Genomic DNA, 44,568 nt, shown 5'->3' on the forward strand with positions numbered 1-44,568 from the left:
AGAAGGCGCGATCCGCGCTCTGCTTTCGGCTGACCTCGGCCCGGGCACGTTCCAGCTCGCTGGTATCTGGGCTTCCGACCCGAACGCATACTGGAATGCTTCGGAGTGGACCGTCGCAGCTTCGTACGCCTTCAAGGCAACCGACAAGCTGAAGATCACCCCCGGCGCTCAGTACTGGGGCGACTACAAGTTCAACAGCGACCTCGACCGTTGGCGCGCTGGCGTGACCCTCGACTACGCGATCACCGAAGGTCTGGCGACCCGCGTGTCGGTTCAGTACAACAAGGAAGACATCAACGCGACGACCGACCGCGACTTCGTCTCGGGCTTCGTCCGTCTGCAGCGTAACTTCTAATCCGATTAAACTCGGATGAAAGAAGCCCGCAACTTCGTAAGAGGTTGCGGGCTTTTTCTATGGCGAAAGTAAAGTCGGCCAGTGTTTCTTGCGCCAGACTTCGGAAGGGTCGAATGACTTCGCTCGAAGCTGGCATGAGCACTTTGCGCGATTGAAATCCTTCTGGATTGCCTGCCGCCAGACGCGTCAGGTGACGCGCACGCGAAAGCCCGCAAAATCTCTCGACTTTGCGGGCTTGCTTGTGTCTGATCCGGTTGCGGCAGGGCGCGTGCGCGGCTCAGCTTGCCGGTGTCGGCTCTCCAAGCGAGAGCATCAGCCGGTTCGCCCAGTTGAAGAAGGCAGCACCATGGATGACGTCGGCGATCTCCAGTTCGTCGAGGCCTGCGGCCGAAAGTCGGGAGGTGTGCTCCTCCCCGAAGACTGGCGGGGTCGCTGTAAGCGCCACCGAAGCGGCGACGATTGCATTCCAGCGTTCGCCGAGATCGGTTTCGACGCCCTCGTCAAGGAGCTTCTGCACATCCTCGCTGCGCTTGGAGTGATGCGAAGCGAAGCGCGAATGGACCGAAGCGCAGAAGATGCAGCCGTTGGATCGCGACGCTGCGGTCGCAGCCAGTTCGCGCTCGGCGCGCGGCAGGCCCGAGCGGGTGTTGTAGAAGATGTCCTTGTCGGTTTTCGTGCGCGCTTCAAGCACTTCCGGATCGCGCACGAGCAGACGGAAGTAGGGCGACTTTGCGCGTCCAGCCTCGACCAGACCTTTGAAGTGACGCTCCGTCAACTCTTCCTCCGGCAATGGCTGCAGCCACGGTGTCCAGCCGATCTCTGCCTGCGTGAACGTGACAGGCGGGTTTTCGACGATCGGGATGATGGCATGTTCGGTCATTCACACGTCCTCTCGAGTTCTTAAGCCGCAGCGCGCTTCGTGGCGGTCGACAGCAATGCAAGGCCGGCGATCACACGGATCTGAAACGCGACGAAGGAAACCAGCTGCGACAGGGTCACGACAGCATTTGTCGTCCAGCCCGCGTCGAGCAAGGCCTGCAATGCCTGCGGCCTGGCATCACGCAAGTGGAAGACGAGCAGGTGAGCGTGCTCCAGCGCGGCAGACAGCTTGGGGCCGAGCGCCTCCCGGCTTGGCTGCGATACTCGGTAGAGCGGGCCGGTTACGTTCTCGTCCTTGAGCGGACCGTCGGGATAGTTGCCGTAGGGGCCCGTCGCCCGCCCCGCCCCGATCTCGGCCTTGATGACCTCGACCAACCAGCGATCGGTGCCGCTTTCCTCAAACGGGCTGCTATAAAACTCGAAAATGTCGGGCTGACGGTGCAGGCCGGCGACGAAGCTCGCGATCGCATGACGCTCCGCCGCCGACACGTCGCCGAAATCCGCGGGCTGAAAGAGTGCGAGATAGCTCTTCTGTGCCTGTTCGCGGGTTTCCGGCCTTTGGGCGCGAATGCGGTCGAGCGCCGATCCGGCAGTGATGCCGGCCAGCAGATCGATGATATCCGGTGACGTAGTGGTCATGACGTCGTCTCCTTTGCAAGATGGGAAAGCAATCCGTTTCAACCGACGGCGCCGAAGCGCCGGGCATGGAATTTCTCCTGTGACGACCAGCCGAGCGCGGGTGCGACCTGGGTCGCGATGAGCTCGATCGAGCGCAGGATCAGTGGGTGCGGCGGATCGACGGAATGGACCTGGAACACCAGGTCGGTGACACGCTCCAGCGTCTCGTCAGCGCTAAGGCTCGCGATGACGTCATCGACGGAGCCGACATGCACGTCGAAGGCCGCGATCAGATCGGCAAGTGAATTGCCTGGAACCACGTGGCCGCTGGCGATCAGCCGTTCCGCGCCCCGTCTCAACCCAACCTCGGCAAGCCGCAACGCTTCGGCGCGGCTGTCGGCGACGAACAGGCTGCGAGAACCAAGGATACGCGGCGCGCGGCCGGAAGGAAGCGCTTGCAGATAGGCATCGATGATCGGGTTTTGCAGCTCCGCCAGTGAAGCGTGCGGATTGTCCTCCGGCCGCGGCTGGGTGCGCGACAACATCAGGCCATCGCCCGCGCGGCCGGCCCGCTCACCGCCCGCCACGGAAAAGGTTGCCTGCCAGATGCGGTCGAGCAGTTGCGGTGCTGCAGGATAGAGGCAATCGCCGCCGGGCAGCCCACGGCCTGCCCAAGCGTCGAGAACCGTTTGGAGATGCCTGCCGAAGATCGCGCCGCGATCGGCGCTTTCCAACCCAAAGGCCGTGAAGGAGGACGGCGTGCCGCCGGTCCCGAACCCGACCTCCAGTCGCCCGCCGGAGAGCAGATCGAAAACGGCGGCGTCCTCGGCCACCCGGATCGGATTTTCGAGCGGCAGGGTGATGACACCGGTCCCGAGACGGATACGCGTCGTCTCGGCTGCAACATGGGCGAGGAAAACCAGAGGCGCCGGAAGGCCGCCTTCGCCCCCGTGGAAATGGTGCTGCGCCACCCAGGCCGTGTCGAAACCGAATCGCTCGGCCGTGACGATCTGCTCCTTTGCGTAGTAGTAGCGGGTGCCTGCCGGTACGTCGTCGAGCAGTCGGGTGAAAAAGCCAAGGCGTTTGCGTGGTGTCGTCTCAATCATGGTCGGTCCTGTCTGTAGTCGGTTGCGTCAGGCCGCGGCCCGGCGCCTGCGCCCGGGAATGGCATTGATCAGTTCACGGGTGTAATCGCTGCGCGGGTTTTCGAAGACGTCGGAAACGGTTCCTCCGTCGACCAGTCGCCCGTCCTTCAGAACCGAAACGGTATCGGAGATTTGGCGCACGACGGCGAGGTCGTGGGAAACGAAAAGGTAGGTGAGCCCGAGATCGCTCTGCAGTTCGTCCAGGAGGTCGAGAATGCGGGCCTGCACACTGACGTCGAGTGCAGAAACCGCTTCGTCGAGCACGACCAGCTGCGGATCGAGCACGAGCGCCCGGGCGATGGCAACGCGCTGCCGCTGGCCACCGGAAAGCGCATGGGGCCGCCGTACAAATGCGTCCTCTGGCAGGCCAACTCGGCCTAGGATCGCCCTTGCCTTCTCCTCGCGCTCGGAACGCCGAAGTCCTGGATAATTCGTCAGCGGTTCGGTCACGATCTGCAGCACGCTCTGGCGCGGGTCGAGCGAGCCGTAGGGGTTCTGGTAGACAAGCTGGACCTTGCGGCGGAACTGCCGAAGGTCCTCTCCGGTCAACCCCGAAACTTCGGTTCCGTCGATCGAGATCCGGCCTGCAGTCGGCCTGTCAAAGCCGACGATGCTGCGGATCGTCGTCGTCTTCCCAGATCCGGATTCCCCGACGATCGCGTGGGTTGTTCCCCGCCGGACGCGGAAACTCAGCTCGTCGACGGCCCGTAGCGGGGAGCCGCCGTCCTTGCGGACGAACTCGCGCACAAGCCCCTCGACGATGACGATATCGTCCGGAGCCTCCGCAACGGGTGGTCGAACGGTTGCCAACCTCGGGGGCGAGGTAAAGGACGGCGCGTCCGAAAGCAGTTGCTTCGTATAGGGGCTGCGCGGTGCGGCAAGTATCGCGCTCGTTGCGCCCTGCTCCTGAATCCGCCCGCCCTGAAGGACGACGATCCTATCGGCGCGGTCGGCGGCAACACCGAGATCGTGGGTCACCAGAAGCACGGCCGTGCCAAATTCCGTTCGCAACTCGTCGATCAGATCGAGAATGCGCTTCTGGACAGTGACGTCGAGCGCGCTCGTCGGTTCGTCGGCAATGATCAACTGTGGCTTCAACGCAATCGCAATCGCGATCAGCACCCTTTGGCGCATGCCGCCCGACAGTTCATGCGGATATTGCCGCGCCCGGAGTGCCGGCTCGCTCAAGCCGACGCGGGCAAGAAGAGAGATGACGCGGGCCTCAATCTCGTCGGAACGCAGCGCCCTGTGGATGCGAAAGATCTCGCCGAGTTGCGAGCCAATCGTCTTGACCGGGTTGAGCGAACTTCCCGGATCCTGCGGCACAAGGCTGATCCTCGCGCCGCGCACCGTGTCCAGTTGTCGATCCGTCCAGCGGGCGATATCGGTTCCATTCAGCTTGATGCTGCCTTGCTCCACCCGGCCATTCGCAGCGAGCAGACCGATGATCGACTGGGCCGTCGTCGTCTTGCCGGAACCGGATTCACCAACAAGCGCCACAACCTCGCCTGGATTGATGCGAAATGAAACGTCGTGGACGGCGCGGCGCTCGCCGCTACCGTCAGCATAGGCGATGCAGAGGCCCTCGACCTCGAGAACGGGCGGAAACGGTCCAGGTATGACGGTCATGCTGCGGCCCTTCCGAAAGATTGGCTGACGCGATTGGCAGCCAGCACGACGAGGACGACCACGACGCCGGGCGCGGTGGTCAACCACCAGGCAGTCGAGATGTAGTTGCGTCCCTCGGCGATCAGCAATCCCCATTCCGGGGTCGGCGGCGGCGCGCCGTAGCCGAGAAATCCGAGCGTCGAAATCTGCAGAACGGCCGATCCGAATTGCAGCGCGGCAAAGGCGACGACCGAGGTCAGGGAATTCGGCAGAATATGGCGCCACAGAACCGAGGCGAAGGTTCCGCCACTGCCGAAGGCCGCCTCGACATAATCGCTGCGGCGCACGCGCACGACTTCCGCACGCGCCAGCCGGGCAAAGCCTGCAACCGAGGTAACGCCGACCGCGATTGCCGCATTCACGGTTCCAAAGCCGAGCAGGACGATGATGCTGAGCGAAAGCAGCAGCGGAGGGATCGACAACAGCACGTCGACGATGCGCATGATCGCATCGTCGAAGCGACGCCGCACCGAGCCGGCGACGACGCCGAGACCGGTGCCAGCGGCAAGGCCCAGCCCGACGGCGACAAAAGCGCCGGTCAGCGAATGAACGGCCCCGTAGACGATGCGCGCATAGAGATCGCGCCCAAGTGCATCGGTTCCGAGCAGATGGTCAGCGCTCGGTCGCTGCAACTGCGCGCCACCGACGCCTTCAACTGGGTTGTAACCTGTGAAGAGCGAAGGGGCGACCGCCCAGAGGAACACGGTGCCAAGGATAAGCCAAGAAAAAGCCAACCCTAGGGGTACGCGGCGCAGCCGCGATGCCGCGCCATTGCGCCGTTCGCTCTTTGCCCTTGGCGCCGCAACGGCGTCATCGTGAAGCGTATCGAAGGTCGTCATGCAACGGCTCCCGTTTTGGTCCTGAGCCGTGGGTCGAACACCGGATAGAGCAGGTCCACAGCGAGATTGATGATCACGAAGGCGAACGCCGACAGCACGACGATCGCCTGAAGCACGGCGGCGTCCTGGCTGCCGACCGCGCGTTCAGTCAGTCCGCCGATGCCGTTCAGCCCGAAGACGGTCTCCGTCACCACGGCTCCGGCGATCAGTTCGCCGAAGAGGACACCGGCTATCGTCAGCGTCGGCAGCAGGGCATTCTTTGCAACGTGCCGCCAGAGAACCCAAAGGTGGGTGGCACCCTTTGCCCGCGCCACGGCGACGAAGGGGCGCGTTATCACCTCATCGATGTTGCGCACGAGCACCTGCGCCAGCGGCGCGGAAATCGGCACGGCAAGTGTCGCGACCGGCAGGATCAGTTCCTGCCAGGGACCAGGATTGATGACGGGCACGAGCTTCAGACGGAAGGAGAAGATCTGGATGAGCATAATGCCGAGCCAGAAGGTCGGGACCGAAATGAAAAGCGAGGGAACCGACTGCAGCGCGCCACGCAGCCACGCAAACGGCGCGAGACTGGAGAGGAAAGCGATGATGGTCGCCAGGACCGCAGCTAGCAGGAAGCCGAGCCCCGCGAGCTTCAGCGTTGCCGGCAGATGCGCGGCGAGCAAGCTTGAAACCGGAACGCCGGCCTGAACAGAGTAGCCGAAGTTGCCGGCCAGGAAGTTGCCGAGGGTCCGCACGTACTGCACCGGCACGGAGCTGTCGGCGGCATAGGAAGCGCGGATTTCGGCGACCTGTTCGGCGGTCAGGCCGAGCTCGGGGTTCTGGAACTTGATGAGGATCGCGTCGCCGGGCATGGCCTGCAGCAGCACGAACGAGATCGTGAATGCGGCCCAAAGCACAAACAGGGCCTGAGCGACACGGTTGAACAAATAGGCGGACATGATCCCATCCTCGCAGGCGGATTTCAGAGACGGCGGCCACCGGCCTTGCAGTGGCCGCCGAACCAATCAATGTTCGGCAAGCCAGGTGCTGTAGAAGCTCGGTCGCCCAACGGCCTCGAAGGCCACGCCCTGGACGTATGACGCACCGGCATAGGCCTGCGGTTCCTCGAAGATCGGGATCGCATAGGCCTGGTCGACGACGTAGTCCTGGACTTCGCCGGCGATCGCGAGGCGCTTCTGGCGATCCGGCTCGGAGGCGAGCGCATCGAGCAGACCGTTCAGTTTGGGATCGACGAAGCTCTGGACCTTGTCGCTGAGCCCGCCCTTCTGGCGCAGCACGTCGCGGTTCTTCGGATAGTACTGGCTCTTGATCACATCGGGGTCCGCGCGGCCGACCATGGCAGGCGACACCGGCGTCTTCAGCGGATCGAGATCATCCACCGTCTTGCTGCCGCTGTCGCCGGCAAGAACGCTCAGCTTCACGCCCACCTTGCCCCACTGCTGCGCGACCAGTTGCAGCGTTTCCTTGTTCTGCGGCTGCGGCAAGGACTCGTAGGCTGTCAGCACCAGTTCCTTGCCGTCCTTCTGGCGCAGGCCGTTGGCGCCGACCGACCAGCCGGCTTCATCGAGCAGGGCCTTGGCCTTTACGGGATCAAAAGCGAGCTTGGCCGAGATGTCCTTGTAGCCGAGCGCCGACGACGCGATGATCGAAGTGGCTTGCGGATAATTGGCCGAGAACAGCGTGGTGACGATTTCCTTGGTGTCGGTCGCGTGCAGCAGCGCCTGGCGCACCCGGATGTCGGCGACCAACGGGTTGTCCGGGCGGAAGACGACGCTGTTGTTCACCCCGCGGGTGGAAGGCGCGTAGATCTGATAGTCCTGCGCTTCGACCTGGCCCTCGTCATAGGCCTGGACCTGGCGGATGAAATCCGCCTGCCCTGCGAGCAGTGCACCGATGCGCACGCTGTCTTCGCCGGTGATGATGTACTTGATGCCGTCGAGATAGGCGCGGCCCTGGTGTTCGAGCTTGGCCGGGCCCCAGTTGTATTCCTCGCGCGCCTTCAGGTTCAGTTCCTTGCCGATCGTCTCGCTCTCGACGACGAACGGACCGGAGCCGATGATTTTCGTCGCGTCACCAAGTTCTTCGAAAGGCAACGCCAGCGTGCTTGCGGCCACCAGGCCCGAGCCGATAACGGACGTTCCCTGAAGGAACCCCGGCGACGGTTTCTTGAAGTAGAATTTGACCGTCAGCGGATCGACGACTTCGCTACGCTCGTAGTTGTTGATCACCTCTGAAACCGGCTGCTTCAACGCCTTGTTGCCGAGGCCGAAGACGTCGTAGTTCTTGGCAACGGCAGCCGCGTCGAGCGGCGAGCCATCGGAGAACGTTACGCCGGGGCGAATCTTGAACGTGTATTCCGTCGCATCGGCGTTGACCGTCCAGGACTCGGCGATCCAGGGCTCGATCTCCAGCGTCTTTGGGTTCTGATAGGTCAGCTTGTCGGTGATCTGGTTGAGGATGCCACCGTTCGGATAGAAGCCGCCGGCAGGCGGGTAGAGGTTCGTATGGGCCTGCTGCTCCAGATAGATCAACGTGCCGCCCTTGACCGGATCCGTCGTTTGCGCCTGGACGCCGCTCAGAGCCAGGCCAGAGGTCGCTAGTGTGGCGAGTGTCAGCGCCAGGCGTTTCAGTTTCGTCGTCATGAGAGCCTTCCTTCAGAAATCTGGAGGCTATGGTACGACCGCGGCAGGCATAATCAATTAAATCTAGTAAATTAATATGCTATATGTTTCGCCCGAACAGAAAGAAGCATCTAGCGTGCGAACGCCCGGGAGATAATTGTCCCTTCCCGTATTTTCCCACCGATTTTGACGGGCCGGGATCGACAGAAGTGTGGAAAGAAGCCCCCTGGTAACCACCGCCACATACGCGACATGGACACGTGCTTGATTGCGCGCGGCATTGACACCATTGTCGTCATCCGTTGAAAAATCTTGGCAATTTCTCTGAACCTCCCAAGGATCGTAAGCATCATGGAAAGCAATAAAGTCCTCGTCGTCGGCGGTGCCGGCTACATCGGCTCGCATACGTGCCTCGAACTCGCTAACAAGGGTTTCGAGCCGGTCGTTTACGACAACCTTTCGAACGGCCACGAGGAATTCGTCAAATGGGGCGTGCTGGAAAAGGGTGATATCCGCGACCGCAAGCGACTCGACGAGGTCCTTGCCCGTCACAAGCCACGCGCCATCCTGCATTTTGCCGCGATGATCGAGGTGGGTGAATCGGTGAAGGACCCGGTTTCCTTCTACGACAACAATGTCATCGGCACGCTGACCTTGCTTTCGGCCGCCCTTGCCGCCGGCGTCGAAGCTTTCGTCTTCTCGTCCACCTGCGCCACCTATGGCCTGCCGGAGAGCGTGCCGATCGACGAACAGCACCGCCAGGCGCCGATCAACCCCTACGGCCGGACCAAGTGGGTGTGCGAGCAGGCGCTGAAGGACTACGGGCAGTACAAGGGCTTGCGCTCGGTCATCCTGCGCTACTTCAACGCCGCCGGCGCCGATCCGGAAGGGCGCATCGGCGAGTGGCACGAACCGGAGACGCATGCCATCCCGCTCGCCATCGACGCCGCCCTCGGCCGGCGCCAGAGCTTCAAGATCTTCGGCACGGACTACGACACCCGCGACGGCACCTGCGTACGCGACTACATCCACGTGCTTGATCTTGCCGACGCCCATGTGCGCGCGGTCGAACACCTGCTTGCCGGCGGCGACAGCGTCGAGCTCAACCTCGGCACGGGCACCGGCACGACCGTCAAGGAACTGCTGACGGCGATTTCCGAGGTTTCCGGACGTGAATTCCAGGTTGATCTCGTCGACCGCCGCGAGGGAGATTCGACGACACTGGTCGCCAACAACGACAAGGCTCGCGACGTGCTGGGATGGGTTCCGAAATACGACCTCACCGACATCACGCGCACGGCCTGGAACTGGCATTCCCGCCGCAATCAGGGCGTTTGAGGCTTTGGTGGCGCTGGTGCGGCTGTCATCGCCGCACCAGGATCGCTCCGACGCGTCAGGCCGTGTGCTGCACCGGCCTTGAGAAAAAGCCCGAGCGCAGACGGGTGGCCAGCGGTTTCTCGATCAGAAGATAGGCGAGAACGCCAAGCGCGGTCCCGGCAGCGATCGCCAGTAACCCCGATGCGAGCGGCCCAATCCCGATCATTCCACAGGCCTTGACCACGACCGAAATCGCAAAGGTATGCCAGAGGTAAATCGAGTAGGATGCGTCGCCAAGCATCATCGGCAGCCTGCGCGGGCGGAACCAGCCCTGCGCCTCGAGCGCCAGCGTTCCCAAAACCAGCATGACGGCCAAGGGTCCGAGAATGGCCTCGTCGAAAGGCAGGCGAAGCACGGCGACCGCGGCGAACCCTGAAAACGCGCCGGCGAAAAGCACGAGGCCGGACATTGCGCCCGGCACCCTGCCCCTCAGCCAGAGTTCGGCGACGACCATGCCGGCCACGAATTCAAGAATGATCGGCCGCGTATAGGTGACGAAGAGCGCGTTGTCGCTGTTGACGGCAAAGCCGATGGCCACCAGCGCTGAGAAACAGCCAGCGATCGCCAGCAGACGCCTCGACCGCGGCAACAGCAGCGTTAGTGCGAAGACCGCATAAAAGAACATCTCGTAGTTCAGCGTCCAGCCCTGCACCAGAACCGGCCAAATTTCGCCACTGCTTGGCGATCGCACGGGAATGAACAGCAGCGAGGAAAGCACATGCGCGTTGCTCAAGACGAGATTGGGAAACAGGCCGGCCAGGCCGCCGATGACCATTACCGCGGTTGCGAGCCAGTAGATCGGTGCGATCCTTTGAACGCGGTCGCGCAGGAAGGTGAGTGGTGACAGCGGCCGCCGCTCGCTGATCACCCACATGATGAAGCCGCTGATGACGAAGAAGACGTCGACGCCCGCAGCACCAATCGCGAAGTGGTGCCCGGTCCGTTCGGCAGCATGGAAGACGACGACACCAAGGGCTGCGATGGCACGCAGATACTGAATGCCGTAGATCGTCGTCGGAGGGCTGATCATCGATACCTCAAGCGCAGCGGGATCTCCGATACGGACGGCGGGGGACGATCTTCGACGCTCTGCTGCATACGCACTTCCGGCAATGTCAGCTTTCCGGCGGCGAAATAGAGCAGGAACGAGCCGATATGATAGGGGTTCATGATGTCGATCTCGACGAAGGACCGCACCAATAGCAGCAGCGCTATGCCGAAAAGCACGGAGGATTGCGTGTCATGGTCCTGCGTCAACAGCCGCTTGGTGTGTCCGAGCACGGTTATCAGCAGGATGCCGGACAAGAGAACGAGCCCGATTGCCCCGGTCTCCACCATCGCTTCGATAAAGGTGTTGTGAAAGTGGAAGCCAGAGCGTGTGGCGATGTAGAACTCCTCCCAAAGACGCTCGGGCTCCGAGAAGCCCTGGACCCAATAGGCCTGGTAACCGACACCGACCAGCGGTGACGACATGGCGGCCTCGATGCCCTGCTGCCACAGATAGGTGCGCCCGGTCAGGGTGGAATCTTTGCCGAAAAAGCCAAGGACAAGATCGACGCCGCCGCCATAGATACCTGCAACGGCAACCATGACGGCGCATACGGTAGCGGCGAGGAAGAGACCCTTGCGGTGTGCCGGCGACAATAGGCCGACGACCCGCATGCCGAGCCAGAGCCCGAGGATGACCACGGTGGTCAACACCGACGTCGCGGATTGCGAGGCAAAAAGGGAATAGGCCGACAGCATCGCAACCAGGCCCGATGCCACGAGCCACAGGCCGCGTTCACCAAGCGCGGTCGGCGCGACGAAGGCGAAATAGATACCGAGCGAGGCGTAGAAGCCCAGCTGGTTCTTCGAGGCGAAAGCGCCGACGAAACTGTAGGTGCCGTCGAGCGGATCGAGGTGGTAGACGCCGAAGAGCAGCGAGTAGACGAGAACGACGCCGGTGCCTGCAATCGCGCCGCGCACGAGCGTCCTGATGCCGACGACCCGCATGGCAATCAGGGCGCAAATCACGTGGGAGAGATACTGCACTCCCGTTCGCGCCGTCATACCGGGCGCTGCCGACCAGAAGACGGACAGGCAGGCGAAGATCGCGAAGCCAAGAATCCAGAGGCGGATCCCGTAATTGCCGAGCACGCGACGATAATCGACCAGCACCAGCGGCAGCCAAAGGCCATAGTAGAGCAGGATGGATGCCTGCCCGAAACGCGAGGAATAGGCGAAGACGAAGAGCGATAGCGCGATCGCAACGGTGCCATAGACACCATTGCGATCGGCAGAAATCAGGCTCGCCTTCGAAATTTTCACAGCCGGTCCTACTGCGTTGCCAGGTTGGCTTCGACCTTGATCACGTCACCGGGCAATACCGGCGTATTTTCGTCGGCGGCGATCTCCGTCGGCTTGCCGTCGCGCTCGCGCATGATCGAATAGGCGATTGTGGCCTCCGCCGTATTGTCCTTCGACTGCGCGGCTTCGGCCGATTGCAACAGCGCTTCGGCCATCAGATCGCGGCTGGTGCCGAGCTTGATCGAGAGCGTGTCGAGTTCGGCCTCGGTGTTCTGCAGGTCCTGGGCCAGTTGGGCGTCCCAGTCGTTGCGAAGATTGGTTTCGTCCTGGCCCGCCTTGCTGACATCCTGCTTCGCCTTCAGCGAAGCGGTGTCGATGTCGAGAAGAGCGGCCTGCAATTCGGCAACGCGCTGCTCCAACGACAATTTGCGCTGGCTGAGCGCCAAGCCTTTTTCGGCAAGGCTCTCGACTTTCTCGCGGTCTTCGACGACGAGCTCGAGCTGGCGATTCTGTGTTTCCGTCTTCTTTGCCAGCGACTGGATTTCGCTTTCGAGCAGGGACTTCAGATCGGCGAGCGCTTTCAATTGCAGCTTCTGCTTCCTGTCGCGCGAGGCCATCAGCGCCGTCTCGTTGGCGAGAAGCTTGTCGATGCCTGGTACCCCTTCAAGGTCCTTCGGTAGCTCGATGCCTTCTTTTTCGGCGATCTCGGCCTGAAGGCGGGCGCGCCGGATCAACAACCGGTTACGTTCGGACGTCTGGACGCTCGAATCGCCGTGCGCGTTGATGTAGTCGCGGGCAAAGCGCTGACCGCTTTCGGAGCGACGCAGACCGCCGCCGAGGCTTACGGCCTTCAGCACCGTGAGATTGGGCGCAAAAGGATATTCGCCGGGCTTCTGTACCTCGCCCGCGAGATAGACCGGGCGGTATTGCGCAAGCTCGACGGAGGCGGACGGTCGGTCACGCAGACCGAAGAGCGTCTGCATCTTCTCGCCGATCGCTTCGCCGACTTCGGTCGTCGTCTTGCCGGCTGCCGGCAGGTCGCCGATGAAGGGCAAGGAAAGCGCTCCCGACGGACCGACCGTGTACTCCCCGCTGACAACAGACCAGTCGCGGACGGCTCCTTCAGCAGTCTGCCATTCGGCCACGCGGATCCTCAGCCTGTCCATGGTGCCGAGTTGGTACTCGTCGGCCCAAGCCGGAAGAGCGAAAGTGAGCGCCGCGGCGATGAGAGCGGCGCGGCGCAGGAAACGGGGCAGCGTGCGCGGCATGCGCGACTTTCCCGACAGATTGTGTTTTTTCATTTGGGCTTCCCGAATGAAGGGGCGCCGTCCCGCGACCGGTCGCGCGGGCTTTCCAGGCGCTGTTTCGTCAGTAGCTGCCGCGCGAAAGGCAAACGGCGGGAATGGTCCTGACAACAATGGAAAAGTCGCTCAGCAGCGACCAGTTCTGGACGTATTGGGTGTCGAACGCGATGCGGGTTGCGTAGGAAACGTCGTTGCGCCCGCTAATCTGCCAAAGGCCGGTGAGACCGGGGCGGGATTGCAGGTAGTAGACGGCGGCGCTGTCGTAGAGTTCCAGTTCGTCCTCCACCACCGGGCGCGGACCAACGATGCTCATTTCACCGCGCACGATGTTGAAGAGTTGCGGCAGCTCATCGAGGCTGAGTTTGCGCAGCACGCTGCCGACGACCGTGACACGCGGGTCATCCTGCAGTTTGCGCGTCGCGCGCCATTCCTCATAGGCGGCCGGGTTGGCCTTGAGATAGTCCTGCAGAATCCGGTCTCCGTCAGGGCGCATCGTGCGGAACTTGAGGCACCGGAAGTACTTGCCGCTATGGCCGACGCGGCGGTGGCCGTAGAAGATGCTGCCGCCGTCGGAAAACTTGACGAGCGCCATGAGCATCAGGAACAGCGGGCTTAGAAAAACGAGGGCGAGGGAAGCGGCAAGCACGTCGAAGCCACGCTTCGAAACACCACCCACAGGCGGAACTGCCGCAAACTCTGCGGCACTGAAAAACGGCGAATTGGCCGATCTGGTCGCAGACTTCATAGAGGTGACTCCATTTACGTTTGGCGATTTGTCGGTCTCCCCAGAAGGGGCCTTTAGACCACGCTGAGGCGCGCTCATCGTGAATAATGAACGTTTGGTAAGGATTTGCTTTTTGAAGGCGAAATAAAGGCGGGCATCGGCGCCGTGGCCAAAATGCGTATATCACCACTTTCGAATATGAAATATTTCCCGTGACGGCTGCCGTTATATTATTGCTAGAAAAAGTATCACCTCGCACGTATTCCTGTATTGTTTTCGACATGCCAAATTACATTTCCGGAGAAGTAGCGATATCTTCGCAGGCCGATGTTTTCCTTGAGCTTCGGGCGCGTGATTTTCCCTGCTCCGGAATTGCCGGCAGCCGATATTTCGCAAATTTTGTTGCGGCGCACCAAGTCTTTGCGGCGCACACAAACGCTCGCGACATCGTTCAAACTTGTAATAAAAGTTGATCAGCACGTGAGTGCGGCGGCAACCATCGGGCGACGCGCCGACCGCTTTCCGACGGGAGGTGGAAAATCAGCTGCCGACGTAGGCTCGCGTCACAATGGCGCTTGGGCCAATCAACTGATTTTGATTCGATCGTCGCTGTTCGAAACGCGACATAAAGATTTGCCTGTTTCTATGGAGCAAAGCGGCGGCTATTGCCGGTTGCAGCCGATGTCCGTCGCCAATATATTAACATTTGCAGAGGAAAGGCCGATTTTGCGATGACGTCTGCAACGATAGAACCGATTGCGAGCTAGTGCCATGTACGCACCACGCGTCTTCGTGAGTATGATCGGCGCCCTAACGGTTTTTGCTGTCGTCACCTATTTCCTCAATGGCTCGCTCACATCCACCCTGATCCAGACGGCGATCTGTGCGGTGCTCATTCAGATCGGCTACTTCCTCGCCGTCGTCTTCCTCATCTGGAGGAAGGCGCGCGAGCGTGGAAAAAAGCAGGCTGAAGTGCTGCAGTCGGCCAACGACGACAAGCCGGGCAGCAATAGCCACCGTCTGAACCGCCCCGGCCACTTCAACCGTTGACCGCAAGGCCGGGTCGGCCCGCCTTCCCATTCTTCAAAAAAATCTCTTTCGACGCGGTTGCGACATGATCGCCCTGCATGGTGCCGCCCGTTACGGCAAGATTCAATGCCGGCACTGCATGAACTAAGTCACCGATGATCCGGCTTCATCATGCAGCGATCGAGAACTGGTGCAGTCCATTTGGCCGATAGGCGCCGCGCTGCCCGCGAGACAGGATACTGGAGGCCCCCCATGACCACAGTCGCCCGGACAGATGTCTGCGTCATCATTGCTGCAAAGAATGCCGAGGCGACCATCGCCCGTGCTGTCGCGTCGGCGCTGGCCGAACCGGAAACCGCCGAAGTGATCGTGGTGGACGACGGGTCCACCGATCGGACCGTCGCTGCAGCACGTTCTGCCGACGACAATAGCGGCCGACTGACGATCGCACGCTTCGAGAGCAATCGCGGCCCTTCAGCGGCTCGCAACCATGCGATCGCCATCAGCCGCTCCCCGGTTCTGGCGATCCTCGACGCCGACGATTTCTTTCTGCCGGGCAGGCTCGGCCGGCTGCTCGCAGAGGACGAATGGGATTTTATCGCCGACAACATCGCCTTCATGGGCGAGGCCGCAGCGACTGGTGCGGCTCCAAGGGTCGATGACTTCCCGCCGCGGCCGCGCCTTCTCAGCCTCATTGATTTCGTCGAGGGCAATATCTCGCGGCCGGGCGTGAAACGTGGCGAGATCGGCTTCCTGAAGCCGCTGATGCGCCGCCGCTTCCTCGACGAGCATGGCATCCGCTATCAGGAGGCGCTTCGGCTTGGGGAGGATTACGACCTCTATCTTCGCGCGCTGGCCAAGGGCGCGCGCTACAAGGTCATTCAAAGCTGCGGCTATGCGGCGATCGTACGCGGCAATTCGCTGAGCGGCAGCCACCGGACCGAGGATCTCAAGCGCCTCTACGAGGCCGACCGCGTCGTCCTTGCCGCAAACGACCTCGACGGTGAAGCGGCGGCTGCCGTGCGACGGCACGAGCGTCACGTGCGTGGCCGCTACCAGCACCGCCACTTTCTCGACCTGAAGAACGAGCGCGGCGCAATGGCCGCAATCGGCTATCTGATGCGCCGTCCAGGCGCCGCACCGGCCGTGACGGCCGGCATCTTCGCCGACAAGACGGAGCGCTTCAGACCAGGCCAGGATGCGGCACCGAACAGCGGTGCGTCTGTGCGTTACCTTCTGCCCGTCGGCGCCAAGCACGCGCGCTAGCAGCAAGCTTGGCGGCGTCACCGCCGCGCCGAACCATCGTGGGTGGAAAACGCTCCGGCATCCAGTCCGGAGCGCGTTTGCGACGTGCTAGAGGTAGGCGCGCCGCACGGCGGCCAACGCCTCCTGGAAGCGTTCCTTGCGTTCCGCGAGCCGGCTGTCGCTGCTCAATTGCGGCGCTGCCCGGCTCGCCTGCCACAGTGCCAGCGTCGACGGCGCCGCGAGAACCTGCTTGGCAGCACTGCGCAAGAACGTCTGACGCGGTTCTCTGGCCGCAACGATCACCTCGTCGTCAGCGGATCGCAGGTTCGCAGCCTCCGGCACGGTCTGCGCCTCGAAGCCCATGCCCCAGAAACGCGCGCCCTTGATCATGGCTTCGGTACGGCTGGAGACCGGCACATGACGGGGACGGTATTCGACCCCGACGGTTTTTGCCCAGTCGTTCCACTTGAAGCTGTTGATGCTTTCGGATGTCGTCACCGCCACCCAGGGAACGCGGAATGCGTCGGCGAGAATCGCCCCGTGCATCGATTCGGCCACAATGAACTCCGACTGCGCGATCTCGCGGATCACGTTCTTGGCCTCTCCGCGGGGGTCGATGTAGTGCAGGCCGACAGTGCCGCAGGTGACAGGCCACATGCCGGCGATCGCACTTTCCCAATGGGGAATGAAACTGCGCTTGTATAGCTTAGGCAGGTTTTGGAATTCCGGCATGTCGGCGACCATGACCGCCGGATCGACAATACCGCGCTCCGGCGCAAGGCCGATCTTTTCGGCCGTCAACGGCCCGCGCACGCAGCGAAGATCCCATTCGGCGGCATCGCGCATGTCCGGCAAGGTGCCGTAGCCAAAACCACTGCCGATCACGAGTTTGCGGACGCCGTCGGGCAGAAGCGCGCGGTTGAGCACCGTGCCAACGCCGACGAGGAGGATGTCGTCATGGACATCGCGAAAACCCGGCAGCAGGAAATCCCAAAGCCAGAGGTTGAGGTCGTCGCCGAAATTGCCGTGCTGAGATTCCCAATAATAGGGCTTCATGGGCGGTCCCTTCTTTCAGAATGCGAGATAGGTTCGATGCCGCGCCTGCGGCCTTGTTCTTCCTCCAAAAGGAGTTTCTGTCCGGATCAGCGTGAACGGGAGAACTTGCCGACGGCAAGCTCGAATGCGCTCTGCAACAGCTTCGGATCGCGCAGGACCCAACGCGCCAGCAGCCGGAACTGTGGCGACTTGCGCCGCTTCAGACGGCGCGCCTGGCTCCAGAGCGCCTGGCGCCGGGCCGTATGCTGGTAGGACTGGATCGACGCGACGGCCGATGGCTTGCGCGAAAGCCGGTGCTCCAGCGTCTCGAGCGCAACGAAGGTGTTGAACTGCTGCTGCAGGAACTGCGGCGAATCGTTGTCGATCGAGTGAAAGATGTTGATGCCCTCCCCGCGCACGGCACCGGCCGCATCGCAAAGCACGACGCGGCTGGAAGCCAGAATGCAGTCGCAGAAGAACAGCACGTCCTCGGCCGCAAGACGCAACTCGGCATCAAAGCGCACCGTCTCGAAAAGCCGGCGGCCAATCACCATGCAGGAGAGGTGCAGGAAGCTCCAGTTCCGCAGCATGACATTGGAAAGATCTGGAATTTCGACGACAAGCGGGCTTTCCTGTAGGCGCACGACCGTATCGCTCTCTGCGAGGTCGGCCACGCCGAAATGGTAGTAGAATGCCTCGCTGCCGGTGATCGACGCCCAGTAGCAGTCGGCGCCATAGCGGCTCATGCTGTCGACTGCATTCTGGAGGTGATCGACGGTCCAGATATCATCGGAATCGAGGAATGCGGCGAAGGTCGAGTCGGTCGGAACGTTGTCGAGCCCGGTGTTGCGCGCACCGCCGGGACCCTTGTTTTCCTGGCGGATCACCGTCAGGCGCGCCCGCTCGCTATCGGCAAGCGGGTTCAATTCCTCATCGATCGGGTAAGGAGATTGATCGTCTATCACCAGGACATGGAAGTCTTGATAGCTCTGGGCAAAGACGGACGCGAGCGCGCGCCGAAGAATACCCGGCTCCTTCTGGTAGTAGGGAATAATAACAGTTAGCTTCGCCATCTTTTCGCCCCTGCGGTTTCTCTAAAAGAGTAGTGCGTGGTCTCCTCCCACCGGGTCGCGACCTCTAATCTAGCGCTTGCCCTTTGTCGGAAATCCTTCAAAGGCATCACGGGATGCTCACATGCCTTCAAACGTAAACGCCAAGTCTGTGACTCGGAACGTCGGCTGGAGCGTCCTTTCAAAGACAGGCACATTCGGGCTGAAGTTTGTCACCGTGCCGATTCTGGCGCGCATCCTGACGCCGGAAGAGTTCGGAACGGTCGCCGTCGCGCTCACAGTCGTGCAGTTTCTGGCGATGATCGGTAGCGCCGGTCTTGCCTCGGCTCTGGTCATCCAGCGCGATGAGGACATGGAGCTCATCCACTCCGCATTCTGGGCCAATTTGGCGGTCTCGCTGATGATGGCGCTTGGACTTTTCGTCTTCGCCGGACCGCTCGCGACCTTGCTCGGCGCACCGGAGGCAAGCCATCTGCTGCAGATCATGAGCCTGCTCATCCCGCTGCAGCTTGTGGGCGATGTCGCCTATGCGCTGCTTGCCCGCCGGATGAATTTCAGCAAGGACGCAGTCTGGACGATGCTCTCGGAAATCCTCGGCGCCCTCGTCGCGGTTGGGGCAGCGCTTCTCGGCTTCGGGGTGTGGTCGCTGCTTGCGCAGCTTTTCGTTTCGGCGTTCATCCGGCTTGCCGGGCTCTATGCCGTCTCCGGCTACGTCCCGCGTTTCGTGTTTTCGGCACGGCGCGTTCTTTCGCTCTGCCGCTTCAGCTTCGGCATGATGGGCTCCGAGATCGCCAACTTCATCACCTTCCAATCGCCGATGGTCGTCATCAGCCGCTATCTCGGTCTCTCGGATGCCGGCGCCTACTCGGCGGCGAACCGCTTTTCCAGCATTCCCAACCAGATCGTCCTTTCGGCGGTCATGGGCGTCCTCTTTCCCGCCTTCAGCCATATGGGCGAAGACCGGCAGCGGCGCTCGCAGGCGCTGATGCTCAGCACGCAGGTCACCACCGTGCTGCTCGCGCCGATGATGTTCGGCCTCTGGGCGCTTGCCGAGCCGGCGATGCTCGTGCTCTTCGGCCAGCAATGGGCTTCAGCCTGGCCGGTGCTCGGCTTGCTCGCCCTGTCGAAGGGCCTGCTGACACCCTGCAGCACTTACATTCCCTATCTCAAGGGTATCGGCCAGGGCGCGACCCTCTTCTGGTGGGCGGTGATCCGGGCGATCGCCACCACCGCCGCCGTCGCCTATGGCGCGATCGGGGGATCGCTGGTCGAAGCGATGATCGCGCTCTGCCTCGTGAACCTCGCGACGCTCGTCGGCTATTCCTGGGTTGTCTTTCGCGCCGACCAGTTGCCCTTCCTGCGCGGCTTCCTGATTTCGGTGAGGCCGCTGGTCTCGGCCTTCATTATGGCTGTCATCGTCAGATTGTTGCTGGACAACTGCGGCGCGCTGCTTCCAAGCGCGGTGCTTCAGGTTCTCGCCGGTGCGGCGATCGGTGGCCTGATCTACCTGGTGCTGGTGCTCGCCACCGAACGGCCGCTGTTGGCGAAGCTCAACGATATGGTTCGTTCCCGGGGTGCTGCGACCTCGGTGCCGGCCGCAGCCGAGTAGCGGCTGGTAAAGCGCCAAAGGCTGCCCCACCCTTGCCGTATTTCGGCGAGGAATAACGCTTGCGTGATCGTTTCTACTGAAAAGTTGAAGAAAAAGCGCACAACTTCTCAGCGTTACACAGACACTTCGACAAGCATAAGCATCAGAAAATCAGTCGTTGGTAATATTCCCCAACTGACGCCCAGGTCGTGGTTTTTTCCCACTCCACTCAAGTGGATAGGCCTATTTTCCTACAATAATCGAATTTCCTAATGTTGCACCGCAGCACACCAAGGGCGATTCGTTTGTTGCGACGCCATATTTTGATCCGTGCCCGAGCCTAATCTTCTGGGTGCGGGCTCTGGTCTGCTCTGTTGAAACGGCCGCTTCAAAACGCGCTGCCAGATGGGGGTGACGGATATCGTTGATGTGAACGCGAATATCTCCTCGCGGATCAATCTGATGCGCATCGTGCTGATCTCGGGCATTGTCTTCGTGCATGTGCCCTATGATCCGGCGACCAGTCCGTATGTCGGCACCTATGGCGGCATCGACTGGTTGCGCATTTTCCTGGGCGACAGCCTCTTCCGTGTCGGTGTCCCGTGTCTTAGCGCGATTTCCGGTTATCTCCTGTTCCGCCGCGGCCTCGACAATTTCGATTACGGCCGGATGCTGAAGACCAAGGCACGAACCGTTCTGTTGCCGTTTCTGTTGTGGAACCTGGCGTTTCTCGCGCTGGTTTTCGTCGCGCAGACCAAGGACATCAGTTCGGGCTACCTGCCCGAGGTCGTCGGAGCCAGCCCCAGGGAATGGCTGAGCCTGGCCTTCGCGCTTGAGGATCTGCCGGTCAATCTGCCGCTCTATTTCCTCCGCGACCTCCTGCTTTGTATCGTTCTTTCGCCGGTGCTCGCCTGGCTGATCAAGCGCTATCCGGCACAGACGCTCGCCGTCCTCTTCGCCTATGCGGTTTTGCCCGTTCCGAACGGCATCTTTCTGAAGAAGTCGATCCTCTTCGGGTTTAGCGCCGGCATCTACATGAGCCTGCATCGCATCGACGTCCGCAGCTTCGATCGCTTTTCCTGGCCGATTACCATCGCGTTCCTGAGCGCAGCCGTGCTCTTGTCCGTCCTGCTCTTTCAGTTTGGGCCGAACTTTCCCGTGTGGCTCGAAATGCTGCGCAGCCTGATTGCGATTTCCGGCATCGTCGGCTCCTGGGCTGTTTCCGCACTGCTCGTGCGCACGAACATCGGCGCGGCGCTCTCTCGCGGCAGTGGCCTTAGCTTCTGGATCTTCTGCACGCATTTTCCGCTGCTCGTGCTTCTCTGGATGATCTGGAACCGATCGGACATCGGCTACTATCCGGCGTTCTACTGCGTGGTTCCGCTCATCACGATCGCCCTCCTCGCTGGCGCCTACGCGCTTTCCGAGCGCTGGCTGCCCGCCCTCACCGCAATTCTCACCGGCAGCCGGACCGGCTCCGCCCGCGACATGCGTGCGCGGACAGGGGCTGTTCGCGCCGGTCCCTCCCCCCAGCAAAGGACCTGACCATGAGATCGAAACGACCTCACCGCCTCGCCCTGCTCACCCTCCTCGCCGCCGGCCTTGCCGGCCCGGCCCTGGCCGAAGGATCCGCTACGGGTACCTCTTTCATCGACAATTTCGATACGCTCGACACTGCCGTCTGGTACGTCTCGGACGGCTGGAACAATGGCGCGCATCAAAACTGCACCTGGTCGAAAAAGCAGGCGAAAGTCGCCAACGGCATCGCCGAACTGACGTTTACCGAAGGAAAACTCGGCGAGCGCAATTACGCCTGCGGCGAAATCCAGACCCGCAAGCGCTTCAGCTACGGCACCTACGAGGCGCGGATCAAGACGGCCGACGGCTCGGGGCTGAACTCCGCCTTCTTCACCTATATCGGGCCAGCCGACAAGAAGCCGCATGACGAGATCGATTTCGAAGTGCTCGGCAAGAACCCGGCGAAGGTGCAGATCAACCAATACGTCTCGGCCAAGGGCGGCAACGAGAAGCTGGTCGATGTGCCGGGAGGTGCCAACCAGGGCTTCAACGACTACGCCTTCGTCTGGGAGAAGGAGCGCATTCGCTATTACGTGAATGGCGAACTGGTCCACGAGGTCACCGACCCCGCAAAGATCCCGGCCAATCCGCAGAAGATTTTCTTCAGCCTTTGGGGAACGGACACCCTGACGGATTGGATGGGCGCCTTTGCCTACAAGGGCCCCTCGATGATGCAGGTCGACCGGTTGGCTTTCACCGCACCGGGGGATGACTGCCAGTTCCCTGAGTCGATTGCCTGCAAGACGAACTAGCCGACGAGCGGGAGCACGGTCGGCAGCCTGGCTCCCGCCGCTGCACGGCGCGAAATTTGAACCATGCCCGGCGCGGCCGGACAGAAAACTGGATGTTCATGCTGAAGATACTTTACTTCGCACAGGATCTTGCCGACCCCGCCGTTCGCCGGCGGGTGCTGATGTTGCTTGCAGGCGGCGCACAGCTGACGCTTGCAGGCTTCAGGCGCGACGCAAACCCGCTGGCGACGATCGAGGGAATCGTGCCGGTCGAGCTCGGCACCACGCATGACGGTCGGTTCGTCCAGCGTGTCGGTGCGATCGCGAAAAGCTGTATCTCGCTGAAGCAGGCGCTGCGGGGCGTCGAACGTCCAGACCTGATCATTGCCCGCAACCTCGACATGTTGGCCATCGCCAGAAAGGCCGTCAGCCTCTTTGGCGGTGACGTGCCGATTGTCTACGAATGCCTCGACATTCACCGCCTACTCCTGTCCCCCGGCATCGCTGGCAAGGCATTGCGGGCAAGCGAGCGCGTGCTCGGCCGTGACGCGCGCCTCTTGATCACCAGTTCTCCCGCATTCGTCGAAAACTATTTCCGCCCGCTATCGGGTATCTCGGCCCCGACCATGATGCTTGAGAACAAGGTACTCGAGCTCGATGTAAACGATGCGCGACCATCGGTGACCGCTGCCGCCGCACCGACAGATGGCCCGTGGCGGATCGGCTGGTTCGGTGCCCTGCGCTGCCGCAAATCGCTGGCGCTGCTGGCGGACTTCTCGCGCCGCATGGAGGGTCGCTTCGAAATCGTTTTGCGCGGCCGGCCGGCCCATCGCGAGTTCGACGACTTCGACGGCTTCATCCGCAACGAACCTTTCATGACGTTCCACGGCCCCTATCGCAGCCCGGAAGAGCTTGGCGCGATCTACTCCGACGTGCACTTCACCTGGGCGATCGACTTCTTCGAGGAAGGCCAGAACTCCAAATGGCTGCTGCCGAACCGGCTCTATGAAGGCTGCCGCTTTGGGCGGGTGCCGATCGCGCTGCGCGGCACCGAGACCGCGCGGTTCCTGGCCATATGCGGCCTTGGCGTGCTGCTCGACGAAGCTGATCCCGCCACACTTGCCGCGCTCATGGGGTCGATGACCTCAGAGATTTACGACGCCACGTCCCGGAGGATCGCTGCCTGCGCGCCGGAAACCTGGATCTTCAATCGCAGCGATTGCGAGGGTCTCGTGCGCCGCCTGTCGGCCGTTACGTCCGCCGCCCCGCCGCGCATCGCGCTGGAATTCCCGCAAGCACATCAAAATGCCTCAACGCCCCAAAACGAAGGTGGATTGTCATGAGCATGCGTATTCTCATCGTCATTCCCTGCCTCAACGAGGCCGAACATCTGCAAGGCCTCGTCGAAGCCTTGCTACCCGCGGCAAGGCGCCTCAACGGTGCCATTCTGATCGCTGACGGCGGCAGCACCGACGGCACCCGCGAGATCGCGGCGCGTCTGGCCGAGAAGGATACGGCCGTGCTGGTGCTCGACAATCCGAGACGCATCCAGAGCGCGGCGATCAATCTCGCCGTCGCGCGCCACGGCGCCGACTTCGACTACATGATCCGCATCGATGCGCACGGCACATATCCGGACGATTACTGCGAACGTCTCGTCGAAGAAGCGCTTCAGACCGGCGCGGACTCCGTCGTCGTCGCCATGCAGACGGTTGGCTTCACGCCCTTCCAGAAGGCCACGGCCTACGCCCAGAATTCCAAGCTCGGCAATGGCGGAGCCAAGCACCGGCTGGGCGCGACGAGCCACTGGGCCGATCACGGTCACCATGCGTTGATGCGCGTTTCCGCCTTCCAGGCGATCGGCGGCTATGACGAGATCTTCAGCCACAACGAAGATGCGGAGTTCGACTATCGCTTCCGTCAGGCAGGCTACCGCATCTGGATGACCGACCGGACCAGCATGGTCTACTACCCCCGCGCCAAGGTCGGGCCGCTCTTCCGCCAGTATTTCGCCTATGGCCGCGGACGTGCGCGCAATGTGTTGAAGCACCGCGCCTGGCCGAGCCTCAGGCAGCTGCTGCCGCTGGCCGTCGCGCCGGTCGCCGTCGGCGCGCTGCTCGCGGTCGTCAGCTGGCTTGCGGTCGTTCCGGTCGTGCTCTGGGCTGCGGCCTGCATCGGTTACGGCATGTGGATGGCGCTCGGCCAGAAGAACCCCTACGGCCCGCTCGCTGCCGTTTCGGCAATGGTCATGCATTTTGCCTGGTCGGCCGGCTTCTGGCGGGAATTGCTCACCACGCGTAACCGGAGGGTGGCACCATGACCAGCACAGTCGCGCAGACGCAGATCGACATAGCGGTGTGCACGTTTCGCCGGCCGGAACTTGCAGAAACGCTGCATTCCCTCGCGCTCATCACCGTGCCTGCAGATGTTGCGATCCGCATTATCGTCGCCGACAACGACGTGACGCCGAGTGCCGAGGCGCTGGTCAATCAGATGCGCCCGACCATGCCTTGCGAGATCCTCTACGTGCATTGCCCGGCGTCCAACATTTCGATCGCCCGCAACGCCTGTCTCGACAACAGCACCGGGCACTATCTCGCCTTCGTCGACGATGACGAGACGGTGTCGAGGACCTGGCTCGTGCAATTGCTCGATACCGCGCAGACAACCGGCGCCGATGTCGTGCTCGGCCCGGTTCGCGCCGAGTACACGCTGTCCGCCCCGAACTGGATGCGCCGCGGCGATTTTCATTCGACCCGGCCGGTCTGGGTCGATGGCGAGATCCGCACGGGCTATACCTGCAATGTCCTCATCGATCTCACTCGCCCGGTCGTCTTCAACAGGCGGTTCAACTTGGCGCTCGGGCAGACGGGCGGCGAGGATACGGAGTTTTTCCGCCACATGCATGCGGATGGCGGGCGTCTGGCCTATGCGCCCGATGCGCTGGTCTTCGAACCGGTACCGGAGAAACGCGCGCGGCTTGCCTGGCTGGCGAAACGGCGCTTCCGTTCCGGCCAGACTCATGGCCGGCTCTTGGGTGAACCGGGTCAAGCCGGCAGCCGTGTTGCCGAAATCGTCCGCGCGACGGCGAAATCAGGCTATTGCGCGGTCGCCAGTCTGCTGCTGCTTGGCTCGCCGGTCGCCCGCTCCCGCTACGCGCTGCGCGCAATCATGCATGCGGGCGTCGTCAGCGGCCTCATCGGCGTGCGCGAGCTTCAGCAATACGGAGCAGCGACCGCCTGATGACGCAACGCGCCCCCGACGTCAGCTTCGTCATCGCGGCCTATAACGCTGCCGAAACGGTCCGACGCGCCATCGACAGTGCGCTCGCGCAGAAAGGCGTCGATGTCGAAGTGATCGTCGTCGACGATTGCTCGAAGGACGAGACCTGCGCGGTCGTCGAGGAACTCGCAGATCCGCGCGTGCGGCTGCTGCGGCTTGCCGAAAACCGCGGGCCTGGAGGCGCGCGCAATGCCGGCCTCGAAGCGGCGCGCGGCACCTGGATCGCCATTCTCGACGCGGACGATACCGTCAGCCTGGAGCGACTGTCGCGGATGATGGGTATCGCCTCCGCGACCGAAGCCTCGATCGCGGTCGACAATATCGACGTCCTCAATCTCGACGGGCGACTGGAGCGCATGTTCCCCGAAGCCGAGCTTGAGCGCCGACGGACGTTGACGCTTGCGGCCTTCATCGGTTCGAACGTGCTTTTCCGCTCGACCTTCAATTTCGGCTACATGAAGCCGATCTTCGAGCGTCGGTTCCTCAACGACCATCGCTTGCGCTTCGAGGAAACGATCCGGATCGGCGAGGATTACATCCTGCTCGCCTCGGCGCTTGCCCGTGGCGGCCGCTGCGCCATCGATCCCTCCGCGGGCTATTGCTATCACATCAGGGAAGGCTCGATCTCGCGCGTGCTCGAACTGCGCCACATCGAAGCGATGATGACGGCCGACCGGGAATTCCTAGCCAGGCACACGCTCGATGGTGAGGCGATGGCGATGCAGCGCCGGCGCGAGAGAAGCCTCGTGGAAGCGCACGCCTTCCTTCGCCTCGTCGAACACCTGAAATCCAGATCGCTGGCCGGAGCCACCCGGGTGGCTCTGACCAACCCCAGAGCGCTTCGGCACCTCAGAATGCCGATCGCCGTGCGATTGCGCCGGCTGCTTGCGCCAATCGCACGCATGACGCCTGCCACCTCGACGGTGGCGGCCGAACGACCCACCTCGGGCGGAAGCCCGCACGTAAGTAAAGGATAAGACCATGGACCGTATCAGGACCGTCAGGAAAGCTGTGATCCCGGTCGCCGGCAATGGAACGCGGTTTCTTCCCGCGACGAAGGCGATACCGAAGGAGATGTTGACGATCGTCGATCGTCCGGTCGTGCAATATGCGGTCGATGAAGCCCGCGAGGCGGGCATCGAGCACATCGTTTTCGTGACCAGCCGCAACAAGCAGGCGATCGAAGACCACTTCGACGACACGCCTGAACTCATCTCGTCGCTGACCCGCTCCGGCAAGAACGCCCAGATTTCCGAACTGGAGGAGATGCTGCCGCGCGCCGGTTCCGTCAGCTTTACCCGGCAGCAGGCGCCGCTCGGCCTCGGCCATGCCGTCTGGTGCGCTCGCGATCTCATCGGCGACGAGCCCTTCGCGCTGCTCCTGCCGGACATGCTTTGCCACGGCGGACGCGGCTGCATGGCCGGTCTTGTCGACCTCTACCGCCAGACCGGCGGCAACGTCGTCGGCGTCGAGCAATGCGCACCGGAAGATGCGTCGAAATATGGCATCGTCGGCAAGGGTGCCGCCGTCCCCTATGGGTTCGAAGTCACCCAAATGGTCGAAAAACCGCGCGTGGGCGAAGCCCCGTCCAATTTTTATCTGAACGGTCGCTACATCCTGCAGCCGCAGATCTTCGACATCCTCGCCCACCAGCCGCGCGGCGCCGGAAACGAGATCCAGTTGACCGACGGCATGCTGAAACTGTCGCAAAATCAAGCGTTTCACGCCCATCCCTATGATGGACGCACGTTCGACTGCGGCTCCAAGGAAGGCTTCATCGCCGCCAATGTCGCCTTCGCGCTGGCGCGTTCCGATCTCGGCGACGCGGTCTATGCTTCGGTCAAGGACATGGTCCTGTCTCACGAAGGCCGCATCCGCGCCGCATAACTGGCTTCGGCGCCTCTTTTGAAAAGAAGAGGCGCCAGCCTTCGGACCAAAGGGAAACGGACAGAGCGACCCAATGAACCAAAGAAGTCTCCCCTTCAACAGTGTCGTACCGCGCAACGTGGAGGAGCCCGACGGCTTCATCGACCTCGATCGTCTGTTTTCGGTCGTCTTGCGTCGCGCCAGAATGGTCGGCCTGTTCGTGGCGCTCTTCATCGCCCTCGGTGTCGCCTACCTGGTCTTCGCAACACCGCTCTACACATCGGCAACGCAGGTCCTTCTCGACGAAAACCTGTCGAAATTTGCCGAAGAGCAGGCGCCGCCGCAAAACAGCGCCCTGCTCGACACCCAGATTGCCAGCGCCGTGGAAATCCTGAAATCCGGCGAACTTGCCCTGCGTGTCGTCGACAAGATGAACCTTGCCGACAACGACACCGTCCTCAATCCGCCGCGCTCGCCGTTCGACGTCGTCAAGGACGGGCTGAAGTCGGTTACGAGCATTTTCTCGAGCGGACCGGAGATTTCCGAGGATATGGCCCGTAACGGTCGGAGGCAAAAGGCAGCGGCACTGCTGCAGCAGGGACTGGCCGTCGAACGCGTGACGCGAAGCTCCGTCGTTTCGCTGGCCTATCGCTCGAGCGATCCGCAGCTCGCCGCTGGCATCGTTCGCACCTATGCTGATGCCTATCTCAACGACCAGCTCAACGCCAACTTCGAGGCGACGGAACGAGCGTCGGTCTGGCTGCAGGAACGTCTTGCAGACCTTCGACAGCGCACCCAGGCTGCCGCGCTGGAGGTGGAAAAATACCGCAGCGAAAACGGCCTGACGCTGGCGCGCGGCGAACTCATGTCGGAACAGCAACTGGCTGATCTCAACAGCCAGCTGATCATTGCCCAGGCCGATAGCGCAAGCGCCTCGGCGCGCTACAAGCAGTTCCAGGCGATCGTCGACCAGGGACCGGAGACGGCCGTCAAGAATGCAACGATTTCCGCCAAGGAAGGCGACAACTCGGTCATCCGTGATCTGCGCACGCGCTACCTTGCGGTCAGCAAGCGTGAACAGGACGTGAGCCAGAGTTTCGGCGCCGACCACCCGCAGGCCGTGTCGCTGCGCAAGGAGAAGACCGATGTCGGCCGCCAGATCTTCCAGGAACTGCAGCAGCTGACGGCAAGCTACCGCAACGAATACGAGGTGGCGCGCTCACGCGAAGCGTCGCTGCGCGAAAACATCGAAGGTACCACCGGCCGCAACGCGAACGCCAATCTCTCGCTCGTGCACCTGCGCGAACTGGAGCAGAGGGCGGCCGCACTGAAGACGCTCTATGAAACCTATCTGAACCGCTACGAGCAGGCCTCGCAGCAGCGCTCCTTCCCGATCGCCAAGGCGCGGGTGATTTCGAGCGCCGGCGTCCCGACCTCACCGTCGAGCCCGAAGAAGACGATGGTGCTGGCGCTTTCGGCCGTGCTCGGCCTGATGGCGGGCGGCGCGTTTGCCGCGTTCCAGGAGTTCCGCGAGCGGACGTTCCGGCTCGAAGGCGACGTGCGCGCCATCCTCGGTCACCGGTCGTTCGGCTACATTCCGCTGGTCGGCCCGCGTCATCCGGGAACGACGGATCTCGTTCGCGCCAAGCTGATGAAGAACAAGATGCCGCCGCCGGTCACACAAGGAGCGCCGTCGTTCGAACGGCTCAGCCGTATCGTGCTCGACGCTCCCCGCTCTTCCTTCACCGAGACCTTCCGCAACGCCAAGCTCGCCTGCGACAGAATGCTGACCGGCAACGGCTCGCGCGTCATCGGCATCGCCTCGGCGGTGCCCGATGAAGGCAAGTCGATCATCGCCGCGAATTTTGCGGCGCTTCTCGCTGCAAGCGGCAAGAAGACCCTTTTGATCGATGCCGATATCCGCAAGCCAGGTCTGAGCAAGATGATCAATCCGCCGCCGAAGGCGGGTCTGGTTGAAGCGTTGACCGGGCAGGCATCCTGGCCGGCGGGCATCAAGATCGACCAGCAGACGAAACTTGCGATCCTGCCGGTCGGCGGTGAAGCTGTGGACGGCAACGAGCCCTATGACAGCCATGAGCTGCTCGCCTCGCCGGCCATGGCAGAGCTCATCGACAACGCCCGCAAGTCGTTCGACTATGTCGTCGTCGATCTTGCGGCCCTCGCCCCGGTCGTCGATGCCAAGGCCTTCTCGCCGCTTGCGGACGGTTTCCTCTTCGTCGCCGAATGGGGACGGACGCCGTCGCGGCTGGTGCGCGACCTCTTGCATTCGGAGCCGCAGATCAACGCCAAGATCCTCGGCGTGATTCTCAACAAGACCGATATGCAGGAACTGGCAAAGTACAGCGACTTTGGCGGTGCCGAGCATTATCGCCACCGCTACGAGAAGTACTACATCGAAAGCGCCGGCACGCGCCGCAAGACCGAGGCTGCATGACAGGGCGCGCCTCGTTTCGACCTGTCGCTCAGTTCCTCCAGAAGAGCGGTGTCAGGATGACGAGCACCGTCAGGATCTCCAGACGGCCGAGCAGCATCATGAGCGACAGGAGATAGAGCGCCGGGTCGGTGAGCGTGGAGAAGTTGCCGGCCGGCCCGATGATCGGGCCGAGCCCGGCGCCAACGTTGGAAAGCGCCGTTGCGACCGCCGACACCGCCGTGACGAGATCGTAACCCATGGCGCCCATCGCCAGGCTGCCGAAGGCCCAGATGAACATGTAGGCCGTGAAAAACATGAACACGGTGCGCTGCACGTCGATATCGACCAAGGTTTTTCCGTAGCGCACGGTGTGGATCGCGTTCGGGTAGATCAGCTTGAAAAGGCCTGCGCGGATCGAATTGAAGATGATGATGAAGCGGTAGGCCTTCATGCCGCCCGCCGTCGAGCCGGAGCAGCCGCCCATGAAGGTGGCCGCAAAGGCTAGCGCGACAATAAACTCACCCCAGAGCATGTAATCGTCGCTGGCAAAACCGGTGGTCGACAGGATGGAGGAGACGGTGAAGAAGCCGTGCGCCAACGCCTCGTGCGCCGAGACCCCGTTGACGATCCGCTGGTAAAGGCTTGCGGCGAGCGCGAGGGCCGTCAGATAGGACAGAAAGACAATGATCTGCGGATCCTTCAGCGTGTCGAGCCGGCCACGGACAATGAAGAGGATGAGCACGGAAAACGGCAGGCTGCTGAGCGTCATGAAAAAGGTTGCGACCCAGAGGATCGGCAGGCTGTTGAAGTAGCCGAGCGAGGCATCGTGGGTGGAAAAGCCACCGGTCGCGACCGTCGACATCGCGTGGTTGATCGCGTCGAAGCGGCTCATGCCCAGATAGGAGAAGATGATCGTGCACGTCACCGTCATCACGACATAGATCAGGATGAAGGCACGCGTGAAGGTGACGATGCGGGCGAAAGGCTTTTCGGTGGTGTCCGAGGACTCCATCTTGAAGAAGGACATGCCGCCGACCCTGAGATAGGGCATGACGAAGAGCCCGAGCGCCACGATCCCGATACCGCCGAGCCAGTGCAGGATCGAGCGCCAGAGAAGAATGCCTGGAGGCGCATGGTCAAGGCCGCTGATGACGGTCGACCCCGTCGTGGTGATGCCGGACACCGATTCGAAGAAGGCCTTGGCGAAATCGAGCTTCAGCGACGACAGCCAGAAGGGCATGGCGCCGACCAGCGAGACGACGATCCAGAGAAGATTGACGACGAGAAAGCCCATCTTGCGGCTGAACAGCGGCGAGCCGCCCTGCGTGGCAGCGATCGCCAGGAGCGACAGCCCGCCAGTCGCAAAGGCCGAACCGGCAAAGACCCTCCAGTTGGGGTGGCCATAGAACAGATCGACGGCGGCCGGCAGCAGCATCGCGAGCGACAGATAGAACGCGGCCTTCGCGGCGATGTTGATCGCGGTCTGGTAGAGGGGTGCATGCAACGGTTGATCGCCTCAGCGCTTTGTCCAGGACCGAATCAGTCCTCGGAATTTGCGGCCATTCAACCTCAAAGGCGCGCGATTCGCACCGGTTCGGGGCAGAGAACCCCCTGCTGAGCGACAGTCAGTCCCGCATTTTGCCGATTTGGCTTCTTGGGCGTGGCAATCGGTTCCAGGCGTTCCCGGCAAATGCCGTGTGAAAGGCGCCAAACGCATGCTGCGCTGCGGCATTTTGCCCAATCAATTCTAACTCACGAAAAGATCACGGCTTTTGGCCGCGGCAAGTCATCACCTTGACTTATTTCGACGTGTAAAGCCTGCTTCATCCATTCCACATGCAACCTTGAGCACAACCGATGACCCCCGCCCGTTTCACCCAATGCCTTCTCGTTCTTCGTTGGACGCCGATCAATCTGGCAAGCGCCCTCCATTGCAACCTGGCATGGATCGAGGCGATGGAGACCGGAGACGAAAAGGTGCCGGAGGAACTGGCGACGTGGCTGGAAACGCTGGCGCGGACCCACGAGGAACTCGGCATTCCCGTCACCTACCGCGGGAAGGGGCTTGAGCCGGCGACGAGCCGCGCAACGCGGCGCTGATCCGACACCGAACGCTTCGGCCCGCGCGACCTGTACGGTTTTCAACCGTCCTTGGCCGGTTCGATCGCGAGCACGCCGGCCGGGCTCAGACGACCGCAGCGCCATAACCGGTAATTCTGCTGAGTGTCCCAGTCATAGTAGTAGGCGGCATCCAGGCGTTTTTCCTCGGCAAACCGCTCGAAGACCGTCCGCATGGCCGACATCGCCCCTTCGCGTTCACGATCGTCGACGGGGCAACTGCGCGCCGTGTTGGCAATCCCCCATTCCGTCACCCAGCACGGCCGTCCCCGGTCGGCAGGTGCGCAGAAATCGAGAAGTCTGGTGACGATCGACGTGATCGCCGCTTTATCCTTGCGCGCCGGATAGATGTGAATGCCATAGGCGTCGACGAGTTTGTCCATGCCCCGCGCCTTCAAAAGGGCAATCACCTCGCCCGGATCCAGCCGCTCCATCCCCTGCCGGTCTGCTTCCTTGGGCCCCATGTCGGAGAGCCCGGCGGAGACGATGATCGCCTCGCTGTTGGCGCTCTCTCTGACGGCGTCGCGGGTGATCTTCAGCGCCTCGACATAGTTGTCGAGACCTTTTCCGAAGGTCTCAGGATCTGTGAGTTCGCCGAGATGTCGCGGCGTCGCCTGGCCCGGCTTCTCGTAGACGGCGAGGTCGCCGTTATAGCCGGCGAGATTGATCTCGTTTCCGGGTTCTACCGCATCCAGACGGATGCCGAGGACATCGATGCGCTGAAGTGCTGACGTCAGGCCGGCGCGGTAACGATCAAGATCCAGATCGGACAACCGGTTGATATCCCAGATGCGCCCGAAGCCGGTGCGCGGGTGAACGCTGTCCGGATAATAGCTTTTGTTCGACAGCTGGATTTCGAGCAGGATCCGCAGCCCCAGCCGATTGGCGATCTCCAGCCCGTCGATGCTTTTGTCGACGGGGCGCGACAGCGATAGCCGCACATGCGTCGCGCCGCTGTCGGCAATTTCGCGAAGGATGCGTTCCTGCTCCGCGCGCTCCAGCCAGGCGAGATTGAGCCGATTGACGCCGTAGCGGGCAGCCGCAGCCTCCCCCGCGAACGCCGGAGCGCCACGCGAAAGCGCCGCCCAGGAGACCAGGGCGGCAACGAGCAGCGCCAAGGACGCTGCTCGTGTCAGGGGCAGATTAGATGCCAACCTGTTTCAGCGCACTTTGGAAGTTCGCCTCGCATGCCGAATAGCGTTCGGTAACCGCCTGCGCATCGATCTTCGACAGGAAGCTGGCGAGATGCGCCTTCTTGTCCGCCTCACGATTCCAGACGCCCGCCTCGATATAGGGGAAGCCGATGAATTCGAGCATCTCGCGCATGCGGTCGTCGACGGCGATCATCAGGGAGGGCGTGCCCGCCTGCATGCCGATGACGCAGCCATGGAAACGCCGGCCGATGCAGAGGTCCCGGGTGGAAGACCAGGCGCGCCACTGGTTGGTGTCGAAGAACACCAACAGTTCGTTCTGCCGCTGCCACTTCTCCTGATGCTTGTATTCGGTCTTGCCGGTGATGCGGCCGCTGGAGCGGTCATAGACGGGCGCGTTGTCATCGACGGGCAGCGTCAGGTTATAGGCGACGATCTCGTCCTGGATGACGTAGCTTGCCACGCTCTCGGGCTTCAGCAGCGCGTGGGCATCGACGATGGTGTCGGCAACGCTGCCGAGATAGCCGCCGAGCGCGAGCTTCTGTGACGACGCCAAATCGGCATTGGCAAGCGAGGTCAAGGAGTGGCGCATCTCGTTGGGCGCGAAGAACAGCGAGGGGCAGCCGGTCGGCTTGACGAACTTCATGCCCTCAGCCCGCAGGAACTCGGCGGTGAAATAGCCGCGGGTCAGGAAGAAGCTTTCCTTCTGCTTCAATACCTCGAGGAACCGCAACGTACCGGCCGGCAGGTTTTCCTTGAGACCCTCACGCTTCTGGATACCGATACCCATCACCAAGACGGGCATCTTCAGCTTCTCGAACACGTCCGCTTCGAGATCGGCCGAGTATCCCGGACGCAGTAGGTTCGCCGAGGCGAACACGCACATGTCGAATTCCTTGTTCAGGGCATCGTAGACGTCGTTGGCGCCGCGGCTGTTGACCAGATGCCAGAACGGCACATAGGTCACGTCATGACCGCGCAAGGCGTAAGCTGCACCCTCGCCGATCAGGTAGTTGCCGGTGTTGGCGATCTTCTTGACCTGGTCGACCAGATCCTTCTTGCTTCGGATGTCGTCGAAATAGGGCTTGTGATGGACCGTCGCACCGGAAACACGCGCGACGGTACGCTGGAGGTAAGAGGGAATTCCGGTGAGCAGGATACGCATTGATACACCTGGTTTGTGGACTGGCCGACAGAGTTGAGGAAGAGCGAGGGCGGCATGAGGAAGCGGATCTGCAATCCTCACCACGCCGCCCGAACTTCATGAATTGAGCGCCTCGGGTCGAACGTGCCCAAGGCATCAGTGTTTAGAGGCCAATGCCGATCTCGCGCAGCACCGTCCGGAAATTACGCTCGCGATCGGAATAGCGATCGACCAGCTCGGAGGCGTTCAGCCCGGCCAGATGGCTGGCTACGAACTCCGCGCGGTTCTCAGCTTTTTCGAGCTCCTGGACATCGACCGACGGCAGGCCGGTAAAGCCCAGCATTTCGCGCATGCGGTCGTCGACGGCCACCATCAGGCTCGGCACGCCCGCCTGCATAGCGATGATCGAGCCGTGGAAACGTCGGCCGAAATTGAAGTCCATGTGCGAGGCCCAGGCGCGCCACATGTTGGTATCGAAGAAGGTGCGCACATCGAACGGCACCTTCTGGCGCTCGGCGCCCGGAAAAGCGAGTTCGCCGAGCATCTTGCCCGAGCTTGAATCGAAGACCCTTCCATCGGCATCCGGCTCGACCTTCATGTCGAAGTGCAGGAATTCGTCCTGGATGATGTATTGGGGCTTGGCGCCTTCCGGGTTGAGCGCGATCGCATCGACGATACAATCGTGATTGGCGCCGAGATAGCCCGAGAAGATCGTCTTTGCCTGGCCGATCTTGACGTCGGGCAGCTTCTTCATTGACGCGCGCATGTTGTTCGGCGCGAAATAGACCGAGGGGCAGCCGGTTGGCCGGACGTATTTGAATCCCTGGTCCTTCAGGTAGCCGGCGGTTTCGTAGCCGCGGGTCAGGAAATAGTGCTCGCGGTCCTTGAGAACATCGAGCAGACGCTTCGTCCCCTCCGGCAGGCCTGTTTCCAGGTCCTTGCGGTTCTGGTGGCCGATGCCGAGCATGACGATCGGCATCTTGAGCTTGCTCAAGACATCAGCCTCGGCATCCGCAGAAAGCCCCTTGCGCAACAGATTGGCGCAGGTGAACACGCAGATGTCGAAGTTGTTATTGAATTCATCGAAACCGGTGCCGTTCTTGTGGGCGTTGTAAAGATGCCAGAACGGGATCTGCTTGGCGTGGGGCGCAATAGCACGCAGAGCGCCCTCACCGATCAGATAGTTGCCGGTGTTGCTGATGTTGCGAAGCTCCTGAAGAAACTCGTCCTTGGATTCGGGCTGTTTTTGCCGTTCCGAATAGGAAACCGACAGGCCATTGGCGCCGTTTGCGAGGCGCGTGTAATGACCAGGAATACCCGTCAGGAGGATTCTTGGACGCATGCGTAAGTCCCTTCTCTTTGAAAAGTCGTACGGGTCGATCAGCCTGCGGCTGCGACGCCGGTATTGGATGTCTCACGCGCCCGGATGACCTTGGCGCGCGAAAGCGAGGAATTGTTCACGGCGCCATCGCACCAGCCGAGGAACTCCGAGAAGGAGTTGGACCAGGCGCGGCGGGCCGCGGTTCTGAGGCACCCTTCCATGATCGGCGCAAGCAGGTTGCGATCGCGGGAGACCTCGGCGATCGCCTTGACCATATCGCGCACCACCTGGGGATCGGAGGAGGCATCAATCAGGATGCCGTCCTCGCGATCGACGATCAGTTCGTCGACGGCGCCAACCGCGGTTGCGATCGGCACGCAGCCGAGCTGTTGGGCTTCGGCGATCATCAGCGGGGCACCTTCCCAGCGCGAAGGCATGATCAGCACATCGGCCCAGCCGAGCGCCTTGATCAGGTCGCGGCTGGCAAAGACCGGAGGACGCACGTCGACGCCCAGCTCCTTGAGCCGGTCCGTCCAGGAGAACGAAGCGTCCGCCAGGATCTCGCCACCGATCGCCCGCGCGTCGAACGACACGTGTGCGGCCCGCAATTCGGAGATCGTCGCAGCCAGACGGTCGATGCCTTTCTGCTGGTCGAGACGGCCCATGTAGAGCAGACGCAACCGGTCGTCCTTGCGCTCGATCCGCCGCACCTGCAGCACATCTGCAAGCACCTTGGGTGGCACGGAAAAACTTGCGCCGTTCGGAACGGCAAAGATCTTTTCGAGCGGCACGCCGAAGCTGTGCAGGTAGAACTTCAGCTGTTCGGAGCAGGTGAGGAAGGCGTCGTAGCAATGCTCGTGGGCGATGGCGGCAAAAGGCTGGCCCGCCGGGCGCTTGAACGGCGTGTTGTCGACGACGTGCAGATAGCAGGCCGTGCGCGTGCCTTCCGAGCGCAGCCGCGCGATCAGCGGATGCATCGCCATCACATGGTTGTTGATGACGAGATCGAAGCCAGAAAGCTGGCCCTTCAGCGCACCCCAGTCGACTTCATGGTGGTCGGCGATGAAATCCTGGCCGAGGAACGAGCCGGAGCCGCCCCAGGCCGGGATGCCCTGATCCCAGAAATGAACATAGTCGAAGCTCGAATCGAATTCGTCGATCACGTCCATGCGGCTGGTTCCGAGCACGAACAGATGCGTCTCGTAGCCTGCGGCCCTGAGCTCGCGCGAGGCGGCATAGATGACCTTCTCGGCGCCACCAAAGGACGCGTTCGGCACGAGAAGTGCCGCGGTCTTCTTGCCGGCTTCACTATGCCCGAGCGGCAGCACCGGCGAACCGCCGATTTCCGTTCGCAAGGCCTTGTGCAGGTCGGAATAGGGCATGAGCCGCGCGGGTCGCCAGGTCCAGCGACGGCCGGCCGTGCGGCGAAGCGGACTGGTGGCGATCGCGTTGACGCAATTGATCATCACCTGTTGCGGCGTGATCAGCGTGCGGCGCGGAAGGGCGCGCGGGAACGGGAAGCGCACATTGAGCACCGCCGAGGTCGGCCAGACCTGCTGCGTGCCGATCGAGGCGAACCAGTCGAGCGCGTTGTTGCGGATGACGTCACGCAGGAGCGCCGTCGATATGAAGATGAGATCCGGCTGGCCGAGATGCTGGGCGCCGGCGTCGAGGAATGTCGGCTCGATCTTGCGCTGCGTCGCGTCGTTGCCGAGATGCACGAAGACCACATTGGCCTTCTCGCTCAAGCGCTCCAGGTGGCAAAGCACGTTGGGCAGCATGCGGGAGCGCAAGAGCAGATCGATCGTCGCACCGCTGCCGGCCATGACGAAGGGCGGGAAATGTACGTTGTCGGGCTCGCCGGTGCTTGCCCAGAAGGCCGGAATGATGTCGTCGAGCCGCAGCCGCTTCGGTTGCTTCGTCGGATCGGTGAAGAACGAGATGGCCGCGTCTTCGGTGCGCGCAAAGAGATAACGCGGGCACTCCTCATGCTCGAAATCGACGAGCATCGGCCGCTGGAACAGGGCCTTGTGGCGCTTTCTGAGGAAGCTCACGGAGGTTGCGCGGTCGCGGTTGGCTTCCTTGAAACGGCTTTCGGCGCGCAGGCGGTATTCGAACGTCGTGTCGTGGCAAGGCGTTCCGACGAAGCCGTGCTCGACGCAGGAAAGCCAGAACTCCCAATCCTCGAAACCGTTCTGCCGGTCGTCGTTGAACCGAACGCCTTCCTGGAAGACTTCGATCGAAATCATCGAGCCGGTGTCGCAGATGTTGTCGGTGATGCAGTGGACCAGCCTGGAATACTGGTTGCCATAATGGGCCCGCCAGCTCACCGAGAAGGTGTCGATGTTGGTATAGACCCAGCCGGCGCCGCTTTCATGCAGACGCCGATAGAGTGTCTCGATCGTGCCCGGCAGGACGCGGTTGTCGGCGTCGAGGAAATAGACGGCCTTCGCCTCGGGCAGGTGTTCGAGCACATAGTTGATGGCGCGGTTGCGCGCGCCGCCGGGGCCGGCATTGCGGCCAAACACCACATGGATATCGGGGTGGGCCGCAGAATAGAGCAGCAGTTGGTCGAAGGTTTCCTGTCGCGGGTCGCCGTCGACCGAAACGACGATGGCAATACGGCAGCCCTCAAGATCCGAGGCGAGCGCGGATTCGAGTGCTTCGAGCGCCAGTGCCGCGTGGCCATAGAGCGGCATGGCGATCGCAACGAGGTCCCGTGGATCGCTATTGCTGGACATGAGACGCACCACCCGACTGCTTGACCATCCGGAAGCCCGACACCTTGAGCCAGGAGAAATCGACCGAGTCGGTTACCGCGCGGCTGAGGATCATCAGATCCATGGGTTGGCGCACCGGCTCGTCGAGCTGGAAATTGATGTTGATCGGCTGCTCATTGGTGACTTCGCGCCAACCACTGAAGAAGGCCGAAGGCTTGACCGATCCCTTGCGGGCAAGCTCGGCCACTTCCGAGCGCGCGTTCGAGCCCGCTGGAGCGAGCAGGAAGCTCACGGCCGCCGGGGCGCCCTTGGGATGGTCGACCACAGCGCTTGCGGAGAAGGATATGGTGCCGGGCTCGACAGCGCGACCGACGGCGCCGGCCGACACGCCATTTGCAAGCGGGTGGCAGACGACGGCGTGCTCGTGTTCGAGAAAGCGCACCGTCTGGAATTCCGGCACGACGGGCGTCACCGATACGTCGACGATCTGGCTGAGCAGATCGACCGACAGACGATAGTCTTCGATGAAGTGGCCGTCGAGCAGTGCGGTCGGCGCGATCATGTTCGGCATGCGCGTCGGCTTGACGCCGGGCAGGCCGGTATAGACGCGGAACGCCAGAGGGCGCAGATCAAGGTCGGCGTGGCGGGTCTCAGACCGTGCCGTATAATGCTCGCTGGCGATGGGATAGCCGAGCGAAAGCCCGATCGTTTCGCTACCGGTCGTCGAAACGCGCAACCGCAATGTTTTGGCGCCACCCCCGCAGGTGCGCGGCAGGGCAAAGAAGTTCCAGCCTGGGACGAGCTGCGAGAATGGCACCGCCCACTCGGCAACCCCCTCGCCGCTCTCGACATAACTCAGGACGACGACCAGCTCGCCGCCATCCCGCGGGACCGAGTTGAAGTGTAGGGCGATGCCGGCAACGCCATGGCTCGAGACCGGCAGGAGCTGCTCGACAAAGGCATTGGCAATCAGATGGCCGATACCTTCATCCTTGGGATCGACATAGGGATCATGCGCAAAGACTTCCGCGACCGGCTCCCAGTTGCGTGCCTGGAACGCATCTTCGAGCGCGCGGTAGTTTTCGAGCAGCGTTTCGCGCTCACGGCGAAGCAGCGCAAGCTCAGAGGTGATTGCCGACGAAAACCGGGCAAGCCGCCCGACACCACCGTCGACCAGTGCCTGAATGAGCCCAGCACTTTCGCTGACGGCCTCGGCGCTCAAGCGCTTGATCGGGATCTCCGGGACGGTGCCAAGCGCCCGCAACGAGACGATGCCGTCGGCGAGATCCGCCTCGCCCTCCCTTGAAAAAGCGAGCCCGATCAACGGAAATACGTTTTCCAGGGTCGCATCAGGCCGATCGCCTGCCGGAAGAAAATGAACCAGGTGCTCGATACCACTGCCCTGGACACTCGCCCTATCGTGATCCGAGGCCAACACCAGCTTTCTCTTCGCCTGCGAATACCTCACGCCAGAAGACACCAACCCTTGCACGCGCCACCCTCAATACAACCGAATTCTCTCTGTAGTTGAATCCGCCGATCCGAAATAAACCGGCGAATTCAACGACCTAGAAAAAGCATATCAAGGTTATTTGCACTGCACAATAAGTTATATTTGCGTTTTTCGTGAAATAATACTTCGGGTTTTGAAGTATTATGCAGATGAGACCCGTAATATTTGAGTGGATCCAGGATTTCCCATCGCCTTATCCAGCAATGTCATCTGTCGTGCAATGCAATCGCCCAGGCGGAACCTTTGTTCGACCGTGCGGCGGGCCGCTGCACGCAACTCGGAATACTTCTCCGGCTGCTGCAAGGCGCCGGAGATCGCCTCCGCCAGCGCATCCGTATCGAAGAAGGGAACGAGCAGGCCGTTGCGGCCGGAGCTCAACACCTCCTGCATCGGCGCCGTATCCGAACCGATGACGAGCGCGCCGCAGGCCATGGCCTCCAGCACCGACCAGGAAAGCACGAAAGGATAGGTCAGATAGATATGGGCGGCCGATATCTGGAACAGTTGCTTCAGGACGCCGTGCGGCACCACGCCCGGAAACAGGAACCGGTCGGCCGGGATATCCAGGGACTGAAGCATGTAGTCTTTCCAGGAGCCACCACCGGGCGGCGGAGCGCCGTAACTGACGCCGTCGCCGCCGACGAAAACGAAGAGCGCGTCGGGATGGCGCTTCGCGACCTTTGCCGCTGCCTCCAGCGCCTGCGGGAAGCCGCGATAGGGCTCGAGATCACGGGCGACGAAGGTCACGATCGGCGGATCGCCCGCCTTCAGCACCCGCCCGTCCGGAAGCTTCAACGACGCCGACGGGTCAGGACGGAAGACGCGGGTATCGACGCCCTCGTGGCAGACGCCGATGCGTGCGCGGTGTTCCGCCGGATAAAGGCTCCTTTGCCATTGGGTCGGACTGAAGCCGCCATCGATCGCATCCAGCGTCAGGAGTTGCGCCATGTTGCGCAACCGCAGCCGCTTGCGCGTGTCCTGGTCGGGCTTGTCGTCAGGGGCAAAACCGATATCGGCCCCTTCGGAGCGGTAGAAAAACTCGCAATAGCCGAGCGCCGGAACGTTGGGCAGCACATCCTTGACGAAGGTCATACCACCCCAGCCGATGTGCCCGACGATAACGTCGGGCACCTGTCCCTGGCGGGCCATGGCATCGAAGGTTTCGGCGACCCGGTGACCGATCCGGACATGATGGTCAGACACACCGAGGTGCCTTGCCATCTGCGAATTGGCCTGCGGGCCGGGTTCTGCTCGGTGGCGAATGACGCGCGTTGACGGAATCCGCTGATCCACGGTTTCCGTCACGAGTGTCACTTCATTTCCCGTCTGCGCCAAATGAGACGCGAGAGCGGCGAACTGGCAGAAGCCGCGCCGGTGTACAAATGCTACGTGCATATTCCCTGCCTATAGCCGTTGAAAGGACAGCCTGTGCGCGGGCATCTCAGATGCCGTAGCGCGTTGCATTCCCCCAAACCAGCTCGAGCCGGTGCAGCGTTTGAAATGCGGTTTCGAGATTGCGCCGGTCCTGCTCGCCGTGGCTGAGGACACGTTCATAGGCGCCGGCCGCCTTGCGCAGGGCATCGCAGAGTTGCCTGCCCTTGTCCGAAAGCTTGATGCGGGCCGAGCGCCGGTCGCGCTGGGAGGCAGCCCTGTCGATATACTCCCCGTCGCCCAACTGCTTCAGGTAGTAGGAAACGTTGGAGCCGACATAATGTCCACGGTCCAAAAGCTCCGCCACCGACACTTCCGCATCGCCGATCGCCAGAAGAACCATCGCCTGCGCCGGGCCGATATCGTCGACACCGAGCTTCGTCAGCTCGGCACGCAACAGGCCGGTAAAGCGCCGGCTGGCCCGTTCCATCATCCGTGCCAGCTCGAAATATGTGACCACGGACGCTTCGCTCTCCTGGTCAATATTGTCATGTTCAGGGGCACTTCCAACTGCGTCATCCCCGGGGCGGATGGCAACAGCGCCGCCAAAATCTGCGAACGGATAGAGAATCCTTTGATTCATCCCTCTCTCCAACTGAGCATTACTACGATATTCAAAAATTACTTCAAATTTTGAAGCAATTTTTCGCCCCCTTTACTCCCCCCGAATACGACTATCTTGAGCATTCCACCATTATTGTGTCACACTTATCACGGCAACACTGTGATTTAAGTGATAACCAACAAAATAGCTTCCTCAAGACCCCAATGAACTTATCCAGAAAATCGCCACGCGTGACAGCAAACGAGGCAATATGATTAGCAAGAACCAAATTGGGCCAAAGAAGGCGCAAAATGGAGCAAACGATCCACAGCTGCTTATTTTGAAGGCACGCCGCGTGTTCGTTTTGGCACTTATTTATGCAGCCCTGCTGAGTGCTTGCATCGGCATATTGCAGCTCTCGACACCGCTCTACATGATGCAAGTTCATGACCGTGTGTTGAACAGCCAGAGCATGGACACGCTGACCATGCTGACGATTCTCGTCATCGGCGCGCTCGTGATCTACGGCATACTCGAATACATCAGGGCTCTGACATTCCAGGCGATGGGCAGTGCGGTCGTGCGCTGGCTGAACTTGCCGGTCCTGACCGCCGCCGTGCAGGCGGCCGCCGATCAAGGGCTGACCCGGGCGACCCAGTCGCTGCGGGACCTGGCCGAATTGCGAAGCTTCCTCACGACGTCTGCCGTCAGCGCCCCGCTCGATGCCGCCTGGTCACCGATCTTTCTCGGGGTGCTGTTTGCGCTGCACCCGATGTTCGGCCTTCTTGGTGCCGTTTCCATTGCTCTGCTCGTATGCTGTGGATTGCTGACTGACCTGCTGACTCGCCGGCTGATGAAAGAGGCCAATCAAGCCAATATCGAGGCCGTCTCGAAAATTGGTTCAAGCTTGCGCCATGCCGAAGCGATCGAAGCGATGGGCATGCTGCCAGCGCTCGCCCGCCGCTGGCGCACCGCGCAACTGCATGCGCTCGACGCTTTGGAGACCAGCGGCAGCCGCAGCAAGGCGATGGCTTCGATCACCCGTTCGCTGCGCTTCATGATCCAGGCGGCCGCACTGGCAACAGGCTCTATCCTCGTGATGAAACAGGAGATTTCCCCCGGCGCAATGATGGCAACGACCATCCTCGTCGGACGCCTGCTCGCCCCGTTTGATTCGATGATCGAGAACTGGCGCCAGTGGGTGCTCGCGATTGCAAGCTGGCGCCGGATAGAGACTGCGCTGAACCAGGATCTGGCCGTACGCCAGACCATGCCGCAGCCGCGTACGCAGGGCGATCTTGTTGTGGATAAGCTCGTTTACGCAGCGCCCGGCCTCGATGTGCCGATCATCAAAGGCGTCTCCTTCTCGCTCTCTCCCGGCGAAGTCCTCGGCATCGTCGGCCCCTCGGCAGCGGGCAAATCGACGCTGGCCAGGCTCCTCGTCGGCATTCAGAAGCCGACCACCGGCGGCGTCTTCCTCGACGGCAACAATGTCTACCTGTGGGAGCGCGCGTCCTTCGGCCAGATGACCGGCTACCTGCCGCAGTCCGTTTCGCTGCTCGAAGGAACCATCCGCGACAACATCTCGCGTATGGAGGAAGGCGAACCCCAGAAGGTGCTCGAGGCGGCGCGATCTGCCGACGTGCACGACATGATCGGACGGCTGCCGCTCGGCTACGACACTCCGGTCGGCGATGGGCATCTGACGCTTTCGGGCGGCCAGCGCCAGCGCATCGCTCTTGCCCGCTGCCTTTACGACCACCCTCGCTTGATCGTTCTCGACGAGCCGAACGCCAATCTCGACGCCATCGGCGAACGCGCATTGATCCGCGCGATCGAGCGGGCGCGCAACGACGGCGCGATCGTCATCATGATCGCCCACCGGCCGACGATCATGCAGGCCGCCGACAAACTGCTCGTTCTTGAAAACGGGCGCATCACCCAGTTCGGCCCGCGCACCGACGTGGTCGCATCCATGACACCCGGCGAGCCGAGACGGGAAGGCGTATCCGCATGACGAACAAACAGAACTTGCCGGCTTCTCGCGAGGCACGCACACTCGTGGCCAAGGACGACCGCGCGAACCTGCCCGCGATCCCCGAGCGGCCCCACCCGCTGCACGGGCTGGATGCGGACGCGGAAAGCAGTGCCACGGCACCGCTGCGCGGCGTGGTCCTTGCGGGCCTGACGACGATCCTTGTCGCCTTCGGTGGTTTCTTCGGCTGGGCGTTTTCGACGGAACTCAGCAGCGCTTCGGTCGCAAGTGGCACGATCGTGGTCGATTCGAAGCGCAAGACGGTCAGCCATTTCGAAGGCGGCATCCTCGACCGCCTGCTCGTCCAGGAAGGCGACCGAGTCACGTCCGGCCAGCCGCTGGTCAAGCTTGCCGACACCCGCGCCCGGTCCGACCTTCAGGCACTGCAAAGCCGGCGCCTCGGGCTGATCGCAAAGCTTGCCCGCCTCAAGGCGGAGCAGACGGAAGCCAAGCAGATCGACTTTCCGGACGAGCTGATTGGCACTTCGGAATCGGCCGCCGACGACGCGGTCAAGGCGGAGACGAACTTCTTCGAGCGCCGGCGTGAAGCAAAGGCCGGTCGCCTGGAGGTTCAGGGCAAGACCATCGAGGAGTATTCGGAAAGAGCCAAGTCGCTTGCTGAGCAGATCAGGGCGACCGACCGCCAGATCGAACTGATCAATGAGCAGCGCACCGCAATCGCAACCCTGGTGGCCAAGGAATTTGCGCAGCGCTCCAAGCTGATCGAGATCGACGCCAAGCTCAGCGAACTTGCCGCTTCGCGCGGTGAGCTTGCCGGCAACAAGGCACAGGCCGAAAAGGCGGAAGCCGGAGCGGAACTCGGGCTGACCGGTATCGAGAACGAATTCCAGTCGGAGATCGCCGGCGAAATTACGACGGCCCGCCTCGAACTTGCAGATGTGGGACAGCGG

The 44,568-nt window shown here is 62.1% G+C and carries 37 protein-coding genes and 1 pseudogene; 17 read left to right on the plus strand and 21 right to left on the minus strand.

Going from position 1 to position 44,568, the window contains the following annotated elements; all coding sequences use genetic code 11:
* On the plus strand, positions 1-355 hold a 355-nt coding region (locus L981_RS05615), incomplete at its 5' end, for a porin (protein WP_043612681.1).
* 277 nt (positions 356-632) lie between these two features.
* Here L981_RS05615 and L981_RS05620 read toward each other — a convergent pair.
* From L981_RS05620 to L981_RS05650, 7 genes are all read right to left on the minus strand, one after another.
* Positions 633-1,235 carry an alkylhydroperoxidase domain protein gene (locus L981_RS05620; protein WP_043612684.1) on the minus strand — a complete coding sequence of 201 codons (603 nt, stop codon included), beginning with the start codon at positions 1,233-1,235 and terminating at the stop codon, positions 633-635.
* 20 nt (positions 1,236-1,255) lie between these two features.
* Positions 1,256-1,873, minus strand: a complete 618-nt coding sequence (locus L981_RS05625; protein ID WP_043612687.1) for a CMD domain protein — start codon at positions 1,871-1,873, stop codon at positions 1,256-1,258.
* A 38-nt stretch (positions 1,874-1,911) separates the two neighbouring features.
* Positions 1,912-2,958 carry a putative FMN-dependent luciferase-like monooxygenase gene (locus L981_RS05630; protein WP_043612689.1) on the minus strand — a complete coding sequence of 349 codons (1,047 nt, stop codon included), beginning with the start codon at positions 2,956-2,958 and terminating at the stop codon, positions 1,912-1,914.
* Positions 2,959-2,985: 27 nt separating this feature from the next.
* The gene (locus tag L981_RS05635; protein WP_043612690.1) at positions 2,986-4,626 is read right to left on the minus strand and encodes an ABC transporter ATP-binding protein; all 1,641 of its coding nucleotides are present in this window, start codon (positions 4,624-4,626) and stop codon (positions 2,986-2,988) included.
* Positions 4,623-5,504, minus strand: a complete 882-nt coding sequence (locus tag L981_RS05640) for an ABC transporter permease (protein WP_043612692.1) — start codon at positions 5,502-5,504, stop codon at positions 4,623-4,625. Before L981_RS05640 ends, L981_RS05635 begins: the two co-directional genes overlap by 4 nt.
* Positions 5,501-6,445 (minus strand): ABC transporter permease, encoded by a 945-nt coding sequence (locus L981_RS05645; RefSeq protein ID WP_043612693.1) that lies wholly within the window; start codon positions 6,443-6,445, stop codon positions 5,501-5,503. The genes L981_RS05640 and L981_RS05645 overlap by 4 nt, the downstream gene beginning before the upstream one ends.
* 66 nt (positions 6,446-6,511) lie before the next feature.
* Positions 6,512-8,149, minus strand: a complete 1,638-nt coding sequence (locus L981_RS05650) for a TIGR04028 family ABC transporter substrate-binding protein (protein WP_043612696.1) — start codon at positions 8,147-8,149, stop codon at positions 6,512-6,514.
* Between the two features lie 330 nt (positions 8,150-8,479).
* On the opposite strand from L981_RS05650, the gene galE reads away from it, so the two are divergent.
* Positions 8,480-9,466, plus strand: coding sequence for a UDP-glucose 4-epimerase GalE (gene galE, locus L981_RS05655; protein WP_043612698.1), 987 nt, complete (start codon positions 8,480-8,482; stop codon positions 9,464-9,466).
* Positions 9,467-9,521: 55 nt separating this feature from the next.
* On the opposite strand, the gene L981_RS05660 is transcribed toward galE, so the two are convergent.
* From L981_RS05660 to L981_RS05675, 4 genes are all read right to left on the minus strand, one after another.
* The gene (locus L981_RS05660; RefSeq protein WP_043612700.1) at positions 9,522-10,535 is read right to left on the minus strand and encodes an acyltransferase; all 1,014 of its coding nucleotides are present in this window, start codon (positions 10,533-10,535) and stop codon (positions 9,522-9,524) included.
* Positions 10,532-11,815: an O-antigen ligase gene (locus L981_RS05665; protein ID WP_043612701.1), complete on the minus strand. Its 1,284-nt coding sequence runs from the start codon at positions 11,813-11,815 to the stop codon at positions 10,532-10,534. The genes L981_RS05660 and L981_RS05665 overlap by 4 nt, the downstream gene beginning before the upstream one ends.
* An 8-nt stretch (positions 11,816-11,823) precedes the next feature.
* Positions 11,824-13,095, minus strand: coding sequence for a polysaccharide biosynthesis/export family protein (locus tag L981_RS05670; RefSeq protein ID WP_043612704.1), 1,272 nt, complete (start codon positions 13,093-13,095; stop codon positions 11,824-11,826).
* Between the two features lie 67 nt (positions 13,096-13,162).
* Positions 13,163-13,843 carry a sugar transferase gene (locus L981_RS05675; RefSeq protein ID WP_043612706.1) on the minus strand — a complete coding sequence of 227 codons (681 nt, stop codon included), beginning with the start codon at positions 13,841-13,843 and terminating at the stop codon, positions 13,163-13,165.
* A 315-nt stretch (positions 13,844-14,158) separates the two neighbouring features.
* On the opposite strand from L981_RS05675, the gene L981_RS34385 reads away from it, so the two are divergent.
* From L981_RS34385 to L981_RS05685, 3 genes are all read left to right on the plus strand, one after another.
* Positions 14,159-14,557, plus strand: a complete 399-nt coding sequence (locus L981_RS34385) for a hypothetical protein (RefSeq protein ID WP_156133978.1) — start codon at positions 14,159-14,161, stop codon at positions 14,555-14,557.
* A gap of 36 nt (positions 14,558-14,593) precedes the next feature.
* Positions 14,594-14,872, plus strand: a complete 279-nt coding sequence (locus L981_RS05680) for an exopolysaccharide production repressor protein (RefSeq protein ID WP_043612708.1) — start codon at positions 14,594-14,596, stop codon at positions 14,870-14,872.
* A 231-nt stretch (positions 14,873-15,103) separates the two neighbouring features.
* A complete protein-coding gene (locus L981_RS05685; protein ID WP_043612711.1) occupies positions 15,104-16,117 on the plus strand; it encodes a glycosyltransferase family 2 protein in 1,014 nt (337 codons plus the stop codon).
* Positions 16,118-16,204: 87 nt separating this feature from the next.
* Here L981_RS05685 and L981_RS05690 read toward each other — a convergent pair whose 3' ends face one another.
* On the minus strand, positions 16,205-17,152 hold the full coding sequence (locus tag L981_RS05690; protein ID WP_043612714.1) for a polysaccharide pyruvyl transferase family protein: 948 nt from the start codon (positions 17,150-17,152) through the stop codon (positions 16,205-16,207).
* An 86-nt stretch (positions 17,153-17,238) separates the two neighbouring features.
* Positions 17,239-18,204 (minus strand): glycosyltransferase family 2 protein, encoded by a 966-nt coding sequence (locus tag L981_RS05695; RefSeq protein WP_043612716.1) that lies wholly within the window; start codon positions 18,202-18,204, stop codon positions 17,239-17,241.
* Positions 18,205-18,325: 121 nt separating this feature from the next.
* On the opposite strand from L981_RS05695, the gene L981_RS05700 reads away from it, so the two are divergent.
* The 9 genes from L981_RS05700 (at position 18,326) to L981_RS05740 (ending at position 29,701) form a co-directional block, all read left to right on the plus strand.
* Positions 18,326-19,810 (plus strand): lipopolysaccharide biosynthesis protein, encoded by a 1,485-nt coding sequence (locus tag L981_RS05700; protein WP_043612719.1) that lies wholly within the window; start codon positions 18,326-18,328, stop codon positions 19,808-19,810.
* 408 nt (positions 19,811-20,218) lie between these two features.
* The gene (locus L981_RS05705; protein WP_156133979.1) at positions 20,219-21,334 is read left to right on the plus strand and encodes an acyltransferase; all 1,116 of its coding nucleotides are present in this window, start codon (positions 20,219-20,221) and stop codon (positions 21,332-21,334) included.
* 2 nt (positions 21,335-21,336) lie between these two features.
* On the plus strand, positions 21,337-22,119 hold the full coding sequence (locus tag L981_RS05710) for a glycoside hydrolase family 16 protein (RefSeq protein WP_082005905.1): 783 nt from the start codon (positions 21,337-21,339) through the stop codon (positions 22,117-22,119).
* Positions 22,120-22,217: 98 nt separating this feature from the next.
* Positions 22,218-23,441 carry a glycosyl transferase family 1 gene (locus L981_RS05715; protein WP_043612750.1) on the plus strand — a complete coding sequence of 408 codons (1,224 nt, stop codon included), beginning with the start codon at positions 22,218-22,220 and terminating at the stop codon, positions 23,439-23,441.
* Positions 23,442-23,443: 2 nt separating this feature from the next.
* Positions 23,444-24,418, plus strand: a complete 975-nt coding sequence (locus tag L981_RS05720) for a glycosyltransferase family 2 protein (RefSeq protein ID WP_082005907.1) — start codon at positions 23,444-23,446, stop codon at positions 24,416-24,418.
* A complete protein-coding gene (locus tag L981_RS05725; protein WP_043612730.1) occupies positions 24,415-25,341 on the plus strand; it encodes a glycosyltransferase family 2 protein in 927 nt (308 codons plus the stop codon). Before L981_RS05720 ends, L981_RS05725 begins: the two co-directional genes overlap by 4 nt.
* Entirely contained in the window at positions 25,341-26,357 is a 1,017-nt protein-coding gene (locus L981_RS05730; protein WP_043612731.1) for a glycosyltransferase family 2 protein, read from the plus strand. Before L981_RS05725 ends, L981_RS05730 begins: the two co-directional genes overlap by 1 nt.
* Positions 26,358-26,361: 4 nt before the next feature.
* A complete protein-coding gene (locus tag L981_RS05735) occupies positions 26,362-27,267 on the plus strand; it encodes a UTP--glucose-1-phosphate uridylyltransferase (RefSeq protein ID WP_043612735.1) in 906 nt (301 codons plus the stop codon).
* Between the two features lie 73 nt (positions 27,268-27,340).
* On the plus strand, positions 27,341-29,701 hold the full coding sequence (locus tag L981_RS05740) for a polysaccharide biosynthesis tyrosine autokinase (RefSeq protein ID WP_043612738.1): 2,361 nt from the start codon (positions 27,341-27,343) through the stop codon (positions 29,699-29,701).
* Positions 29,702-29,729: 28 nt separating this feature from the next.
* Here the strand turns inward: L981_RS05740 and L981_RS05745 are convergent, their stop codons facing one another.
* Entirely contained in the window at positions 29,730-31,184 is a 1,455-nt protein-coding gene (locus L981_RS05745) for a TrkH family potassium uptake protein (protein ID WP_043612740.1), read from the minus strand.
* A gap of 353 nt (positions 31,185-31,537) precedes the next feature.
* Here L981_RS05745 and L981_RS05750 point away from each other — a divergent pair, with 353 nt between their 5' ends.
* A complete protein-coding gene (locus L981_RS05750; RefSeq protein ID WP_043612741.1) occupies positions 31,538-31,780 on the plus strand; it encodes a hypothetical protein in 243 nt (80 codons plus the stop codon).
* Positions 31,781-31,821: 41 nt separating this feature from the next.
* Here L981_RS05750 and L981_RS05755 read toward each other — a convergent pair whose 3' ends face one another.
* The 7 genes from L981_RS05755 to L981_RS05785 form a co-directional block, all read right to left on the minus strand.
* A complete protein-coding gene (locus L981_RS05755; protein ID WP_043612751.1) occupies positions 31,822-32,895 on the minus strand; it encodes a hypothetical protein in 1,074 nt (357 codons plus the stop codon).
* Between the two features lie 46 nt (positions 32,896-32,941).
* Entirely contained in the window at positions 32,942-34,114 is a 1,173-nt protein-coding gene (locus tag L981_RS05760; protein ID WP_043612743.1) for a polysaccharide pyruvyl transferase family protein, read from the minus strand.
* A gap of 142 nt (positions 34,115-34,256) precedes the next feature.
* Entirely contained in the window at positions 34,257-35,435 is a 1,179-nt protein-coding gene (locus L981_RS05765; RefSeq protein WP_043612744.1) for a polysaccharide pyruvyl transferase family protein, read from the minus strand.
* A gap of 38 nt (positions 35,436-35,473) precedes the next feature.
* The gene (locus tag L981_RS05770) at positions 35,474-38,155 is read right to left on the minus strand and encodes a glycosyltransferase (protein WP_043612745.1); all 2,682 of its coding nucleotides are present in this window, start codon (positions 38,153-38,155) and stop codon (positions 35,474-35,476) included.
* A complete protein-coding gene (locus L981_RS05775; RefSeq protein WP_197067100.1) occupies positions 38,142-39,614 on the minus strand; it encodes a DUF6212 domain-containing protein in 1,473 nt (490 codons plus the stop codon). Before L981_RS05775 ends, L981_RS05770 begins: the two co-directional genes overlap by 14 nt.
* Before the next feature lie 174 nt (positions 39,615-39,788).
* Positions 39,789-41,042 (minus strand): glycosyltransferase family 4 protein, encoded by a 1,254-nt coding sequence (locus L981_RS05780; protein ID WP_052201615.1) that lies wholly within the window; start codon positions 41,040-41,042, stop codon positions 39,789-39,791.
* Between the two features lie 46 nt (positions 41,043-41,088).
* Positions 41,089-41,661, minus strand: coding sequence for a MarR family transcriptional regulator (locus L981_RS05785; protein WP_043612747.1), 573 nt, complete (start codon positions 41,659-41,661; stop codon positions 41,089-41,091).
* Between the two features lie 232 nt (positions 41,662-41,893).
* Between L981_RS05785 and L981_RS05790 the strand changes: the two genes are divergently transcribed.
* A complete protein-coding gene (locus L981_RS05790; protein WP_043612748.1) occupies positions 41,894-43,639 on the plus strand; it encodes a type I secretion system permease/ATPase in 1,746 nt (581 codons plus the stop codon).
* Positions 43,636-44,568, plus strand: a pseudogene (locus tag L981_RS05795) (HlyD family type I secretion periplasmic adaptor subunit); the annotation flags it as partial. The gene L981_RS05790 and the pseudogene L981_RS05795, both read left to right, overlap by 4 nt.

Source organism: Ensifer sp. ZNC0028 (genome assembly GCF_000799055.1).
In the GTDB taxonomy this organism is placed as follows: Bacteria; Pseudomonadota; Alphaproteobacteria; order Rhizobiales; family Rhizobiaceae; genus Ensifer.

Coding starts and splice junctions, on each gene's coding strand:
- L981_RS05620 (WP_043612684.1), bottom strand. CDS start 1,235: ATGACCGAACATGCCATCATCCCGATCGTCGAAAACCCGCCTGTCACG.
- L981_RS05625 (WP_043612687.1), bottom strand. CDS start 1,873: ATGACCACTACGTCACCGGATATCATCGATCTGCTGGCCGGCATCACT.
- L981_RS05630 (WP_043612689.1), bottom strand. CDS start 2,958: ATGATTGAGACGACACCACGCAAACGCCTTGGCTTTTTCACCCGACTG.
- L981_RS05635 (WP_043612690.1), bottom strand. CDS start 4,626: ATGACCGTCATACCTGGACCGTTTCCGCCCGTTCTCGAGGTCGAGGGC.
- L981_RS05640 (WP_043612692.1), bottom strand. CDS start 5,504: ATGACGACCTTCGATACGCTTCACGATGACGCCGTTGCGGCGCCAAGG.
- L981_RS05645 (WP_043612693.1), bottom strand. CDS start 6,445: ATGTCCGCCTATTTGTTCAACCGTGTCGCTCAGGCCCTGTTTGTGCTT.
- L981_RS05650 (WP_043612696.1), bottom strand. CDS start 8,149: ATGACGACGAAACTGAAACGCCTGGCGCTGACACTCGCCACACTAGCG.
- galE (WP_043612698.1), top strand. CDS start 8,480: ATGGAAAGCAATAAAGTCCTCGTCGTCGGCGGTGCCGGCTACATCGGC.
- L981_RS05660 (WP_043612700.1), bottom strand. CDS start 10,535: ATGATCAGCCCTCCGACGACGATCTACGGCATTCAGTATCTGCGTGCC.
- L981_RS05670 (WP_043612704.1), bottom strand. CDS start 13,095: ATGAAAAAACACAATCTGTCGGGAAAGTCGCGCATGCCGCGCACGCTG.
- L981_RS05675 (WP_043612706.1), bottom strand. CDS start 13,843: ATGAAGTCTGCGACCAGATCGGCCAATTCGCCGTTTTTCAGTGCCGCA.
- L981_RS05680 (WP_043612708.1), top strand. CDS start 14,594: ATGTACGCACCACGCGTCTTCGTGAGTATGATCGGCGCCCTAACGGTT.
- L981_RS05685 (WP_043612711.1), top strand. CDS start 15,104: ATGACCACAGTCGCCCGGACAGATGTCTGCGTCATCATTGCTGCAAAG.
- L981_RS05690 (WP_043612714.1), bottom strand. CDS start 17,152: ATGAAGCCCTATTATTGGGAATCTCAGCACGGCAATTTCGGCGACGAC.
- L981_RS05695 (WP_043612716.1), bottom strand. CDS start 18,204: ATGGCGAAGCTAACTGTTATTATTCCCTACTACCAGAAGGAGCCGGGT.
- L981_RS05700 (WP_043612719.1), top strand. CDS start 18,326: ATGCCTTCAAACGTAAACGCCAAGTCTGTGACTCGGAACGTCGGCTGG.
- L981_RS05710 (WP_082005905.1), top strand. CDS start 21,337: ATGAGATCGAAACGACCTCACCGCCTCGCCCTGCTCACCCTCCTCGCC.
- L981_RS05715 (WP_043612750.1), top strand. CDS start 22,218: ATGCTGAAGATACTTTACTTCGCACAGGATCTTGCCGACCCCGCCGTT.
- L981_RS05720 (WP_082005907.1), top strand. CDS start 23,444: ATGCGTATTCTCATCGTCATTCCCTGCCTCAACGAGGCCGAACATCTG.
- L981_RS05725 (WP_043612730.1), top strand. CDS start 24,415: ATGACCAGCACAGTCGCGCAGACGCAGATCGACATAGCGGTGTGCACG.
- L981_RS05730 (WP_043612731.1), top strand. CDS start 25,341: ATGACGCAACGCGCCCCCGACGTCAGCTTCGTCATCGCGGCCTATAAC.
- L981_RS05735 (WP_043612735.1), top strand. CDS start 26,362: ATGGACCGTATCAGGACCGTCAGGAAAGCTGTGATCCCGGTCGCCGGC.
- L981_RS05740 (WP_043612738.1), top strand. CDS start 27,341: ATGAACCAAAGAAGTCTCCCCTTCAACAGTGTCGTACCGCGCAACGTG.
- L981_RS05750 (WP_043612741.1), top strand. CDS start 31,538: ATGACCCCCGCCCGTTTCACCCAATGCCTTCTCGTTCTTCGTTGGACG.
- L981_RS05760 (WP_043612743.1), bottom strand. CDS start 34,114: ATGCGTATCCTGCTCACCGGAATTCCCTCTTACCTCCAGCGTACCGTC.
- L981_RS05765 (WP_043612744.1), bottom strand. CDS start 35,435: ATGCGTCCAAGAATCCTCCTGACGGGTATTCCTGGTCATTACACGCGC.
- L981_RS05770 (WP_043612745.1), bottom strand. CDS start 38,155: ATGTCCAGCAATAGCGATCCACGGGACCTCGTTGCGATCGCCATGCCG.
- L981_RS05780 (WP_052201615.1), bottom strand. CDS start 41,042: ATGCACGTAGCATTTGTACACCGGCGCGGCTTCTGCCAGTTCGCCGCT.
- L981_RS05785 (WP_043612747.1), bottom strand. CDS start 41,661: ATGAATCAAAGGATTCTCTATCCGTTCGCAGATTTTGGCGGCGCTGTT.
- L981_RS05790 (WP_043612748.1), top strand. CDS start 41,894: ATGATTAGCAAGAACCAAATTGGGCCAAAGAAGGCGCAAAATGGAGCA.